Source organism: Bifidobacterium aquikefiri (genome assembly GCF_002259795.1).
GTDB lineage: Bacteria > Actinomycetota > Actinomycetes > Actinomycetales > Bifidobacteriaceae > Bombiscardovia > Bombiscardovia aquikefiri.
Genome location: NZ_MWXA01000005.1, coordinates 346,028 through 403,698, shown reverse-complemented (window position 1 = coordinate 403,698; position 57,671 = coordinate 346,028). Strand labels below are relative to the sequence as shown.

43 protein-coding genes and 3 tRNA genes (1 of these 46 cut by a window edge) are annotated in these 57,671 nt (G+C 53.0%); 34 read left to right on the top strand and 12 right to left on the bottom strand.

What is annotated here, in order from left to right:
* The 20 genes from gltB to BAQU_RS10440 all read left to right on the top strand — a co-directional run.
* On the top strand, window positions 1–4,171 hold the 3' portion of the coding sequence (gene gltB / locus BAQU_RS05630) for a glutamate synthase large subunit (RefSeq protein WP_094693487.1). 401 nt of this gene lie to the left of the window's left edge; only the last 4,171 of its 4,572 coding nucleotides appear in the window; its start codon lies off the left edge, out of view; the stop codon is at window positions 4,169–4,171.
* Window position 4,172: 1 nt separating this feature from the next.
* The gene (locus BAQU_RS05625) at window positions 4,173–5,705 is read left to right on the top strand and encodes a glutamate synthase subunit beta (RefSeq protein WP_094693485.1); all 1,533 of its coding nucleotides are present in this window, start codon (window positions 4,173–4,175) and stop codon (window positions 5,703–5,705) included.
* 130 nt (window positions 5,706–5,835) lie between these two features.
* Window positions 5,836–6,288 (top strand): hypothetical protein, encoded by a 453-nt coding sequence (locus tag BAQU_RS05620; protein ID WP_094693483.1) that lies wholly within the window; start codon window positions 5,836–5,838, stop codon window positions 6,286–6,288.
* A 174-nt stretch (window positions 6,289–6,462) separates the two neighbouring features.
* The gene (gene glgA / locus BAQU_RS05615; protein WP_094693481.1) at window positions 6,463–7,698 is read left to right on the top strand and encodes a glycogen synthase; all 1,236 of its coding nucleotides are present in this window, start codon (window positions 6,463–6,465) and stop codon (window positions 7,696–7,698) included.
* 1 nt (window position 7,699) lies between these two features.
* Window positions 7,700–8,539 (top strand): ABC transporter ATP-binding protein, encoded by an 840-nt coding sequence (locus BAQU_RS05610; protein WP_094693479.1) that lies wholly within the window; start codon window positions 7,700–7,702, stop codon window positions 8,537–8,539.
* A gap of 71 nt (window positions 8,540–8,610) precedes the next feature.
* On the top strand, window positions 8,611–9,723 hold the full coding sequence (locus BAQU_RS05605; RefSeq protein ID WP_094693477.1) for a tRNA (adenine-N1)-methyltransferase: 1,113 nt from the start codon (window positions 8,611–8,613) through the stop codon (window positions 9,721–9,723).
* Between the two features lie 57 nt (window positions 9,724–9,780).
* Window positions 9,781–10,341 carry a SixA phosphatase family protein gene (locus tag BAQU_RS05600; RefSeq protein WP_094693475.1) on the top strand — a complete coding sequence of 187 codons (561 nt, stop codon included), beginning with the start codon at window positions 9,781–9,783 and terminating at the stop codon, window positions 10,339–10,341.
* Window positions 10,342–10,466: 125 nt separating this feature from the next.
* The gene (gene metE, locus BAQU_RS05595) at window positions 10,467–12,779 is read left to right on the top strand and encodes a 5-methyltetrahydropteroyltriglutamate--homocysteine S-methyltransferase (RefSeq protein ID WP_094693473.1); all 2,313 of its coding nucleotides are present in this window, start codon (window positions 10,467–10,469) and stop codon (window positions 12,777–12,779) included.
* Between the two features lie 14 nt (window positions 12,780–12,793).
* Complete coding sequence (gene metF / locus BAQU_RS05590) at window positions 12,794–13,624, top strand: methylenetetrahydrofolate reductase [NAD(P)H] (RefSeq protein ID WP_211277118.1); 831 nt, start codon at window positions 12,794–12,796, stop codon at window positions 13,622–13,624.
* A 165-nt stretch (window positions 13,625–13,789) separates the two neighbouring features.
* Entirely contained in the window at window positions 13,790–16,855 is a 3,066-nt protein-coding gene (locus tag BAQU_RS05585) for a bifunctional [glutamine synthetase] adenylyltransferase/[glutamine synthetase]-adenylyl-L-tyrosine phosphorylase (RefSeq protein WP_094693469.1), read from the top strand.
* Window positions 16,856–17,138: 283 nt separating this feature from the next.
* Window positions 17,139–18,137 carry an aspartate carbamoyltransferase gene (gene pyrB, locus BAQU_RS05580; protein WP_415447273.1) on the top strand — a complete coding sequence of 333 codons (999 nt, stop codon included), beginning with the start codon at window positions 17,139–17,141 and terminating at the stop codon, window positions 18,135–18,137.
* The gene (locus BAQU_RS05575; protein ID WP_094693467.1) at window positions 18,137–18,556 is read left to right on the top strand and encodes an aspartate carbamoyltransferase regulatory subunit; all 420 of its coding nucleotides are present in this window, start codon (window positions 18,137–18,139) and stop codon (window positions 18,554–18,556) included. The genes pyrB and BAQU_RS05575 overlap by 1 nt, the downstream gene beginning before the upstream one ends.
* A 14-nt stretch (window positions 18,557–18,570) precedes the next feature.
* The gene (locus BAQU_RS05570) at window positions 18,571–20,193 is read left to right on the top strand and encodes a dihydroorotase (RefSeq protein ID WP_094694009.1); all 1,623 of its coding nucleotides are present in this window, start codon (window positions 18,571–18,573) and stop codon (window positions 20,191–20,193) included.
* 64 nt (window positions 20,194–20,257) lie between these two features.
* Window positions 20,258–21,349, top strand: a complete 1,092-nt coding sequence (pyrF, locus tag BAQU_RS05565; protein ID WP_094693465.1) for an orotidine-5'-phosphate decarboxylase — start codon at window positions 20,258–20,260, stop codon at window positions 21,347–21,349.
* On the top strand, window positions 21,349–22,254 hold the full coding sequence (locus tag BAQU_RS05560; RefSeq protein WP_094693463.1) for a dihydroorotate dehydrogenase electron transfer subunit: 906 nt from the start codon (window positions 21,349–21,351) through the stop codon (window positions 22,252–22,254). Before pyrF ends, BAQU_RS05560 begins: the two co-directional genes overlap by 1 nt.
* Window positions 22,255–22,307: 53 nt before the next feature.
* On the top strand, window positions 22,308–23,225 hold the full coding sequence (locus BAQU_RS05555) for a dihydroorotate dehydrogenase (protein ID WP_244568468.1): 918 nt from the start codon (window positions 22,308–22,310) through the stop codon (window positions 23,223–23,225).
* On the top strand, window positions 23,219–23,935 hold the full coding sequence (gene pyrE, locus BAQU_RS05550; RefSeq protein ID WP_094693459.1) for an orotate phosphoribosyltransferase: 717 nt from the start codon (window positions 23,219–23,221) through the stop codon (window positions 23,933–23,935). The genes BAQU_RS05555 and pyrE overlap by 7 nt, the downstream gene beginning before the upstream one ends.
* 262 nt (window positions 23,936–24,197) lie before the next feature.
* Complete coding sequence (locus tag BAQU_RS05545) at window positions 24,198–25,931, top strand: pyruvate oxidase (RefSeq protein ID WP_094693457.1); 1,734 nt, start codon at window positions 24,198–24,200, stop codon at window positions 25,929–25,931.
* 593 nt (window positions 25,932–26,524) lie between these two features.
* A complete protein-coding gene (locus BAQU_RS10445; protein WP_158215652.1) occupies window positions 26,525–26,674 on the top strand; it encodes a hypothetical protein in 150 nt (49 codons plus the stop codon).
* Between the two features lie 14 nt (window positions 26,675–26,688).
* Window positions 26,689–27,099 carry a hypothetical protein gene (locus BAQU_RS10440; RefSeq protein WP_158215651.1) on the top strand — a complete coding sequence of 137 codons (411 nt, stop codon included), beginning with the start codon at window positions 26,689–26,691 and terminating at the stop codon, window positions 27,097–27,099.
* Between the two features lie 200 nt (window positions 27,100–27,299).
* Here the strand turns inward: BAQU_RS10440 and BAQU_RS05535 are convergent, their stop codons facing one another.
* From BAQU_RS05535 to BAQU_RS05505, 7 genes are all read right to left on the bottom strand, one after another.
* Complete coding sequence (locus BAQU_RS05535) at window positions 27,300–27,665, bottom strand: iron chaperone (protein ID WP_094693453.1); 366 nt, start codon at window positions 27,663–27,665, stop codon at window positions 27,300–27,302.
* A 54-nt stretch (window positions 27,666–27,719) separates the two neighbouring features.
* Window positions 27,720–28,088 (bottom strand): transcriptional regulator, encoded by a 369-nt coding sequence (locus tag BAQU_RS05530; RefSeq protein WP_094693451.1) that lies wholly within the window; start codon window positions 28,086–28,088, stop codon window positions 27,720–27,722.
* 276 nt (window positions 28,089–28,364) lie between these two features.
* Window positions 28,365–29,288 carry a LysR family transcriptional regulator gene (locus tag BAQU_RS05525; protein WP_094693449.1) on the bottom strand — a complete coding sequence of 308 codons (924 nt, stop codon included), beginning with the start codon at window positions 29,286–29,288 and terminating at the stop codon, window positions 28,365–28,367.
* A gap of 116 nt (window positions 29,289–29,404) precedes the next feature.
* A complete protein-coding gene (locus tag BAQU_RS05520) occupies window positions 29,405–30,187 on the bottom strand; it encodes a 2,3-bisphosphoglycerate-dependent phosphoglycerate mutase (RefSeq protein ID WP_244568439.1) in 783 nt (260 codons plus the stop codon).
* 73 nt (window positions 30,188–30,260) lie between these two features.
* Window positions 30,261–32,303, bottom strand: a complete 2,043-nt coding sequence (locus tag BAQU_RS05515; protein ID WP_094693445.1) for a bifunctional ADP-dependent NAD(P)H-hydrate dehydratase/NAD(P)H-hydrate epimerase — start codon at window positions 32,301–32,303, stop codon at window positions 30,261–30,263.
* A 70-nt stretch (window positions 32,304–32,373) separates the two neighbouring features.
* Complete coding sequence (locus BAQU_RS05510) at window positions 32,374–33,975, bottom strand: ABC-F family ATP-binding cassette domain-containing protein (RefSeq protein ID WP_094693443.1); 1,602 nt, start codon at window positions 33,973–33,975, stop codon at window positions 32,374–32,376.
* 191 nt (window positions 33,976–34,166) lie between these two features.
* Window positions 34,167–35,123: a hypothetical protein gene (locus tag BAQU_RS05505; protein WP_094693441.1), complete on the bottom strand. Its 957-nt coding sequence runs from the start codon at window positions 35,121–35,123 to the stop codon at window positions 34,167–34,169.
* Window positions 35,124–35,404: 281 nt separating this feature from the next.
* Here BAQU_RS05505 and uvrA point away from each other — a divergent pair, with 281 nt between their 5' ends.
* The 8 genes from uvrA to secG all read left to right on the top strand — a co-directional run bounded on the left by uvrA (window position 35,405) and on the right by secG (window position 46,705).
* Complete coding sequence (gene uvrA / locus BAQU_RS05500; RefSeq protein ID WP_094694007.1) at window positions 35,405–38,302, top strand: excinuclease ABC subunit UvrA; 2,898 nt, start codon at window positions 35,405–35,407, stop codon at window positions 38,300–38,302.
* A gap of 12 nt (window positions 38,303–38,314) precedes the next feature.
* Window positions 38,315–40,780 (top strand): excinuclease ABC subunit UvrC, encoded by a 2,466-nt coding sequence (gene uvrC / locus BAQU_RS05495; protein ID WP_094693439.1) that lies wholly within the window; start codon window positions 38,315–38,317, stop codon window positions 40,778–40,780.
* A gap of 140 nt (window positions 40,781–40,920) precedes the next feature.
* On the top strand, window positions 40,921–41,868 hold the full coding sequence (locus BAQU_RS05490; protein ID WP_094693437.1) for a shikimate dehydrogenase family protein: 948 nt from the start codon (window positions 40,921–40,923) through the stop codon (window positions 41,866–41,868).
* A complete protein-coding gene (rapZ, locus tag BAQU_RS05485) occupies window positions 41,865–42,794 on the top strand; it encodes an RNase adapter RapZ (RefSeq protein ID WP_094693435.1) in 930 nt (309 codons plus the stop codon). Before BAQU_RS05490 ends, rapZ begins: the two co-directional genes overlap by 4 nt.
* Window positions 42,795–42,970: 176 nt before the next feature.
* Complete coding sequence (gene whiA / locus BAQU_RS05480; RefSeq protein WP_094693433.1) at window positions 42,971–43,930, top strand: DNA-binding protein WhiA; 960 nt, start codon at window positions 42,971–42,973, stop codon at window positions 43,928–43,930.
* A 346-nt stretch (window positions 43,931–44,276) separates the two neighbouring features.
* The gene (locus tag BAQU_RS05475) at window positions 44,277–45,473 is read left to right on the top strand and encodes a phosphoglycerate kinase (RefSeq protein ID WP_094693431.1); all 1,197 of its coding nucleotides are present in this window, start codon (window positions 44,277–44,279) and stop codon (window positions 45,471–45,473) included.
* Window positions 45,474–45,597: 124 nt separating this feature from the next.
* Window positions 45,598–46,392: a triose-phosphate isomerase gene (tpiA, locus tag BAQU_RS05470; RefSeq protein ID WP_094693429.1), complete on the top strand. Its 795-nt coding sequence runs from the start codon at window positions 45,598–45,600 to the stop codon at window positions 46,390–46,392.
* A gap of 64 nt (window positions 46,393–46,456) precedes the next feature.
* Window positions 46,457–46,705: a preprotein translocase subunit SecG gene (secG, locus tag BAQU_RS05465; protein ID WP_094694005.1), complete on the top strand. Its 249-nt coding sequence runs from the start codon at window positions 46,457–46,459 to the stop codon at window positions 46,703–46,705.
* A gap of 431 nt (window positions 46,706–47,136) precedes the next feature.
* Here the strand turns inward: secG and BAQU_RS05460 are convergent, their stop codons facing one another.
* The 3 genes from BAQU_RS05460 to tkt all read right to left on the bottom strand — a co-directional run bounded on the left by BAQU_RS05460 (window position 47,137) and on the right by tkt (window position 51,400).
* Window positions 47,137–47,451, bottom strand: a complete 315-nt coding sequence (locus BAQU_RS05460) for a GIY-YIG nuclease family protein (protein WP_211277117.1) — start codon at window positions 47,449–47,451, stop codon at window positions 47,137–47,139.
* 636 nt (window positions 47,452–48,087) lie between these two features.
* The gene (gene tal / locus BAQU_RS05450) at window positions 48,088–49,197 is read right to left on the bottom strand and encodes a transaldolase (protein ID WP_094693423.1); all 1,110 of its coding nucleotides are present in this window, start codon (window positions 49,195–49,197) and stop codon (window positions 48,088–48,090) included.
* A 100-nt stretch (window positions 49,198–49,297) separates the two neighbouring features.
* Window positions 49,298–51,400, bottom strand: a complete 2,103-nt coding sequence (gene tkt, locus BAQU_RS05445) for a transketolase (RefSeq protein ID WP_094693421.1) — start codon at window positions 51,398–51,400, stop codon at window positions 49,298–49,300.
* A 362-nt stretch (window positions 51,401–51,762) separates the two neighbouring features.
* On the opposite strand from tkt, the gene hrcA reads away from it, so the two are divergent.
* Together hrcA and dnaJ are read left to right on the top strand one after the other, a co-directional pair.
* Entirely contained in the window at window positions 51,763–52,965 is a 1,203-nt protein-coding gene (gene hrcA / locus BAQU_RS05440) for a heat-inducible transcriptional repressor HrcA (RefSeq protein ID WP_094693419.1), read from the top strand.
* Between the two features lie 61 nt (window positions 52,966–53,026).
* On the top strand, window positions 53,027–54,175 hold the full coding sequence (dnaJ, locus tag BAQU_RS05435) for a molecular chaperone DnaJ (protein WP_094693417.1): 1,149 nt from the start codon (window positions 53,027–53,029) through the stop codon (window positions 54,173–54,175).
* Between the two features lie 192 nt (window positions 54,176–54,367).
* On the opposite strand, the gene BAQU_RS05430 is transcribed toward dnaJ, so the two are convergent.
* Entirely contained in the window at window positions 54,368–55,159 is a 792-nt protein-coding gene (locus BAQU_RS05430) for a fructosamine kinase family protein (RefSeq protein WP_094693415.1), read from the bottom strand.
* 140 nt (window positions 55,160–55,299) lie between these two features.
* On the opposite strand from BAQU_RS05430, the gene uppP reads away from it, so the two are divergent.
* Window positions 55,300–56,172 carry an undecaprenyl-diphosphatase UppP gene (gene uppP / locus BAQU_RS05420; protein ID WP_094693411.1) on the top strand — a complete coding sequence of 291 codons (873 nt, stop codon included), beginning with the start codon at window positions 55,300–55,302 and terminating at the stop codon, window positions 56,170–56,172.
* A gap of 47 nt (window positions 56,173–56,219) precedes the next feature.
* Here uppP and BAQU_RS05415 read toward each other — a convergent pair whose 3' ends face one another.
* On the bottom strand, window positions 56,220–57,128 hold the full coding sequence (locus BAQU_RS05415) for a PAC2 family protein (RefSeq protein ID WP_244568438.1): 909 nt from the start codon (window positions 57,126–57,128) through the stop codon (window positions 56,220–56,222).
* 223 nt (window positions 57,129–57,351) lie between these two features.
* Between BAQU_RS05415 and BAQU_RS05410 the strand changes: the two genes are divergently transcribed.
* The 3 genes from BAQU_RS05410 to BAQU_RS05400 all read left to right on the top strand — a co-directional run bounded on the left by BAQU_RS05410 (window position 57,352) and on the right by BAQU_RS05400 (window position 57,613).
* Window positions 57,352–57,424, top strand: a tRNA-Gly gene (locus tag BAQU_RS05410).
* Window positions 57,425–57,451: 27 nt separating this feature from the next.
* Window positions 57,452–57,522, top strand: a tRNA-Cys gene (locus BAQU_RS05405).
* A gap of 19 nt (window positions 57,523–57,541) precedes the next feature.
* A tRNA-Val gene (locus BAQU_RS05400) sits at window positions 57,542–57,613 on the top strand.
* Window positions 57,614–57,671 lie beyond the last annotated feature (58 nt).

Genomic DNA, 57,671 nt, shown 5'->3' with positions numbered 1-57,671 from the left:
CACCAATCCCAATGGACTGGGACTACAGGCCTTGAGTACGATGCCATCGTTCAAGACCTTGGTGATTGCGGATCCGACCGGAGGTTTGAAAGGCATGGATCTGGAGCGGCGAGCGTTCCGTGTCAGAAAGCGCGTTGAACATGCTGTTGGCGTGTATTTCGCGTCACTATCAACCAAGACGATCACCTATAAAGGCATGCTCACGACGATGCAGCTTCAGCCTTTCTTCCCTGATCTGTCGAACCCATTGATGAAGGCACGCATCGCCATCGTCCATTCACGCTTCTCCACCAATACCTTCCCCAGCTGGCCACTCGCACAGCCCTTTAGACTGCTTGCCCACAATGGCGAGATCAATACGATTCAGGGCAATCGCAATTGGGTGTCTGCACGTGAAGGCCGTCTGAGTTCTGAACTTCTGGGCGATATTTCCCAACTTCTGCCAATCAACACCCCAGGTTATTCGGATTCCGGCACTTTCGATGAAACTCTGGAACTGCTCTATCTCGCTGGACGATCGCTGCCTCACGCCGTTTCCATGATGCTGCCGCCCGCCTGGGAGAAGGATGACACGCTCGATCCCGATGTTCGAGCATTCTATGAGTACAACAACACGTTGATCGAGCCTTGGGATGGTCCTGCGAACATCATCTTCACGGATGGCGATCTCGTGGGGGCACAGCTTGATCGTAATGGTCTCAGGCCCGGGCGTTGGCAGCTGATGGATGATGGGCACCTTGTACTCGCATCGGAAACCGGTGTGCTTGACAAGATTCCACAGAGCCATATCGCGCGCAAGGGGCGTCTGGAACCAGGAAAGATGTTCCTGGTTGATGTCAATGAAGGGCGCATTGTCCCAGACGGTGAAATTCGCAAGGATCTCGCATCGCAACATCCATACCGATCATGGGTTGAAGGCAATTCTGTCGAGATGAGCGAACTGCCGGCGCGTGAACATGTCAGTCATTCTGGAATGTCGGTACAGCGACGTCAGAGGGCCTTCGGCTATACCGAAGAGGATCTCAAGATGCTTCTGGCTCCCATGGCTGATGGCGGTAAGGAACCTTTGGGGGCGATGGGTAATGACACGCCTATGGCGGTGCTGTCTTCACGCTCCAGAATGCTGTTCGACTACTTTACCCAGAAGTTTGCCCAGGTCACCAATCCACCGCTTGACTGGGAACGTGAAGAGATCGTCACATGCCTTGAGTCCGCCATCGGACCGGAACCCAATCTGCTCGAAGACACCGAGTTGCATGCGAAGAAGATTCTGATTCCCAATCCTGTGGTCGACTCGGATGAAATGGCGCAGTTGAAGCGATTGGACAAGGCACAGATTCTCAATAACTATTACAAGCCCTTCGTGGTAAAAGGACTGTATCAGGTTGCGGGCGGAGGCAAGGCGCTCAAGGCTCGACTGGATGAGATATTCAAGCAGATAGATGATGCCATCGATGTGGGCAAGAACTTCATCGTGCTTTCAGACCGTGATTCGAACCACACATGGGGTCCGATTCCCTCGCTGCTGATGACGAGCGCGGTGCAGCATCACTTGCTGCGACGTCATACCAGAACACAGGTTTCGCTTGCAGTCGAAGCCGGAGATGTGCGTGAGGTGCACCATGTTGCCTTGTTGATTGCCTACGGTGCCGCCTGCGTGAACCCGTACCTGGCACTGGAATCCGTCGAGAATCTTTCCGAACGAGGATATCTGAAGGTCACCGGGGAACAGGCAGCCAAGAACCTCACCAAGGCTCTGAGCACTGGTGTTCTGAAAATTATGAGCAAGATGGGCGTGAGCACCATCATGTCGTATCGTGGCTCGCAGCTCTTCGAGGCCATCGGACTGAGCCAGGAGATTGTGGACGAGTACTTTACCGGCACCACATCTCGTGTCGGCGGCACTGGCTTGGACGAAATCGCCGAGGAAGTCGCTATTCGACACCGAGTGGCATATCCAACGCAGTGGACTGCACGTCCGCACAGGAATCTGCGTTCAGGTGGCGACTATAAGTGGCGCAGAACCGGCGAGGAACATCTGAACGATCCAGAGTCGATATTCCTGCTGCAACAGTCGACGCAGCGTGCAGATTATACGATGTTCAAGCAGTATTCCCATCACATCAACGACACCTCGAACCGTCTGATGACATTGCGTGGGCTGATGAAGTTCAATCATAAACGCAAGCCGATCGACATCAGTGAGGTTGAGCCTGCTTCCGAGATCGTCAAGCGCTTCTCGACCGGTGCCATGAGCTATGGATCAATCTCACAGGAGGCTCATGAGACACTGGCCAAGGCAATGAACAAGCTCGGTGCTCGCTCGAATTCCGGAGAGGGTGGCGAATCGCAGGATCGTATTGAAGATCCAGCACGCACGAGTCGCATCAAGCAGATTGCATCGGCGCGATTTGGTGTGACCAGTGACTATCTTGTGTCCGCAACCGATCTGCAGATCAAGCTTGCTCAGGGTGCCAAGCCTGGTGAAGGCGGGCATCTGCCCGGTGCCAAGGTTCCACCATGGATTGCAGAGGTGCGTCGCGCAACCCCGGGTGTGGAACTCATTTCTCCGCCCCCTCATCACGATATATATTCGATTGAGGATTTGAAGCAGCTCATCAATGATGCGAAAATGGCTAATCCCAAGGCTCGCATCCATGTCAAGTTGGTGTCCGAGTTTGGCGTGGGCACGATTGCGGCAGGTGTGGCAAAGTGCTACGCGGATGTCGTGCTGATCTCTGGATATGACGGTGGTACCGGAGCTGCTCCGCTCAATGCCATCAAGCATGCCGGAACACCGTGGGAGATCGGTCTTTCCGAGACCCAGCAGACATTGATTCTCAATGGTTTGCGTAGCAGAATCGTCGTGCAATGCGATGGCGAGCTCAAGACCGGCCGAGATGTTGTGATCGCCGCGCTCCTGGGTGCGGAGGAATTTGGCTTTGCAACGGCAGCCCTTATTGTAGAAGGCTGCGTCATGATGCGCGCATGCCAGCTCAATACGTGCCCGCAGGGCATCGCAACGCAGGATCCTGAATTGCGTGCCCGCTTCCGTGGCAAGCCGGAGCACGTCATCAACTTCTTCATGTTCATCGCTGAGGAGGTTCGAGAACTGCTGGCTCAACTTGGTTTCCACACCTTGGAAGAGGCGGTCGGCCATGTCGAGATGCTTGACCAGAACGAGGCTATCAGTCGTTGGAAGTCGGGTGGCATTGACCTTTCCAATGTGCTCATGCAGGCGGGCCCTACGCCGGGCACCATTCTGCATCACACGATCAATCAGAATCATGAGCTTGAGAAGGCGCTCGATAACAGGCTGATCAAGCTTGCCGAGCCTGCATTGGATCGCAAGGAACCGGTATTGATCGATGTGCCGATTCGAAACGTGAATCGAACGGTCGGCACGATGCTCGGTTACGAGATCACCAAACGCTACAAGGCACAGGGCCTGCCTGATGACACGATTGACATCACGCTTCACGGATCGGGTGGCCAGTCCATCGGTGCGTTCATCCCTCGTGGCGAGACGCTGCGCATTTATGGCGAAGTCAACGATTACGCAGGCAAGGGGCTTTCAGGCGGACGCATCATCGTTCGTCCAGCAGAAGACATTCATTTCGATCCACACGAGAACGTGATTTGCGGTAATGTCACTGGTTTCGGCGCAACCTCGGGTCAAATGCTGATTGCGGGCAAGGCGGGGGAGCGCTTCGCTGTGCGTAATGGAGGTGCCAGCTTCGTTGTCGAGGGCGTTGGTGACCACGGTTGCGAATACATGACAGGTGGAACGGTAGCCATATTGGGGCCCACGGGAAGAAACTTCGGTGCAGGATTCTCCGGCGGCAATGCCTATGTCCTTGATCTGGACATGGACAAGGTGAATCCATCGGCACGGGTGAACGGTTCATTGAAATTCTTGGCCGTCGAGGCGGAATATGCCGAGGAGCTGCACGCGCTTGTCAAGCATCATGCGGAGGAGACCGGTTCTGAGACGGCAAAGAATCTGTTGAAGGATTGGAAGACGAGTATTGCACGATTTACTCATGTTGTTCCCACGCAATATCTTGCAATGAAGACCGCCATGGACCAGGCACACAAGGACAATGTAGATTTCAACCAGCCTGGGGCATGGGAATCACTGTATGAGCGTGTTGTGGAAGGAGTGCACTGAGATGACCGATCCAAGAGGATTTCTGAAGGTTCGTACGCGTCGAGAGCTCAAGGAACGACCAGTTTCAGAGCGTGTCAAGGACTGGCAGGATGTGCATGCCGAATTCGGTCTGCAGGACTTCACCAAGAGTCAGGCGGCGCGATGCATGGATTGTGGTACGCCGTTCTGCATGACAGGCTGCCCATTGGGCAATCTGATCCCAGAATTCAACGATTTGGTCCGTCAAGGTAAATGGGAAGATGGATACAACCGTCTTTCCGTCACCAATAACTTCCCTGAAGTTACCGGTCGTGTATGCCCGGCGCCATGCGAACAGGCATGCGTGCTCGCCATTCATCAGCCTGCGACGATGATCAAACTCGATGAGCAGACCATCATTGATCAGGCTTGGAAGCTCGACTATGTCAAGCCGCAGCCTCCGCAGCGTCTGACCGACATGACGGTGGCGGTAGTGGGTTCCGGTCCGGCTGGCCTTGCGTGCGCTCAGCAGCTCACACGAGCTGGCCATACGGTTGTAGTCTACGAACGTGATGACGCCATTGGTGGTCTCATGCGTTATGGCATTCCGAACTTCAAGCTTGACAAGGCACTGATCGACAAGCGTCAGGAGCAGATGGAAGCTGAGGGAACGCGCTTCCGCACAAATGTTGAGATCGGCAAGGACATCAGCTGGGACGAACTGCGCAGTCGCTATGATGCCGTGGTCGTCGCCATCGGATCGACCGTGCCAAGAAACATCTCTATTCCAGGGCGAGAGCTCAAGGGCATTCATTTCGCGATGGACTTTCTTCCGGACGCGACCCGTGTGGTCTGGGGCAAGAAGCCGATCAACGGCATCACGGCCAAGAACAAGCATGTGGTGATCATTGGCGGTGGCGATACCGGTTCTGACTGCCTGGGTACTTCGATTCGCCAGGGGGCACAGTCCGTGACGGTGCTCCAGATCAATCCGAAGGAACCTGCGCAGCGTCCGGACAAGGATCCATGGCCAACTTATGCGCGTACCTATCAGAAGACTTCCTCGATGGAAGAGGGCGGCGAATACCTCTATAGCACGGACTCCGTTGAATTCGAGGCAGGTGAGGCAGAAGACACCGCAGTTGAAATCAAGGAACACACCACGGCTGAGAGCTTTATCGCGGATGAGAACGGTCATATTACAGGGCTGAAGGTCATCGATGTTGCTCCGGGAGATAACGGCCCGTTCACGCGTCAGCATGGGACCGAACGCATCCTCCCAGCAGATCTGGTACTCATCTCCATTGGTTTCCTGCATCCTGACACACAGACCTTGGTTGACCAGCTTCCAGTCGAGCTTGACAAGCGTGGCAATGTTGCGCGAAACAATGATTTCGCCACATCGCAGGAAGGCATGTTCGTTTGTGGTGACGCAGGACGCGGCCAGTCCCTTGTGGTATGGGCTATTTCAGAAGGTCGAAGCTGCGCAGCCGCCGTCGACAAGTTCCTCACTGGAAATACCGAGCTTCCAGCGCCAATCACCGCAACGCAACGCCCGATGATGCTACCGCGATAAGCCGTTACACTTGATGGTTAGGAGTCATTCGTTCCTTTCACGCAGTATTCGAGTGGTCTATGACAAACGTGACCGACTGGGCTGCATCGAGGGGGACTGATGAGGAATTGCATAGTGCGAGAGGAGCAATATGCCCAACCGTTCCCAACGGAGGGCCAATGCGCGCAATGAGCGCAAAGGCATACCGACTCAATATGATCAGACTCGTGGCCGTGGACGTGGCGGCATGCTCGATGAGCAGTCGCTGCAGGAGAAATCCCGCAGAATTCAGGCCAATGAAGATGGTGTTTGGAAACCAGCCGGTCATGTTGATGTTGACATTCAGAAAACTGCAACGAAAGATCGGGCAATGCCGTCAATCGGAACGCCCAGCACATTCAGACAATGGCTGCGCATTCTTAGCTGGATTCTCATTGTCGTCTCCGCCTGTGCATTCGTGGTGATCATGTGGGTTTCGACGACGCCGCTGTGGCTGGTCATCACTGTTTCAGCCCTTTTTGCGGTTGGTGTGCTGAGCCTTTTCATAGTTGGCGGATCGCCCCGTGAAAATCCAAATCTGGACGGCAATGGAACTGCGGTATGAACGCGCGAGCGCATCATGTCGCATGCTCGTCATGATCCTTCAGTGGAGTACGGGTTTGCGTCATCGTCATTGAACCATGACAATCGAGCTGTACCCGGCGGACAACGAGGTTTGCCGGGGGCTTACGTTGAAGTTAGCAATGGTAGGAATCACAAAGCAAGGAAGAAGCGTGACATGAAGGTTGACATACTGACCCGTGAATACCCTCCGCATATCTATGGTGGTGCCGGAGTGCACGTCGAGGAACTTTCGAAGGTTCTGGCTGAACGTATCGATGTTACGGTTCGAGCATTCGATGGTCCTCGAACTGCTGCCGACATCCCTGCAATTCCGGGAAAGAATCCCCTTGGCAGCCTGCATCTTGTGGGCTATGATGCTCCTCAATATCTTGAGCGAAGCAATCAGGCGTTGAAGACCTTTGGAGTCGATCTGAGCATCGCATCCGATGTCCAGGCAGATCTCGTCCATGCGCATACGTGGTATACATGCCTTGCCGGACGTGTTGCCGCGCAGCTGAACGACATTCCTTTGGTAATCACTGCGCATAGCCTTGAGCCCTTCCGTCCGTGGAAGGCCGAACAGCTTGGCGGAGGATACCGCCTGAGCTCCTGGGCAGAACGAGACGCATATGAGTCTGCAGACCGTGTCATCGCTGTTTCCGCGGGCATGCGCAAGGATATTCTGACCGCATATCCAAAGGTAGATCCAGACAAGGTCTGTGTGGTCCATAACGGCATTACCTTGGATGATTTCACCCGTCCTGCTGAGGATGACGGGGCGTGGCATGTCTTCGACCGCTACCACATTGACAGGGATAAGCCGACACTGCTTTTCGTGGGCAGGATAACGCGTCAGAAGGGTCTTCCGTATCTGCTGCAGGCATTGCACCTGATCGACAAAGACATTCAGGTCGTCCTATGCGCAGGAGCCCCCGACACGCCTGAAATAGCCGATGAGGTGCGCACGGCATTCAAGAAGCTTGATGACGAGCGTGGCAACATCATCTGGATCGAAGAGATGCTTGCACGTCCCGAACTGCGTGCCTTGGAGCATGGTTGCGATGCCTTCGTATGCCCGAGCATCTATGAACCCTTAGGCATCGTGAATCTTGAGGCCATGGCGTGCGGCCTTCCGGTTGTGGCAAGCGCGACTGGAGGCATACCCGAGGTCGTCGTCGACGGTGAAACCGGTTATCTGGTGCCGATTGAGCAGCTTCAGGACGGTACGGGAACGCCGCTTCATCCGCAGACTTACATACATGATCTGGCTGATGCAATCGATAGAATGTTCGCTGATGTGGAAGCGGCTGAGAGAATGGGTGAATGTGGTTATGAGCGCGCTCGGGACCGATTCTCCTGGGAGAGGATCGCCGATCAGACCATCGATGTATACAGACAGGCGTTGAGGTGACATGGATATTCTTGCTCTGAACGATGTTGAATTTCGTCGTCAACGACGTGTCATTCTTCGTGATGTGAATCTTACGGTGGAGCAAGGGGAGAAGTGGATTCTCTTTGGTCCCAATGGCATAGGAAAGTCAAGTCTTGTTGCCATGATGAGCACCCGCGGCTTTCCCAGTGCGGGCACCGTCGACATTTTGGGCAATAGGCTGGGCAAGGTTGATGTGTTCTCATATCGGCATCGTATAGGGCTTTCTTCGGCTGAGCTCTCGAGAGCTTTTCCACCTCAGGAGGATCCTCTCGATATTGTCGTTACCGCGCTTACTGCTACAACGGGGAAATGGCGTGATTCATATTCGCAAGAGGAATATGACAGAGCCCGATCATTGATGGGAGAGTTCGGGATTGAATATCTTGAGGGCAAGCAGATGTTCAAACTTTCTGAGGGTGAGCGCACACGTGTGCTGATATGCCGTGCGCTCATGGCCAATCCTGACCTGCTGATTCTTGATGAACCAACAACCGGACTGGATCTTGGTGGTCGCGAGCTGGTGCTCGAAGCCCTGGGTAGGTTGGGAGCCGATCCTCACAGAACGGTGCTGCTGGTGACACATCGTCTTGAGGAGATTCCCGAAGGATTCGATCATGTCGCGATCATGGGTCGACAAAGCGGCAGTGAAGCAGATGCGCACAAGGATGCCGTTACAGGTCGTGATCCAGAACCTGGAACCATAATCTACCGTGGTGATTTGGAACATGGTTTTACGTCTCAACGACTCAGTGAAATATTTGGAATTCCTTTAGCTGTATCGTCTGCTGACGGACGCTGGGCAGCATACGCTCGACGATAGGTCGAGAAATGCCGCTGGCACTTTCGCCCTGGTCTGTATAATTCTCGACCGAGTGAGGATTTGGAGGGATTATGCCGAAACGAGGTCCCCTATGTGTGGGGGAGAAAGTCCAGCTGACCGACCGCAAGGGTGCAATGATCACTGCACTGCTTGAAGACGGAGGAGTGGTGCAGACACAGCGTGGCGTTATTCCACACAGCAGCCTGATAGGTATGTCAGAAGGCTCTGTGGTCACCACGCAGAGTTCGGAGCGATCCTTTGCGGTTGACCGTAATGGAGTGCCTTCTGGAGCGGCGAGTGATTCCCCCGATTCGATTCATGACAAGAAAAAGCCATGGAAGATTGCTCGTCACGTTGGTGGCTGGTCCTATACGGTGATGCGACCGCGTCTGGCGGACTTCGTGCTTTCCATGCCGCGCGGTGCTCAGATCATGTATCCAAAGGATATTGCGCAGGTTTTGACGATGGGTGATATTCGTTCAGGTATGCGCGTGCTTGAATCAGGTGCCGGATCGGGTGCGATGAGCCTTCATCTGTTGGATGCGGTGGGTGAGCAAGGCCATCTGACGACCATCGAAAGGCGTTCAGAGTTCGCTCGGATCGCAGGCTTGAATGCTTCCGTGTATTTTGGAGGCATGCCCCAATGGTGGAATCTGCTTACTGGTGATTTCGATGTGGTTGCGAAAGGGTGCGAGGAACATTTCTACGATCGAGTAGTCCTCGACATGCTCGATCCATGGAATCGGTTGGAGCAGGTCGAACGTCTGATCGTTCCGGGAGGCGTGCTGAGTGCCTATGTCACCACGACCACGCAGATGAGCCGTTTGGTTGAGATGATGCGTGAGCGTGGTTCGTGGACCGAACCAGAGGTGAGCGAGACCATCCAGCGAGATTGGAAGGTTCAAGGGCTGGCAGTTCGCCCCAATCATCAGATGATTGGTCATACCGGATTCATCGTCATCTCGCGTGCGATGGATGTTGGGGTCGAAGCTCTGCATAGGCGTGAGCGTGCCACGAAGGATACGTATTCCGACGTTGACGATGCAACGCCGTCACAGACTTTGGAAGAACTTGAGTTGCGTGATATTTCAGATCGTAAGCTTCGCAAGGTTCTGCGTGACCTTGAGCATCAGGCAACTGTAGTAACATCGAATACGGGGCAGGGGACTCCTGTTGGATCATGACCGCCACGCGATGGAGTGTGAGATGCTGCTACGAGCTGAGTTGCTGAGGAGTCGCTGATGAACGTCAATCTGCACAAGCTGAGAAAGAGCCTTCGTTCGCGCAAATATGTGCTGATTGTTATGAGACATGCGAAAGCCGAAGCGTTGGGCGAGGGGGGCGATCGTACAAGAAAGATAACCGATAAGGGAAGAAAACAAGCCAAGGCGGTCGCCAAGGGACTTGATGCGCTGGAACTGGTTCCTGACCGCATCGCTACGTCCAGTGCAGACCGCACCGTGGAGACTCTGAATCGGATGCTCAAATACTTCGGCGACGGCCCCAAGGTTGATGTCAGGCTGAGTCTATATCAGGGCGGCATTCAATCAATCCTCGACGAGATTCACACCACCAAGCCCAAGAGACGAACCTTGATGATTCTGGGTCATGAGCCGACGGTTTCGGTGAGTTGTGAATGGCTGGCGACATCCGAATCGGATCCTACTCAGCTGGATCTGCTGCATCTCGGTCTCTCTCCTGCAAGTGTGGCGATTTTCGCCTGTGACAGGCCATTCGGCGAGTGGACCATGCACGGTGCTGACCTTGTTGCGGTCTTGACCCCGCGCGATTTTGAAGTGTAGAAGCCATCGGCCTTGCATGTAAGCTATAAACTTTACTTATAACGACACACCTCTCATTATAATTACCGATAAATGTCCTCAGTTGGTACGCTTCAGGGGTTGAATCAACATACATTGGAGGAAGCATGTCCGCACTCACTTCGGTAATCGGTTTCCCGCGCATCGGTTCGAACAGGGAGCTGAAACGGTCGATTGAAAGTTATTGGAAAGGCACATCGACACTGGAGGATATGCAGGCCACGGCCCGCGAGTTGCGTAAGAAGCATTGGCTGCTCCAAAAGGAAGTTGGGATTGACCTGATTCCAAGCAATGATTTCAGCTATTACGATCAACTGCTTGATACGTCCATGCTCCTCGGCGCAATTCCACAACGTTACAATAGGCTTTCGCTTGATGCCGAGGACACCCTATTCGCGATGGGACGCGGATATCAGGGTGAACGCGGTGATGTAACAGCGCTTCCCATGAAGAAATGGTTCACTACCAACTATCACTATCTCGTTCCGGAAATCGATGATTCCGAGGAAATCAAGCTGAACAGCACCAAGCCTTTCGACGAATTCAGCGAGGCGAAGGAGCTTGGCATCATCACCAAGCCCGTGCTGATTGGACCATATGCATTCCTGAAGCTGGCGCGTCGTCCAGAAGGTGCGCCATTGACCTTTGACAAAGGTCTGGTCAACGCGGTTGCACGCGTCTATGCGCAGGTGCTTTCAAGATTCGCAGAGTTGGGCGCACAATGGGTGCAGCTTGACGAGCCATATCTGGTGCTCGACAAGAGTGATGGGGACCTTGAGCTGTTCAAGAGCCTCTACTCCAAGATTCTTCCCGCACGAGACACCGAGAAGGCATCGGTAAAGGTGCTGTTGCAGACATACTTTGGTCATATTGCCGACATCTATGAGACGGTGAATCTGTTTGAATTCGATGGTGTCGGGCTTGATTTCGTTGAAGGACGCGACGACAACCTTGCCGCTCTCAAGAAATTCGGTGTTGCGCAACGCACCACTATTTTTGCCGGTATCGTCAACGGACGCAACATTTGGCGCAATAACTATGCTGACAGCCTCGGCGTGTTGGATGCCGTCAATCAGATAACCGACCGTGTTGCGGTATCGACTGGCTGTTCGCTGCTCCATGTGCCATTCAGCGTCGAGGGCGAGAATGGATTGCATCCCGATGTGCGCAAGCATTTCGCATTCGCCGTCGAAAAGCTACAGGAAATCAATGAGATTGCGGCTTTATCCGAATTGGATGAGGCAGCGTTGAAGGATTCTCGTGAACTTGCTGATAATCAGGCTTTGTTTGATGGTCACCGTGTAGAGACTGACAGCAAGGTCGCCAAGCGAATCGAAGCTTTGCACCACAGTGATTTCACTCGTCTGCCAGAGCGTAAGGAGCGTCAGGCGGAGCAGCGTGAAGAGTTGGCTTTGCCGCTGCTGCCTACGACGACCATTGGTTCGTTCCCCCAGACACGTGAGATTCGCGCCGAGCGTGCACAATTCCGCAAGCACGAGATTTCCGAAGAACAGTACGACACCTTCATCAAGCAGCACATCGATGGAGTGCTTGAAAAGCAGGAGCGCATCGGTCTGGATGTCTTGGTCCACGGAGAATTCGAGCGCAACGATATGGTCGAATACTTCGGCCAGCACTTGAACGGCTTCCTCTTCACCAAGAACGCTTGGGTGCAGTCCTATGGCACGCGTTGCGTCAAGCCTCCAATCGTATGGTCTGATGTGTCCCGTGCCCAGCCGATTACCGTTTCATGGAGCGCATACGCGCAATCCCGCACCACTCGTCTGGTCAAGGGCATGCTGACCGGTCCTGTGACCATTCTCAACTGGTCGTGGCCGCGCGAAGATGTGAGCCATAAGCTACAGACCACGCAGCTGGCGCTCGCCATCCGTGACGAGGTGCTTGACCTCGAGGATGCCGGCATCAAGGTCATCCAGATCGATGAGGCAGCGTTGCGTGAAAAGCTTCCGTTGCGCCGCAGCGACTGGCATAAGCTTTACCTTGACTGGGCCATCCCAGCATTCAGACTCGTGCATTCCGGTGTGAAGCCAACCACTCAGATTCACACGCATATGTGCTACTCCGAATTCAATGACATCATCAAGGATATTGATGCGATGGATGCCGATGTCATCTCATTCGAGGCATCTCGTTCCGATTTGACCGTTCTCGATGCAATTCATGACGCGCACTTTGAGACTGAGGCTGGTCCAGGCGTCTATGACATCCATTCGCCTCGCATTCCATCCGAGGCAGAGATCGAGACACGTATCAACGAGATTCTTGACAAGATGGAAGCTTCGGCGGTGTGGATCAATCCCGACTGCGGTCTGAAGACACGAGGCGATGCAGAGACATGGCCAAGCCTTGAGCACATGGTGGCTGCAGCTCAGGCAATTCGTGCGAGGTTGGAGCGCTAGCCTTGCATTCTCCAATGTTTTCGCTTGAAGTGTTTCCTCCACGCAGAACTGCGCCGGTCGGAACCATCTATGACACCCTGGACGGCTTGCAAGGCATGCATCCTGACTTCATTTCGGTTACCTACGGAACGGGAAAGCAGGCAGATCGCACGGCGACGGCCAGAATTGCAAATACAATTCGAACAGAATACGGCATACCGGCGGTCGCTCATCTGACCGCCCGATATGCTGACAAGACAACGATTGATCATGAGCTCGATCTGTTTGAGGATGCAGGGGTGAAAGCGACACTCGCCTTGCGCGGTGATTCTCAGCTGGGAACCGATCCATGCGGCGAGTTCCAATATGCGAGTGATCTGGTGCGTTATATTCGTGAGCGTAAGCCTGAGATGACCGTATATGCCGCATGCTATCCAGAGTGCCACCCAGAAGCCCCAAATCTCGATGTTGATATCGATAATTTGAAGACCAAGGTTGATGCAGGCGCGAATCACCTGATTTCGCAACTGTTCTTTGATAACGAGGATTATCTGAAATTCCTGGACAAGGTTCGTGCCGCGGGCATTACCGTTCCCATCGAGGCCGGCATCATGCCGGTTACGAACGCTTCTCGAGTCAAACATATGGTGGGCATGTGCGGTTCGCGCATCCCTTCAACTGTCGAACACATGATTGAACGGTGGGGTGAAGACCCTTCTGCCATGCAGGAGGCGGGCATCATCTACGCATCCGCACAGATTTCCGATCTTGTTGCACGCGGAGTCGACGGCATTCATCTCTATACGATGAACAAGGCAGTAACCACCCGCAGAATCTGGAACAATGTTCGCTCACTCTTTGCCTGATAGTGATGGACTGCGTTCATTGTGAACTCGTTGAAGTATAAACACTATATTTCCGCTAAATGAGTGGCATATTCTGTCATTCTGGTGGGTCTATACTCTGGGGAGTTCACAATGAACTTTGGCACTCCACATTTGTATACGTTTTGCATAGGGTAGATTGACTGTATGCAAGAAATTGATGAAGCGTTGAGCGCTCAGGCTCTCATTCGTGCCGGACTGCGCAATCTTGCCGCTGCACGAACGGTATTGGAGAAACTCGGTGATGAGGGTCTGGGAAGCCAGTGCATATCACTTCTTCTGAGCAGCCTTGCACGAGCTTGCGATCCTGATACAGCCTTGAGAAATCTCTATGACATTATCGGTTCGCTGCACCGGCAGGGGTTGAGATTGCATGACAAGCTTCCAGAAGATGGTCAGATTGCAAATCTGACCATGGTTCTTGGAGTTTCAAAGGCTCTTGGATTCATGATGATGAACAGGCCCGAACTGGTTATTGCAGCGGCGAAAGATGCACAGCATTCGTTGCAATTCGACGTTGCACAGCGCAAGAGTGCCATGACCGAGGATGCTGACAAGTCACTTGCTGAGGCAGTCAACTCGATGCGGCGCGAATATTATCTTCAACTTGCAGCGATCATGCAATTCGATGCGCAGACGCGCAATCCGATCGATGTTCAGCCACGTGTGAGCACGATGCTGTCTGCATTGGCCGATTCGGCGCTTGAGGCGGCGCTTGCCATAGCAAAGAACAACGTCGAGCATGGCGATATCTGCCGCTTTGCCATAATCGGCATGGGCAAGTTGGGCTCGCAGGAGTTGAATTACGTCTCGGATGTCGATCTCATCTATGTTGTCGAACCAGTCAGCGAAGAAGTCGATAATGCACAGCTGATTCGAATCGGCAGCAAGATTGCGATGATGGTGCAGAAAATCTGTCAGTCGGTGATTGCAGGCGTTACGGAGCCAGCATTGTGGCAGATCGATGGGGGACTACGGCCAGAGGGCAAGGATGGCCCATTGGTCCGTCGGCTTCAATCGCATCTCAGCTATTACGAGCAGTGGGCGGAAAGCTGGGAATTCCAAGCATTGTTGAAGGCACGACCGGTTGCTGGAGATGCCGAACTTGGAAAAGCCTATTATGACGGAACTCGGCCGTTCGTATGGAACGCGTCGCAGCGCAGTAATTTTGTGTACGACTGCCAGAGCATGCGCAAACGGGTCGAGTCTCTTATCCCTGCGCCGTTGAAGGATCGCGAGATCAAACTGGGTCGTGGAGGATTGCGCGATGTTGAATTCACGGTACAGATGCTGCAGCTCGTTCACGGCCGAACCGATGCCACCCTACGTACGGCATCAACCTTGGAATCCTTGCAAGCCTTGGCCAGCGGCGGTTACATCTCTCGAAAACAGGCCGTTCGACTTTCGCAGGATTATCGCTTCGAACGTGTGTTGGAACATCGTCAACAGATGTGGGAGTTGAAGCGGACCCATCTCTTCCCAGATTTAGGTAAAGGAAGTTACGGTGGTATGGAACGCGTTCGTGAGATCACGCGAGAGGAGTTGGACGCAAACATCGACCTACGCAGACTTGCGCGTGCATTCAACATTCATTCCGATGAGCTGGTGAACCGTTTCGATGCCACAAGGCGCGAGATTCGCAAGCTGCACCAGGATATCTATTATCGTCCCATGCTCCCCATCAGCGCGCAGACTCAGACCGATGACATTCGGCTGAGCAGGGAGGCAGCCGAGGATCGCTTCGCTTCCATCGGCTTTGCGGATCCGCAGGCAGCCATGCGCCATGTTGAGGTCTTGACAACAGGCTTGTCGCGTGCCGCCAAGATCAACAGGATTCTCCTGCCAGCAGTCTTGGAATGGCTTGGTCAGGGGCAGAATCCAGATATGGGACTGCTTGGCTGGAGAAGCTTGCAAGAGCGTTTTGGTACGGGCAGCCAATATCTCGGATTTTTGAGAGATTCGCCCTCCGCGGCTCAGCGGTTATGTCATATTCTCTCCAATTCGAGATTCCTTGGAGAGGCATTGCGCAAATCTGCGGAATCCATTACCTGGCTTGGTGCCGACGAGCAGTTGCAGCTTCGTTCACAAATGAGCCTTCGTACGCAGACCCGTTCTACAGTCGAACGTTTTGCCGATAAGCCTGCTGGATTCGCCACATCGATCAGAGCCATGCGCCGGCATGAGATCGAACGCATCGGTCTTGGATGGATGAGTCATGCAGTGTCGGAGAGTGAATGTCTTCAGGGCATGACGGATGTGTATGACGCCATTCTTTCCGCAACGCTGAGATGGGCGGTAACCAGACAGATTGATCAGTCGAAGGCCGCACTTGCGCCGGCTAACATCGCCATCATTGCAATGGGAAGATATGGCGGCAGCGAAGTGAATTTCAGTTCAGATGCCGATATCATCGCAGTGTATGAGCCCAAGCAGGGTGCAGATTCACATGAAGCCAACCTTTTTGCGCTCCACGTGATCGACGACATGCGTCTGGTGCTGTCAGGCTCTGTGAGTGTGGAAGAAAAAATCGATCTCGATATGGATCTTCGACCGGAAGGCAAGAACGGTCCGCTGGTGCGGTCCTATGATTCATGCCGTGAATACTACCGCTCCTGGGCAAGCACATGGGAATCACAAGCTTTGCTCAGAGCTCGCTTCGCTGCAGGAGATTCCGATTTAGGCCACAGGATTATTGATGACATCATCAATCCTCTGAGATACCCCAAGTCTGCCTTGACCGATGATCAGATCAGTGAAATCCGCACATTGAAGGCGCGAATGGAATCTGAGCGTTTGCCGCGTGGGGTCAGGAGAGAACGTCACATCAAACTCGGCAAGGGCGGTCTTTCAGACATCGAATGGACGGTTCAATTGTCGCAGTTGCAGCATGCTCATGACATTCCTGCGTTGCAGACAACCTCAACTCTGGAAGCGCTGGAATCTTTGCGCCGCGAAGGCTTGATCGATGTGGAGGATGCCGATAATCTGCGCGAGACATGGATTATGTGCACCGCTGCCCGCAATGGCAGCTATCTATGGTCCGGTAGGGCCACACGCGCAGACATCCTGCCCGATGACGTCTATTCATTGGGCGGCATAGCCATCTATCTTGGCTATGCCGCGCATCAGGGCCAGAGATTTGAAAATGACGTGCTGGCAAAGATGCGCCGCTGCCGAGAGATCAGCAACCGCCTCTTCTATGGCATCATGTAACGCACACCCTGCGCTTCGGGTGCACTGTTTTTTCAGATTGTACTTTGGTAGTCGCTTTCTCACTGATTTCAACCAAAAAGCGACTCCCAAAACGCAAGGTGTTCATATGGACGGACGAAGGACATTCGGACATGTTGCGTTGTTAACAAAACTTATCTATTGTTGACTAGGTCACGTCAGTGTGGCCACCTTATCGCAGAAAGGTGAGCCGTTGTCCGACAATAACAATCCGGATTTATCAGTGGAAGCGTCTTCTGCTCGTGTTGAATCCGCATCATCATCAATCCATAGTGCTGGTATTTCGGGGAATACCTCCACGTTACGAGGTCACAGCGTCGTCACGCTTGATGACCTTTCACCACAGCAGATCATTGAGCTGCTTCGCAAGGCTGAATATATCGATTCGCATCGTAGACAGGTGATGCACACGTGCGACGGAAGAATTCTTGCCACGCTGTTCTATGAACCGAGTACAAGAACCCGTCTCAGCTTCGAAACAGCGATGCTGCGCCTTGGCGGCAATGTGATTGGTTTCGCCGGTGCACAGCTATCGAGCGTTTCAAAAGGTGAATCCATCTCGGACACATTGAAGACAGTGAGCAATTATGCCGATGTCGTTGCCATTCGACACCCGAAGGAGGGCGCTGCGCTGGTGGCTTCAAGAGCTGCTTCGGTTCCGGTGATCAATGCCGGTGATGGCGGTCATATGCATCCAACTCAGACTCTCGCGGATCTTGCAACCTTGACTTCACGCTTCGGCAGAGTCAACAATCTCACGGTTGGTCTGTGCGGCGATCTTACCTTTGGTCGTACGGTACACTCTCTGATTTCTACACTCTGCCGTTTCGGCAATGTCCGTTTTGTGCTTATCAGTCCAGATGAGTTGAAAACGCCGCAATATGTGCTCGATCGCATCAACGACACCCCATCGTGTTCATTCGTGCAGACACGTGACCTTGTCGGTGTCATTGGCGATCTTGATGTGCTGTACATGACACGAGTACAGAAAGAGCGTTTCTTCAACGAAGACGATTACCTGCGTCTGCGTGATACCTACATTCTCGACGAGGACAAACTCAGGCACGCGAAGCCGGAGATGGCGGTATTACATCCTCTGCCTCGCGTCAATGAGATCGCAGTCGAAGTGGATAACGACCCCCGAGCTGCATACTTCGAACAGGTCAAGAACGGCATGCTCATGCGCATGGCACTGGAAAGTTCGGTGCTCGGAGATGAGCTTCCAGGCTATGAAGCATGGTCAGGGAAGGAGGTGTATGCCTGATGGAGGTTACCAGCGTTACCAACGGCATCATCATCGATCACGTTCCCGCAGGGACGGCACTGAAGGTGCTGCAGTTCCTGCATATCGACCCGGCCAAGACCAAGCTTGCATTGATCATGAACGCGAGCAGTCAACGCTATGGCACCAAGGACATCATCAAGATCGAGGATGAAACAAGCGTTGATCTGAATGTGTTGAGTCTCATCGCTCGCCAAGCGACCGTTGACATCGTCAAGGGCGGCAAGATCATTGACAAGCAGCAGCCAAGTCTTCCGGAGCATGTGGTCAACGTCATCAGTTGCACCAATCCGCGTTGTGTCACGACCACCGAGCACGGCATTGACCAGCTGTTCCATCTGATGCACACCAAGCGTCAGGAATATCGTTGCGATTATTGCGACGAGGAGGCCAAGTTCTGATGGCTGCCGCATCGATGGATTCACTCGACATCAATCAACACTCTGCTCATGGTTCGTTCCGCGTTGTTTTCCATGGACTCCGCGTCTGGGATACCGGTGAGATCATTGATGTGGCACTGCCGTCCACTTCGTTCGATGGGATTCTTGACGATACGGGCTTGTTTTCGCATCGTGGCGAAGCCTGTGTGCATCAGATCGAGTCTTCGGACGAGTCCTGCGCCGATGCTGTGATTCATGTCGATGCTCGAGGGCTTGTGCTCGCTCCTGGCCTGTGCGATCCGCATGTGCATTTTCGCGATCCCGGGCAGCGCGACAAGGAGGATATGCTTTCAGGCTGTCGATCGGCAGCGGCCGGTGGCTTCACCACCGTGCTGCTCATGCCGAACACCGCACCAGCCATGGATGGCAGGCGATTCGACACCAGTGATGCCCTTGATGGTTTTTCACCAACAGACGCACACGGGAGGCGCGAGGTTGAACAGGCTGGATTCCATTCAGTCATCGACTATGTGCAACACTATGCGCAGGCCCACCGAGCAACATTGCCGACGAAATACCTGTTGAGCGTATGTGCGAGCGTTGACAGAGCAGGAATCGACGCAAGTGACCCTGAGGATTGGAAGAGGTATCTGCGTGCTTCGGTTCAGCAGCTCCCATCTGATAGTGTCATGCGCGAACATCCACTGGTAGCCATCAGCGATGATGGCTCGGCAGTAACATCGAAAATTCTTGCCGATGTTGGTGAACACGCAAGACGTTACTCACTTCCCATTCTTGACCACTGCGAGCATCATGACAGTGGTGTCATGAATGAGGGGCAGACCTCACGAAGCATGGGGCTGCCTGGCATTCCTGCGTCCACGGAGTTGAATGTGGTGTCGCGAGACATCGAGTTCGCCCGCACCACCGGCACCCATATGCATCTGCAGCATGTGAGCACGGCGCTCGCATTCGATGCGATTCGCAAGGCAAAGGCAGAAGGTATTCCGGTGAGCTGCGAAACAGCTCCGCACTATCTGGCACTCTGTGACGAGGACGTGAAGCGTTTCGCAGCGATGGCGAAGATGAATCCGCCATTGCGCAGCGCTGCCGACCGCGAGGCGACGATCGCTGCGGTTGAGGACGGCACTGTAGACATGATCGCAACCGACCATGCGCCTCACACCATGTCCGAGAAGAACCAGGGCATGCTGGATTCGCCGAACGGCATCATTGGCTTGGAGACGGCCTATGCCGTATGTCACCGTGTTCTGGTCGATGGTGGAGTGATCGATGACACTCGCCTGATCGAACTGATGTCGCTTGCGCCGGCACGACTCATGGGGATTGATGTGGTTGATATTTCGGCATTGCTGGACAACTGCGATGGTGAACATCGCGCACAGGATGCACATGTTGAGCACCTTCATAGAAGGTTGCTTGATTTGAGCAATCGTGAAAACACTCAATCCCTCGATTTCTCTATTCTCGACACTGACTGCACATGGACTGTAGAGTCAGGCGACTTTCATTCGAAGGCGCATAACACGCCATTCCAAGGGATGTCGGTGTCTGGCAGGGCTCAGGCAACGATCCTCAATGCTGCGATTGCATTCAACCGGATTCCAGCCACCAGAGAGATGAATCCATGCGAATAGCAAGACAATAAGAAGCCATCACGACGAACTGCGCATCCGACATAGAATAAAAGGCTGAATAAACATGGATAAACTCGTTGAGGCCATACGGAAATTCGATAATCCAAGCGTTGTAGGCTTGGATCCCACCATTGCGCTGTTGCCACCCCAATTGTTTGCAGGAGCACGGGAAATTGTCGGTGACATCGATACAGTCAAGGGCCGCGCCTTGTGGGCAGCAATGGTGAATGCAAAGTTCCTGGAATTCAATCGAAGCATCATCAACGCCGTGAAGGATATTGTTCCTGCTGTAAAGGTTCAGATTGCCATGTACGAAGCCTTGGGACCAGCAGGAATGATGGCATATGTTGAGACGTGCCGTGCTGCACATGAAGCGGGACTGCATGTGATCGGCGATATCAAGCGCGGTGATATCGGTTCAACAGCGGCGGCGTACGCATACCACCTTTCAGGCATACCACGTCCGAATAGTGAGATTTTTCAAGCGTTTGATCTTTCTGGAGGTGCTTCTGAAAATACTTCGCAGTGCAAGTGTCTCGCAGACGACGAGCGCGATGAAGGAAAACCGGATGCATCACGGGAGGAACTTGGATTTTTCCCTTGGTACGAGGACTCGGTAACCGTCAATCCATACCTCGGAACTGACGGCATAGCGCCATTTGTTGATGCCGCTCAACAGGCCGATAAAGACATCTTCGTGCTGGTGCGCACCTCCAACCCTTCAAGCGACGAATTTCAAGAGCTGATGAGCGACAATGATCAACGTGTGTACGAGCATGTTGCAGACAAAGTCATGCAGTGGGGATCCGACTCAGTAGGAGATGAGGGTTTTTCAAGGGTGGGTGCCGTTGTGGGAGCTACGCATCCGCGTGTAGGAGCCTCTCTGAGAGCTCGAATGCCACGGGCCATGTTCCTGATTCCCGGATACGGTGCACAGGGTGGCACTGCGTCTGACGTGGCAGCTATGTTTGATGTTCATGGTGAAGGTGCGATTGTAAACTCATCTCGTGGCATTATCGGCGCTTGGCGCAAAGATCCTGCTTACAATTCCGCGCTTTCCATCGAAGATTCTCTGCAACTTGTAGGGATGAATGCTCGTCGAGCTGCGCTCGATATGAGAGATGCATTGAACACAGCGTTGAAGGAAAGGTCTTGATGTCGACCCAATTCATTCCGACACAAATCAAGCAGCGTCACACTGGTCCCGCCAAGGGCTCTCATGATGCTTCAGATATCTGCAGATGCCATGAGCCGAGTGAAGGCATTGTCGTCAATGGCGAAAGCTATCTGCCGGCAAGGCGCTCGGTTCCCATCGTCAGTGTGAGACAGCTTGATCAGGGTGTGATCGAGCTTGTCATTTGCGACCGGTATATGGCAGAACACGCCAGACCAGCGCAGTTTGCCAACCTCTTCACCCATGATGGACTGCGTCTGATGCCGCGTCCCTTTGGCATCTGTGAGATTTGCGGTGACGAGGTCAGTTTCATATTTGCAATCGTTGGTGCCGGAACAGCGCAATTCGCACAGATGAAGGCAGGAGATTCCATCGATGTGCTGGGTCCTTTGGGCAAGACCTTCGACCTGACCAGTCCTGATGCCCGATACATCCTCGTTGGTGGTGGCTTGGGCGTTCCTCCACTGATTCAGGCGGCACAGTACCTGCATGACTCCGGGAGAGAGAACAGAACCACTGCAATCTTTGGATATCGCAAGCATCATTTTGCCGATTCGATCGTTGGTCAATATAGCGATGATGTGCGCAGCATCGATGAGGAACAGGGCAATGTAATTACCGTTCTCGATAGCATGGATGCAGAACTCAGACAGATTTCGGATCCGGTTGTCATACTCTCATGTGGTCCCACTCCGATGATGAAGGCGGTGGCGTTCTGGGCTTCGAGCAGGGGTATTGCGACCCAGTTTAACCTTGAGGAACGTATGGGCTGTGGATATGGAACCTGCGTCGTGTGCGTGGTCGATACCATTCATGGGCGCAAAAAAGTCTGTCTCGAAGGGCCGGTGTTTACTGCTCAGGAACTCGGATGGGAGAGCGAACGATGACGACTGCGATTGAACGGACTGACGCCTTGTCCAGCAGTCAGTCGCTGCAAGACATGCTGACACTGCCATGGAAACATCCAACGATTGTTGCAGGTGTTCCGTGGAAAAATCCGGTCGGTACGGCTTCCGGCACGTTCAATGTCGAGGCTTGCAGCAGATTCTATGACGTTGCACAGATGGGAGCCGTTTCCACAAAGGGTGTCTCCATCATTCCCTGGGAGGGCAATCCCACGCCAAGAACCGCTGAAACTCCGGCAGGAACCGTAAATTCTGTAGGGCTGCAAAATCCAGGTCTCGACCACTATCTTGCCAATGATCTTCCCATGTTGAAGCGCATGGGTGCGAACGTCATCACCAACGTGGCAGGTCACAGTGATGAAGACTACATTCAGGTCGTTGAGCGCCTCGCTGACAAGCCATGCGACATGCTCGAAATCAATGTCAGCTGCCCCAACGTCTCGCACGGAGGCATGTCCGTGGGCACGGATGCCAAGGCTCTGCACCATCTTATCGGTGCATTGCGCAATATCACGGACAAGCCGATGATAGTCAAGCTTTCTCCGAACGTCACCGATATAGTGGGCATCGCCAAAGCCGCTGTCGATGCGGGTGCTGATGCTCTGAGCCTCATCAACACGCTTGTGGGCATGAGGATCAACACCACAACGGGGCGACCGATCCTCGCCAATATTACGGGCGGTGTTTCCGGGCCATGCATTTTTCCCATTGCACTAAGTTTTGTGTGGCGCGTTCGCCGAGCGTTGCCAGACATACCAATCATCGGAATAGGTGGTATTTCGAATGGTGACAATGCGTTGGAGTACCTTTATGCGGGAGCCAACGCGGTTGAGGTCGGAGCCGCCGCTCTCCTTGATCCAATAGCGCCGTTACGCATTGCTCGGGAACTTGATGATCTTTTGGATGCACGGCCTGAATTAGCTGAAAAACTTGCGGAAGGACGCACATGGTAGCTTTTAAAGCGCTGCATGGAGAAACCATCAGTCAAAGATTCACTTCATTTCTGCTTGAAGTTGGAGCGCTCAGATTTGGTGATTTTACGTTGAAATCAGGCAGAAAATCCCCATACTTCATCAATGCTGGGGCATTCGATGATGGTCGGAAAATCGCCTTGCTCGGCGAATTCTATGCACAGACCATTACGCAGGCGATCCATAATGGCGATTTGCCAGTGGACATAGCCACGGTATTCGGACCAGCATACAAGGGCATTCCACTCGCTGTGTCGACTGCAATCGCACTCGCATCCGCACACGACATGCCTGTTGGATACACCTTCGACCGCAAGGAGGCCAAGGACCATGGTGATGGCGGCATCATGGTCGGCACACAGTTGCAAGACGGCATGAAGGTACTGCTGGTCGACGATGTGATGACCGCAGGAACGGCAATTCATGAGGTCATTCCCAAGCTCAAAAGTCAGGCGGATGTTGAAATCGTTGGTCTTGTCTTGAGTGTGGACCGCATGGAGCACATTGCAAATTCGCATATGTCAGCGGTGAAGGCCGTTGAGCAGGAATTTGGTTTTCCGGTATTCAGCATTGCCAACGTCCAGGAGATCTTCGACACGGCTGCACAGATGACCGAACCGGATGGCACCCCAATCATTTCGGAGCAGCTCCAGGAGCAGGCTCACAACTACTTCATCGAATACGGCTGCTGAGCAATTGCGCCAGGCGCTCCACGCTTTTTACTGCTTGCAGCTCTTCGAAGTGGCTCCTGAAGGCGTGTGGCATTCGTCACATTGCAGGTACGGGACTGTCCTGACTTTTGGCTTAAATCCTTGCAAATGAGTAGTTTGGTCACTCAAATGTAATGAAGTAGACATTGAAAAAGTCTCTTGAAACAATTTCCCTTCACTACCATACGTGTATGTAGAACCGTTATCACGGGGGAAACATAGCGTTAGGTAAAGGGGAATGTTCATGTCGACAAAAGCTGCTGACCAACTGGTCAGTGTGTTGATGAATTGGAAAGTAAAGCACGTCTTCGGTTTGCCAGGAGACTCGATTGACACCACAGTCGATGCTTTGCGACGCAATCAGGAGAAAATCAAGTTCGTTCAGGTACGGCACGAGGAAGTCGCAGCGCTCTCTGCAGCCGCGAATGCCAAACTTACTGGTGGTGTGGGCGTGTGCCTCGCCATTGGCGGACCTGGTGCGATTCATTTACTCAATGGCCTGTATGATGCCAAGATGGATCATGTGCCCGTGCTCGCCTTGCTCGGTCAGGTCACTACGAAGGACATCAACGAAGGCTATTTCCAAGAGGTCAATACCCCTAAGCTTTTCGACGACGTCGCAGTCTTTAACAAGACCATTTCCGCTTCGGACAATCTTGGCAAGGTCGTGGACTCGGCCATTCGTGCGGCAATGACAAAAAAGGGTGTTGCAGTCCTGACCATTCCCGATGATCTTCCAGATCATAAAGTTACGAACGAATACAAGGATAGTGCCGCTGCATTCAAGCTCAGCACTCCGCAGGTCGATGACGAGCAGCTTGCCGAGGCCATTTCCATGGTACAGCAGGCACAGAAGCCACTTGCGCTGATTGGCAAGGGTGGCGAGCACGCCGGTGCCGAGTTGCAGAAGTTCGTCGAGACCAACAACATTCCATTTATCCTGACGATGCCAGCCAAGGGCACGATTGCCGATGACCATGCAAACAGCCTTGGCAACGTTGGCAAGTTGGGAACGAAGCCAGCGTATGAGGCAATGAAGTCGACTGATCTGCTGCTGATGATCGGCACAAATTATCCATACACGCCGTATCTGCCGGATGCAGGCCAGGCCAAGTGCATTCAGATTGATACCTGCCCGGAGAATCTGGGCAGTCGCTATGCAGTTGATCTTGCCATTGATGGCGACGCGGGTGCCGTCGTCTCACAACTCAATGCCAAGGGTGCTCTGCGCAGTGATGATCGTTTTCTCAAGGCATGCCAGAAGGATATGGACATCTGGAACAAGTGGATGTCCGAGAAGCGCAGTCTCAATACCACGCCTGCCTCACCTGAGGCAGTGTTCGCCAGCATTGACGAGACCGCTCCGAAGGATGCTGTCTATTCCATCGATGTCGGTACATCGACTTCGTGGGGAGCGCGGTTCCTTCACGTTCAGCCAACGCAGAAGTATTCGATCTCGGCGTGGCTGGGCACCATGGGCTGCGGTCTGCCAAGTGCCATCGCAGGTGCTGAATCGTATCCGGAGCGAAAGAATATCAGCGTTTCTGGAGATGGCGCCTTTGCAATGGTCATGCAGGACTTCGTGACGGCCGTCAAATACAAGCTCCCTATCATCCAGGTAGTCATCAACAATCAGAAGCTTGCCTTCATCGAATATGAACAGCAGAGCGCAGGCCAGTTGAATTACGAGATTGATTTGGAAGACATGGATTATGCCAAGTTCGCCGAGGCTGCAGGTGGCGTTGGCTACACCGCCCGAAGCAATGCCGAATTCAAGGATGCGCTGGAGAAGGCATACAAGGAAACCGACAAGCCAGTGCTGATCAACGTCTATGTCAAGGATAATGCGCCGCTGCCTGGCAAGATCGTTGGCGAAGAGGCCATGGGATACACGAAGTATGGCACCCATTATCTTGAGAATTATTGGAAGATCCCATCAATGCCGCCGCTGAAGGACATCATGCGCCAGTTCTTCTAAAGCACAAGAATCGAGCAATGCCTGGTAGAAAGTGGCTGTTCGCGATGGGTGGGCTGAATTACGATTCAACCCACCCATCGCGTATCTCTGAAAGTTCTTTGTGATCGCTTTCAAAACTTGGAATTGGAAGCGTATGCTAAATTGTTCCCATTGAGATCCTGAACGAGTTCGTTCACGCTGCTGAACGATGTGTCGATGCAGTGATCGGCTTCATTCCGGTCATCCCGAGCGGAACCCAATCAACAGGAGATCCCTCGGCTCCGTTCGGGATGACAAAAGATTGTTCGGGGTGCCTGGGTTGTTGGTGATGGCTGGGTTGTTGGTGAGCCTGGGTTGTTGGTGATGACGAAGGGGTGCCCTGTCGCTCTGACCGTTCTCTTTTTCCGTCATCCCGAGCGAGCGCAGCGAGTTGAGGGATCTCCGTTTTTGGTATTCATGGGCATAAGATCTCTCCCTTCATCTCACTGCATTCGCTCAGGGCAGGCTGACTGCGGCTGCTCGTTCGGCTTCGCCTAATATGACAGAAGAACATTCCGCTTGAGACTCGTTCGAGTACCCATAAGGGATACGTCCTCGGGAAGCACAAGTGGCATATGGATATTCAGCGAAAGTACGCGCTGCGTCTGGCGAGGCGACTGTTGATTGATGTGCTGTGGAAAACGGCGAACATCGAAGTCGATGGAATCACTTTTCCGGGCAACGAAGAAATTCTTGAAGGTCGCGCCCGGAAGGAATGCGTGTAGCTGACATCATTGTCGTGAATAATCTCAAGCGGGCGTGGGAATTCCTTTGTGAACACGTCGATGAAGCTGTCGATTGGTCATTCGTTTCGCATTACAACACCATAATTGGTATTGGATCGATTGCTAATCCAGATAAGCTTCGGACAATCCCAGTGAGAATTGGCGGAACAGACTGGACTCCGAACGTGCCAACGATTGAATCTGCGCGAGCTTGTATCGGAGATGCATCGCTTCTTCATGACCCTGAAAGCCGTGCGGTTGTCATATTCCTCGCTATTTCAAGGGGCCAATGGTTTGCAAATGGCAATAAGCGAACCCTTTTGATGGTAGCAAATCATTGCCTTATCAATGCTGGAGTTGGCATATTCTCAGTAGCCCCACGGGTTGAAGCGCGATTTTATACAGCATTTGCTTGCGTATTATGAATCGAACAATCTGGAAGCTATTTCTGATTGGCTGCGCAAACACGCAGAGGGTCTGCTGTCAGGCGGTCTCACTCGTGTCGAAATGATGGAATTGAAGTGATCAACCGAAAATAAGGTTGACCTTAGCTATTCACGGCGTTACCCAGAGTTGTTCGAAGGCGCCATTGCTGTAGTTTCCATGTGATACGAGAGGATATTATCTAGCGGGCGTTGTGTTCCTTGCTCCACTGGGCAAGCTCCTTGATCAGACCAAGGGGGAGTGGTTTGTCGTTGGGGATTTGGATGGTGCCCTTGCTGGTCTTGTATTCGGTCAGACGATCGTTGAAAGCTTCTATGGCCTTGCTGCCGGGGTAAATGCCGATATGCCTCGTGAAGGCGGCGAAATGAATCAGATTCCTTCCCTGCCAGAATGTGGGAATGCCATACGACATTTTCTCCGTGGCATCGGGAAGCACCGATGCGATTGCCTGATACACCTCATAGAGGCGCGGTTGCATGTCAACTGATTGTGCGGCAATGTAATCGCCAATGGGATCTGTAATCGGTGGCAATGCTGTTGGAGTCATCAGTTTCCTTTCGTGCTGTGGTGAAGATATCTGTGTCCATTCCTATCCAAGATGCTATTGCTCTATGTCGGAGCGCGGAGTGGGCTTGGAAGTCCTGGAAATCCGGGCACCTCGTTGCTTTTTCCTTGGTACTGGGGTGACTTCCTCGAGTTGTGCTATCACTGGCAGTGCGAGTTCTCGATTTTCAAAGTCGAGCATGTAATGCTCCTTTGCACCTGGATAGGGGATGCCGCGTTCGGCATCTCCCATCAGGTTCTCGATGCAGGGCAGTATCTTGACGTACACGGTGTTGTCACATAGGAGCAACAGCGGCTTGTCGTTGACATAGACCATGTAGTCGCCGAACATTTTGCGATATCGAATGGCACCCGCCTCACGAATTGTCTCGCAGACATATTCAACGAATTCTCGAGTTGATGACATAATACTCCTCCAAGAGTAATGAGCCTCGTCACACATATGCTATTCGAAATGTACGCGTGATGAAAGGCGCTTGAATGCCCGTCGAGCCAGGGTCATGACGTCAATATCGGGTCGCGGGGGGAGTAAATTCCAGCGCGCGCCGTTCATTGTGAACTTGCGAAAGTATCAATGCTGTTTTTTCCCATAAATTAGGTCAAAAATCAACGATGTTGAGAGTTAATACTTTGACAAGTTCACAATGAGCACAATGGCGGGCGTATGGACGTTCAAATCCCTTTAATTGATGATGGTGTAGCCGTGGGAATCGACCACGTTACGTAGCTTGTCAAGGTACATGCTTGCTGCGCTTGAAAGTTTCGCACGTTCGTTGCTGATCCACCCAACAAGCATGGATTCATCCGACTCAAGTGGAACCGTGACGATTTTCTCGTTGTTCAAGTCCTCGTTGTCGATTCCTGTGCAGACGGTGTATCCGTTCAATCCGACGATGAAGTTCAAAATTGTGGCTCGATCTGTCACGTTGATCTGCTTCGGGGAGTATTCAGGCCAAACGGCTTCCTCCGCGAAATAGAAACTGCCTTCCTCACCCTGCTCATATTGAAGGAATGGATATGGCTCCAAATCCTTCATCGTGATCTTTGACTTGGCTGCGAGTGGATTGTTGCGCGACAAAAACACATGCAATCCCGCCCGGAACAGTGGATGGAATTCAAGATGCTTGCCTCGAAGCAACTTGCCCAGCACATCCTTGTTGAAATCGGAAAGATAGATGATGCCAATCTCAGACTGCATGTTGGCCACCTGATTGATGATGTCACGCGTGCGGGTCTCGCGAATCGTGAATTCATACTCATCTGAATTCGTCGAACTGATCATCTCGACGAAAGCCTCCACTGCGAACATATAATGCTGCGTTGAGACGCGGCAGAGCTGCTTTCGCGGCTTTGCATTCTTATAGCGTTCCTCAAGCAACGATGCCTGATCGAGAACCTGACGAGCGTAGGTCAGGAATTCCGCGCCATCAACAGTGAGCGCGATGCCTTGGGATGAACGTGTGAAGATGTCGATGCCCAGCTCATTTTCCAGTTCCTTGACCGACGAGCTGAGGGCGGGCTGGGACACGTAAAGTTCGTGAGATGCCTCATTCATGGAACCGCATTCAACGATTTTGACGATATATTTCAACTGCAGCAGAGTCATATGCATAATTTATAGCAAAAGGTTGTTTCGCTCAAATCACTTATAACGAGGAGTTGTCTGCATCCATCCTGCAAGGTGTGGGAACCACGAACAATAGATACGGGAAACAAACTGGCTTATTGCTTGGATTGCCCGAGTGCAGACACCTCGGCAATGCCCTGTTCGGCAGCCTTTGGATCGAGATATTGCCCCGGTCCCTGCACTCTGAGCTTGCCAGCTGAAGAGACCATAAAGTCGTAGATCATGGGAACGCCGGTTGGCACGTTGATTGAGCGAATATCCGCATCACTGATATGCTCGAGCATCTTGACAATGGCTCGTACCACCGATCCATGCGTGACAATGAGTACGGTTTTCCCTTCAACGAGCATCGGGGCTACACGCCTGTCCCAATATGGTTGAAGACGCCCAGCGAGATCCTTGAGGCATTCAGTGCGAATTGTAGATGGATCTCGATCATCAAGCCCATCTCGGATCGCGGAGCCGTATCTTGGGTCATTGCCTTGGAAAAACGGTGAATCGACATCTATGACTGGCGGCCGAACATCATACGAGCGACGATATGTCGCAAAGAGTTTGTCGCCGTACCTATCGTGCATGGCAGGTCGCGTTTCGCCCTGAAACGCGCCATAGTGACGCTCATTGAGTCTCCATGAACGCTGCACCGGTATCCAGGAGCGGTCAATGGCATCGAGCACGATGTCAGCCGTCACAATGGAACGGCGCAGCAGCGAAGTGAACACGAAATCCGGTTTCAAGTCGGATTTTTGCAGTAACTCACCTGCATGCTCGGCTTGCTCGGTACCGATGTGAGTCAGTGGAATGTCGACCCAGCCGGCGAAACGATTTACAGACTTGTCTGTCCATGTACTTTGGCCATGTCGCATAATGATTAGCATGGAACTCATCACCTTTCACGAGTTGATGAATCTGTGTGGCAGGTATTGCCTTCTTCTTGTTCGGTCTGTCGAGTTAAAGATCATCGTCTTCAGAGACATCATCCATGTCCTCTGAATCCTCATCGGCACTGGTGTTTGCCTCATCTTCGGATTCTTCCTCAATTTCGGCAATATAGCTGACCCGGTTTTCAACTAGGAGAGTCAGGGATGCTCGGATTTGTGCAACGATGTCAGATGCGACGATTGGATGTCCGAGTACCGGCTTGGTGGCATAGGTGTCGCCATCAAGCACATCGCCGAGCCATTGGACAAAGTTGCGAGCATGATGTGGGTCACACAGCAGCGGCAAGGTCCATCCTCGTTGATACGAACCGGAAGCGATTCTTGCCGCAATACCATGAAGATACGCTCCTGCTGCAACGCATTCGCCGATTCGATATGGATTTTCTCGCAGTGCATCAGCATTCTGCGCAACCACCGCTCCAATTATGCCGGCCAGGACATCGCCTGAGCCTGCCGTTCCCGTCCATGCTGGAGCAAAGCCTGAGGTGATAACTGTTGGATTGCCCAAGCCGTCGTCGAAGATGATCACAGTGATGGCGCCCTTGAGCAGAATCGTCGCCCCCGTCAGTTCCCAGGCACGAATGCCCCACTTCATTGGTTCAGCAAGAACATCTTCGGTGGAAACATCTTCTCCTCGAGAAGCAAGCAAGGAAGCCAACTCCCCGGCATGTGGCGTGAGAATGACATTGGCGGTTACGCGTCCGGGCAACAATGGCAAAGCCCCAGCATCGACCACTGCACATGGTTGGGCACGCTTGCCGGAAGCGGCATTCGTAGCTTCCGATGAATTTACCGAGAGCCTGATCTGAGAGGCATTATTCGAAAGCTCGCTTTCGTCTACCTTCTCATCTGCATCGACATCGTCGATATCGGTGCCATCAACCATTGCAATATCGTAATCATCGAGAATGTCCTGAATCTGGCGATGTTGAGAATCGTCGTCCTTTACAGATACTCCTGATCCCACAACCCACGACTGTACATGGCCGGCCCCTGTCACCGCTTCTGGAAGCCGCGAGAGAACCATCTCCTCGGCACGTTGTGGACCGCAATAGCGAATCATGCCAACATTGCTTGCACTTGCTGCGGTGCTTGACATGACCGCTGCACCTGGATACTGCTCTGAACCGGTGACGAGACCCACTACTCCACGTGAATACTTGGAATCACTGAGATGCGGTAAACGAATCCATTGGGCTGACGCGTCCATTGTTGTCGCTCGCACCGCTGGCTCGATATGCTCCGTGTCAAAGCCGAAATCGACAACGACTACCTGACCGCAGACATAGGCCGCCGGTGGAAGCATCGAGCAAGGCTTTAATGCTCCGAAGGTGACGGTGACATCTGCAGGAATATATGCGCCGGGAAGGGTTCCATCATCAATGCCGATTCCCGAGGGGGTATCCACCGCCAAGATCAGCGGCAAGCCGTGAGTTTCCATGCTGTTTGGAAGAGCTGCTCTGTCGGGAAGTTCACCGCTTTCGCCCAACGCATCGGCTATGGCCGCAGGGATGCCTTGCAGACTTCCATGAAGGCCTATCCCGGTCATCGCATCAATCACCAGATGCGCTGATGCAATGTATGAGAGCACATCTTCAAGACGTTCCGAACTTTCTTCGGAATCGCTCGGTGTCACGCAACCGGGAATGATCGCCTGTTGATCTATTGCGTCTATTTCGACCCCACTGTGCAGACATGCATCCAATCCCTCCGGGTGAAGACTGCGCCCAACGGCAACCACGCTGACTGAAGCACCAGCCTGGCTGAGTTCAGCGGCGGCATACAGGCCATCGCCACCGTTATCGCCTCCGCCTGCAAGAACTACAACATCCGCTTGGTCGAGTTCAACATCGATGTGTGAAAGCATCACGCGGGCGGTTGCTGCAACGGCGGAAGCCGCGGTCTGCATCAAAGGAACACCTATATCGAGCAGGGGCTTTTCCAAAGCTCGTACGGTCTGAGAATCGAAGGCTTCGCAGAGAAAATCGTCATGTGCTGCCACATTTACCCGGGAATTCGAACCCGCCGAAGCGCTGAGAAAAGATGACGACATTGCAATCTACCCCCCGAATCGAAGCCAATGTGATGAACTGCCACTCTCACATCAACTCTACCCGTGGGTTCTACTCTTCGGCAACGAGATCAAGATATCCGTCGTTCCACAGATCCTCGTCACCATCGGGCATCAGAAGCACACGCTCAGGATTCAGCGCCTGCACAGCCCCCTCATCATGGGTTACCAGCACAATCGATCCCTCATATTTGGATATCGCCTTGAGAATCTCATCACGGCTGGCTGGATCAAGATTGTTGGTTGGTTCATCGAGCAGCAGAACATTGGCGCGGCTGGTAACCAATGTTGCCAAGGCCAGACGTGTCTTCTCGCCACCGGAAAGAACAGACGTGGGTTTCATCGCATCTTCGCCAGAGAATAGGAACGAACCCAGAATCGTACGCGCCTGGGTGTTCTCCAATTCAGGGGCAACATGCTGAAGATTTTCTAATACGCTGACATCGTTATCCAAGGTGTCATGTTCCTGAGCAAAATAGCCGATCTTTGCGCCATGACCGAAATCGACCACACCGGTGTCAGGTTTTTCAATGCCGGCAAGCAGACGCAGGGTCGTGGTCTTTCCGGCTCCGTTATATCCGAGAATCACTACACGGGAACCCTTGTCAATGGCGAGATTGATGCCCGCAAATACAATGTTGGAGCCATAAGCCTTTGAAATATCCTTCGCCATGATTGGCGTGCGACCACAAGGAGCAGGTTCCGGAAACCTGAGGTCTGCGACCTTCTCGTCGCGCTGCGCTTCTTGTGTCCCTTCGAGCAATCGTTCTGCTCTGCGCATCATATTCTGTGCCGCCACTGCCTTGGTGGCCTTTGCATGCAGACGGATGCCCTGCTTCATGAGGCGATCGGCCTTTTTCTCGGCAACCTCGCGCTCGCGACGACGTCGTTCCTCATCAACGACGCGTTGCTTGAGATACGCCTTCCAACCAAGTGCATAGGCATCGATCTGGCCAAGCTGTGCATCCAAATGCCAGACCTTATTGACGGTTTCGTCTAGCAATTCGGTGGAATGGGAGATGACGAGGAATCCTCCGTCGAAATGGCGCAGATAGTTCTTCAGCCATTCAATCGAATCGGCATCCAAATGGTTGGTCGGCTCGTCAAGAATCAAGGTATCGGCATCGGAATAGAGAATTCTTGCAAGCTCGATACGGCGACGTTGACCGCCAGAAAGCGTTCCCAAGGTTCTCTTGAGAATGTCTTGATCGAGTCCAAGACTTTCGCCCATCGCGATGGCTTCGGATTGTGCCGCATATCCGCCGGCCTGTTCAAAATCCTGCAGTGCCTTGTCATAGCGGTTCATGGCCTTTTCCATGATAGTCGGGTCAGGATTGGTCATGTCAACCTCTGACTTGCGCAGACGCGTGATGATCGAAGCTATGTCTCGCGCACTCATAACGCGGTCAAGAGCGCTCTGGTTTGGATCTGCCGCGTGCGTGGACTGCGGAAGATATCCAAGTTTGCCAGATACGCGTACTTTGCCGGCCGAAGGCAACATATCGCCCGTAATCACTCGGGTAAGCGTGGTTTTTCCTGCACCGTTGCGACCGACCAGGCCGATGCGGTCACCCTTGCCGACGTGAAAGTTCGTTGGCGAAAGCAACAATCGAGCGCCTATTCGAATTTCCAGACCCTGTGCCTCGATTGCCATGCCTCATCCGCCTTACCGTGTTAAAAAATGCATGGACGCCTCATCCAGCGTCCCGTCCTGCCCTCTGCCAATCGACCATCATAACATCGGTCTTGATTTGGCCTATGTGCACGTTGTGCTTTCGGAGTCGGTTGTATGACTGAATCGCGAAAAAACCGACTCCCAAAGCACAACCTGCACACAATCATGGCCTAGGCGTTGGCTGATGTGTTCGGGACAATCGAATAGTGTTGCCATGGGAAATAGATGAGCAGCGCGCCGATTGCAGTCATGGCAATAATGATGACTCCGATAGGCGCTGAGGTGGTGAACAGACGAACTCCAACGCCGATTGCGGCCCAGATGACTACCAGTGGGCTGATCCAATCGTTCAATCTGGTGCGTATTGCAAAAGCTCCACCGAGCAGCAGAATGAGCATGAAGAAAGTTGTGGTGGCCTGCACGGTCGATTCAATGTTCGGATACTGATGGACCGCGAGATACGAAGCATTGGCGCAGGTAGCGATGGCTAGCCAGCTTGCGTAAATCGAAATCGGTGCCCAGACAAGAATGCCTGCTCCTGCACGCCTCAACAACGCATACATCAGCCAGACGGAGATGGCGATGGCCACGATGATGATCATGCTTGCGGTGAATTGACCATAATGCCATACGATCAGCCAGCTCACGTTGAGCAGGCAGCTGAGGATAAAGAGCATGCCGACCGCGTTGAAACCGGTGTTCCATAGATAGGGGAGACGCTCGCGGGGGAGCACTGCCAGAAAGACAGCAAGAGCTATGTATATGACGCCCCAGATGGCGAACACATAGCCTGCGGGAGTGAACCATGCGAACTCTCTGTTGGAGATCTCGCCCGTGGTGGTGCCACCCAGTCGGGCGAGTTCCGAGTAAGCGTTGAACGCGACCATGATCGCCCAGCTTATCCACAGCACGGTGGTCTGAGAGACATGCCGGGTCGTATGCCCACTCTTCTTTGCCGTGGTCTGCTTGTCGTGTGGCGTATCGGCATTCGCATCGTCGATGCCTTCGCCACCCTCCGGGGAAGCAGAATTGCCCTGCTCGACATCGAAAGGTGCAATGCTGTGGTCGGTCTCTTCGATATCGGGTGCCTCATTCGACTCGATTGGCCCCGCTTGATGTTCGCTCATCGATCCCCCCTCATTCGTGCTTTCCTGCCTCCGCTGCTCTGTGACAAGTCTCGCACACTATCAGTATCGATGCTTGGCATGACGCGCAGCATGCACGAAACGCCCTGTGTGAAAATCGAACAGATGTTCGAAGCATATGCTTCAATGGGGGTACGATATTCACAGTTCATCGAAAGTCCACGAATAGAAGCGAATCCACAGTGCAGACATTGCAAGAACATGCATCGCAAGAGAGGGCGGCACAGCTCGACCGCGTGCACGACCTTATTCACAACCCCCCAATGAAAGCGACGAGCAACACGCTCATTGCGGACCTTTCAACGCTTCCGAGTGACAGAAAAATTGTCATTCAGGGTGCTCGTGAGCATAATCTGAAGAATGTAAGTCTTGAATTTCCACGTAACAGGATGGTCGTCTTTACGGGGCTCTCTGGTTCAGGGAAATCCTCGTTGGCATTCGATACCTTGTTTGCAGAAGGTCAGCGGCGCTATGTCGAGTCGCTCTCCGCGTATGCACGCCAATTCCTTGGCCAGATGGACAAGCCCGATGTCGATTTCATCGAGGGCTTAAGTCCTGCCGTCTCCATTGACCAGAAGACCACCAATCGCAATCCTCGCTCAACTGTCGGCACGATTACAGAAATCTACGACTACCTTCGGTTGCTGTTTGCTCGTACTGGCATTCCCCATTGCCCTGTCTGTGGAGCATTGGTCACTGCCCAGACACCTCAGCAGATTGTGGACACATTGCTCAGCCACAGCGATGGCACCCGTTTTCAGGTGCTCGCACCGGTGGTCAGTGGCAGAAAAGGTGAATTCGTAGAGTTGATGGAGACTCTCCGCTCCGATGGATATGCACGCGCATTGATTGATGGCACCATGCATCAGCTCAATGACGACATCAAACTGACGAAGCAGAAAAAGCATACAATCGAGGTGGTCATCGACCGACTTGTGCTCAAATCAGGCATTCGCCAACGGTTGACGGACTCCATAGAAACGGCACTCAGACTTGCGCACGGTTCGGTGATTGCCGATTTTGTGGATGTGGACGAGAAGAGTCCTGAACGTCGCCAGCCTTTCTCGGAGCATCGAAGCTGCCCGAATGGACACGCTCTCGAACTGGACGAAATAGAACCACGCACCTTCTCGTTTAACGCACCATACGGTGCCTGCCCAACATGCTCTGGCCTCGGTTTCAGCCTGGAAATCGACCCTGAACTCGTCGTTCCCGATCCTGATAAATCACTAGCCGAGGGAGCGATTGAACCATGGGGCGGAACCAAATCCACGTCGGATTACTATCAGCATCTTCTCGAGGCGCTCGCCAAAGATATGGGCTTCTCGATGAAGACACCTTGGAAAGAACTTCCCAATGAGGTTCGTCACGCCGTTCTCTACGGTCACGAATTCAAAGTGAACGTGTCCTATCGCAATCGTTGGGGAAGACTGCGCGAATACTCGACTGGTTTTGAAGGCGTGATCCGCACGCTCATGCGTCGTCATGACGAGACTGACTCCGACCAGATGCGTCAGTACTACGAATCATATATGCGCGAAATCCCTTGCCAGACGTGTCAGGGTAAACGACTCAAGCCTGAGGTTCTTGCCGTGACGGTCAAGGATGAATCTATCGCCGATGTATGCGATATGCCGGTGGTAAGAGGTCTTCAATGGGTTTCTGAGCTTCATCTGGAGGGTTCGGCAGCAAAGATCGCCGGCGAGGTTCTGAAGGAAATCCGGGCTCGACTTGGTTTTCTTAACGATGTCGGTTTGGACTATCTCACGCTCTCCCGCGCAGCGGCGACGCTTTCCGGTGGCGAGGCACAGCGCATTCGTCTGGCAACGCAGATCGGTTCTGGTCTGGTCGGCGTAATGTACGTTCTGGATGAGCCGTCGATAGGCCTGCACCAACGCGACAACGAGCGGCTGATCGAGACCCTGCATCATCTTCGCGATCTGGGCAATACCCTCATCGTTGTGGAGCACGATCAGGAGACGATTGAAGAAGCTGACTGGGTGATCGATATCGGTCCAGGCGCCGGTGAACACGGTGGCAGGGTTATGTTCTCAGGGCCGGCGCGTCAGATTAGTGATGCCGCGGGTTCGGTAACCGGCGATTACATTGCCGGCAGGCGCTCGATTGAAATCCCGAAGAAGCGTAGAAAGATTCACAAGAGCAAACAGATTACGATTGTTGGTGCGCGTGAGAACAATCTGAAGAACATCACGGCAAAGATTCCTCTGGGTGTGATGACGGTCATTTCAGGTGTTTCTGGATCGGGAAAGTCAACGCTTATCAACTCGATTCTGTACCCATCCCTTGCAGATCGTCTCAATGGCGCCCGTATCGTGCCAGGCAAGCACACCAGAATTGAAGGTGTTGACCAGCTCAAGAAGGTCATTCATGTCGATCAGAACCCAATCGGGCGCACACCTCGTTCCAATCCAGCTACCTATACCGGCGTATGGGATAAGATTCGTCAGCTCTTCGCCAAGACTCCGGAGGCACAGGTTCGCGGATATGGTCCAGGTCGCTTCTCATTCAACGTCAAGGGTGGTCGTTGTGAGGCGTGTCATGGTGATGGAACACTCAAGATTGAGATGAACTTCCTGCCTGATGTCTATGTGCAATGCGAGGTGTGCCATGGTCAGCGCTACAACCGTGAGACGTTGGAAATCACATACAACGGCAAGAATGTCGCCGAGGTGCTGAATATGCCCATCGAAGAGGCCAGTGTGTTCTTCAAGTCATATCCGTCGATCCATCGCTATCTGAAAACCTTGGTAGATGTCGGGTTGGGTTATATCCGTCTAGGACAGCCAGCGCCCACACTCTCCGGCGGTGAATCGCAGCGAGTGAAACTCGCGACCGAACTGCAGAAGCGTTCGGATGGGACCACGGTCTATATTCTTGACGAACCGACCACCGGGTTGCATTTCGAGGATGTCCGCAAACTTCTTCGAGTTCTGCAAGGCCTGGTGGATAAGGGCAACACGGTCATCGTCATTGAACACAATCTCGATGTCATCAAAAGCGCAGACTGGCTCATCGATCTCGGTCCTGAAGGCGGCGATGGTGGCGGTACGATTGTCGATGAGGGCACTCCTGAGCATGTTGCTGACAATCCACAGAGTTGGACAGGCAAGTTCCTGAAACCGATGTTGGAACAACAATAAGGTTATTCACGGATGACTATTGGTTTTATTGAGCGGCATTCTCCGCAGGTGTGGCAGGCGCGGGCACGATCGCTGATCCAATCGACGCAGATGCCGGTGACTGGTTCCGAGGGGGAAGGCGACCAGGCGCGCAAGGTCAACAAGAATGGTGCGCCTCTGCTCGGTGATACTCGTGATCTGTTCCGCCCGAAGACATCTGACATTCCCAATCAGCCTGGAGTCTACAAGTGGCGTGATGGTGAAGGGCGCGTCATCTATGTTGGCAAGGCGAAGAATCTGCGCAACAGGCTCACGAACTACTTTCAACCGTTGTATCAGATGCATCCGCGGACGCAGACGATGGTACTTACTGCGCGAAGTCTGGAATGGACGGTTGTCGGCACTGAGTTGGAATCGCTCACACTCGAATACACCTGGATCAAGGAGTTCGATCCTCGCTTCAATGTGGTCTTCCGTGATGACAAGACCTATCCATATCTAGCGATGTCGTTGGGAAACCAACTGCCGAGGATCTGGATAACGCGAAGTAGAAACCGCCGAAACACCAGATATTTCGGTCCCTATGCGAAGGTCCGCGATCTACGGAGAACCTTGGATAAGTTGCTTATCGCATTTCCGATTTCCGATGTGACTCCTGGAGTCTATGACCGCTCGAACGTGACCATACACACCATTGACCATGAGCTGCTCACAGAATATCAACGCAACCAAGAGAAAATCATTGGCATCATGACTGGTCGGATTGGTTCACGATACCTTGAAGCGCTCAAGGCCCAAATGCAGGTCGAAAGTGAAGGTCTGAATTTCGAGAAGGCTGCACGGCTGCGCGATCAGATCATGATGCTGAAAACGGTGATAGAACAGAATGCCGTTGTGTTTGACAGCAACGTCGACGCGGATGTCTTCGGTCTCGCCTCTGATGAATTGGAAGCATCTGTCCACGCATTCTTTGTCAGATCGGGTGCCATCCGCGGTGAGCGCAGCTGGAGTGTGGAACGCGTCGAGGATGTGAGCGACGAGGAGCTTGTCAGTGATTTGATCACTCAGGTGTATTCAGTTCTGATCGAAGAGAACGAATCTCAAATGAGGAACATCACACCGAAGGCCCTTCATGCCGAGTCAGAGATTGCAGTGCAGTCTGAAAAACCTATGCAATCTGAGACCCCTGTGCAGTCTGAAACCCCTGTGCAGTCGGGTGAAGATACCACATTGGAACAATCTGATGACGATGAGCTCAACGCCTTGGCCGACGAGTTCCCAGCCGGATATCAATCTCGCAATACGGGCATTGCCATCTCACGGGCACGCGACGCTCTCGGTTCGACGCAGCATATTACTGCAACTGATGCCATCGCTCGTTCCAAGGCAACACGCGAGCGGCATGAACGTCAGGAAATGACGGGTAGAGCTGATCTTCTTGCACCTATTTCGCCTATTCCGAGGGAAGTCATTCTGCCCCTGATTCCCAAACGAATGGAGTCATTGCAAACATGGCTTTCCGATCGACGTGGCTCCACGGTGAGACTGCATGTGCCTGAACGTGGTGAAAAGAAGGCATTGCTTGATCGCGCGAATGCGAATGCAGGGCAATCGCTGATACGTAGCAAAATGAGCAGAATCAGCGACATCGGAGCCCGAACCGAAGCCATGAATGACGTTGCCAGGGCATTGGGGCTTAAGCAGGCTCCCCTGCGCATCGAATGCTACGATATTTCAAACACTATCGGTGGCGCATTCCAGGTTGCTTCCATGGTTGTCTTTGAGGATGCCGTTGCCAAGAAGTCCGAATACCGAAGATTCGCCATACGTGGCAAAGATGGCAATGGTGCCATCGACGATACATCGGCAATTTATGAGACCCTGATGCGCCGGTTCAAGCATGGCAATGTCGCCGGTGATTCCGGCGAGGATATGAGCAATGAACGTGAGATTGAACGTGCACAGGAATCGGGGGAACGCGTTGCCGAGAACACGGAAGGTATCGTTCAGCAGCGCATCGCCCCTCATCGCTTTGCATACAAGCCCAATCTGATTGTGGTTGATGGCGGTAAGCCGCAGGTCGCAGCAGCTCAGCGCGCGTTGAATGACTCCGGCATAACCGATGTTGCACTGTGTGGCCTTGCCAAGAAGCTCGAGGAGGTCTGGATTCCTGACGATGACTATCCCATCATTCTCAGGAGGCAGTCAGAGGGACTGTACCTGCTGCAGCGGGTTCGAGACGAGTCACATAGGTTTGCGATTACCTATCACCGTCAGAAGCGTCGGAAAGGCGCATTGCGCTCTGAACTGGATGACATACCAGGCATTGGAGCTTCATATCAGAAACGTCTCCTGCGGTATTTTGGTTCAGTGCGAGCCATGAAGGCGGCAAGTCAAGAGGAACTATGCAAGGTCAATGGAGTTGGAACATCCAAGGCGGCCGCAATCTTCGATGCGCTTCATAAGGAAGACGCATCGGGTTCTCCCACTGTTCGATAGACAATTGAGGAGCCACCTCTCTCGGGGATGCTCATTATGTGGTGTTCTACCGGCGATGTTATAGAGGCATGGCACAATCAAGACAGACGCCCGAAAAATCTGATAGGGCTGTGACTCACAGGAGATAGGAGCAGGGGGGTATGAATAGCACAGCAGTTGCATCCGTTAGGCCGTACCCGCACAATGGTGTTGCTCTCAAACAGCATTGCGCAGTTCTTGGAAGCCCGATAGCGCATTCGCTTTCTCCGGTGCTGCATAGGGCCGCGTATCAACGCTTGGATCTTCCGAATTGGGATTACATTCGGCATGACGTTCACGCAGACGATCTTGTCTCATTCATCGCTTCCCTCGACAGTACATGGGCTGGCTTGAGTCTTACGATGCCGCTGAAAAAGGCGGTGATGCCGCTGGGGAAGGCGAGTGACCGCTGGTCTCACACCTTGAAGGTCGCCAATACGGCGGTGTTGAGTTGGGGTGCGTCGAATGGAACAGAGCCCAGAATCTCCCTGTACAACACTGACGTTGAAGGCATTGTCAAGGCTCTTGAACATGCAGAGCTCGGCAGCGATGCCAAGGTGCGAAGCAACCGCAGCGATCTCCAAGGTGCAGTCGTGATAGGTAGCGGCAATACTGCGGCCTCTGCAATAGCGGCATGTTGCACTCTCGGCGTGGGGCATGTCGACATCATTGCGCGAAACGAAGCTGCCAAGCAGGGGCTTCGACAACTCTGTGCGACGCTTTCCATGACCTCGACGACATGGTCGCTCACCCAGATGCCACGCAATATCAGCGATAGACGATACATCATATCCACCCTTCCTGCGCATGCGGCGGATTCTCTTGCACAGGCATGGATCAGTGAGAATATTCGTTTGAATGCAAGCGTGCTTGACGTCGTGTATAAACCTCGCCCTAGTATATTCGTGGAGACATGTGCACAGCTGGGAGCTGTAGTGATAACAGGAGAGGAAATGCTGATATACCAGGCCATACCTCAGGTAGCCCTGATGACGCGAACGAAGCAGGTGGATATGCCTGCAGATCTTGACATGTCAATGCGCATGGCAGTGCAGGAGGCAATCAAATGAGCGAATGGATCGGTTCGAAACCTGAGCAGGAGAGCGAGGATTCCTCGCCCGAACCCGCCGATGATTTTGAGGTGCTGCTCATCACAGGAATGTCTGGTGCTGGGCGCTCTCGTGCTGCGGACAGTGTTGAGGACATGGGATGGTACGTTGTTGATAATCTGCCTCCCAAGCTTCTCGTACCTCTCGTGGATATGATGACTTCGTCTGGTTCGAAGGTTCACAAATTGGCAGCCGTCATCGATGTGCGGTCGCGCTCGTATTTTGATGATCTGGCAGCCGTGCTCAGCCATCTGGACGATCTCGGAGTGAAATATCGGATCCTGTTCCTGGACTCGGACAATGATGTGCTCATCAAACGCTATGAATCTGTGCGCAGGCCGCATCCTCTTCAGCATGGACGTAGACTTATCGATGGCATCAACGAAGAACGTGACCTGCTTTCGAATCTGAAGGATCGTGCGGATGTCGTGATTGACACATCGCACTTGAGCGTCCACCAGCTATCGACAAAACTCTATGACGCACTCCTGGGCAAGGGCCCGCAGACAGTTACCGTGCATATTTTCAGTTTCGGCTTCAAATATGGCCTTCCACTTGATGCCGACTTTGTCGCCGATGTACGCTTTCTGCCAAATCCCTTCTGGGTGCCGCAACTGCGCGAACTCAATGGTTTGAACAAGCCCGTGAGCGATTACGTACTTTCCAGTCCGCAGGCATCTGAATTCCTTAAATTCTATTCACAGGCCATTCTGACAGCCATTCGTGGCTATGCCCGTGAAGACAAGCACTTTGTAACCATTGCCATGGGCTGCACGGGTGGTCAGCACAGATCTGTTGCCATGAGTGAGGCATTGGCCAAGATCTTGAGAAGTCAGGGGCTGTCTGTTACCGTCTCGGCGCGGGAACTGCAACGAAAACGGGAGTAGATGGCAACGGTGTCAGAAGCGTAGGAAAAGACCAGAAGATACCGACAAATCGGGTTCACGAAGGTGCATAACCTCATGAAATGTCCAAGATATTCGGTATCACAGATAGCCGGTAGGTTTCGGAAAGAAACCAAAATTTTAGCCAAGTCAAGAATGTAACTGTAGGAGGTTAGCTGTTGGCTCTACTGGATGATGTCAAAAGCGAACTCGCCGTAATCGACAACGAACTGCCTGCAGCGAAGAAGGCGCAGGCTGCAACGATGATTCGTTTCGGTGGCGGGCTTCATCTTGTGCAACGGCATATCGTTGTAGAAGCTCAGTTCGATTCTCGTGATGCCGCACAGTGGCTGCAGGCCACGATTCAAGAGGTTTATGGGCATGAATCGGATGTGATTGAGGTTTCGCGTCAGACGCCGACAGGCATAGTAGTCAGATATTCTGTCAGAGTATTGCGTGCAGGCGGCGCGCTTGCCCTGCAAACTGGATTGCTCGATCGCCGCAAGCGTCCGGTTCGAGGACTGCCCGCAGAGATAATAGGTGGCAACATCGCTCAGATCAAGGCGGCATGGCGAGGAGCGTTCCTCGCGCATGGAGAGCTTTCTGATCCTGGCAAGGCGAGTTATCTTGAGATTGTGTGCCCCGGTTCAGAAGCGGCACTTGCACTTGTCGGTGCGGCACGTCGTCTCGGCATCAATGCAAGGGCACGACAGGTGCGAAGCTCTGAACGTGTTACTTTACGTGATCCAGATGCGATTGAGCGCATGCTGAATCTCATTGGTGCACCACATTCTGCCAGAGAATGGACCGGTAAGCGCAGCGACGGGGAATCCCGCGGCAAGGCCAATCGTCTCGCCAACTTTGACGACGCGAATATGCGTAGAAGTGCAAAGGCTGCCGTTGAGGCCAGTGAGAAGGTTACGAAGGCATTCCAGATTCTTGGCAAGGACATTCCCGACAACCTGCGTGCTGCCGGTCAGTTGAGACTCGATCATCGTGATGCAAGTCTTGAGGAACTGGGCCGCCTTGCAGATCCGCCCGTTACCAAAGATGCTATCGCTGGCCGCATTCGGCGTCTGCTTCAATTGGCCAATAAGATAGAGAAGCAGCAGGCACAGAATAATCGGGCCGTTGACTGAATTTCTAGATTTCACATGAGATCCAGGACATCATATGAATCCCAAGATCTCACCCTTGCTTGAGTTCGATGATTGAGGGACTGGAACTCGTGGAGCCCCATCGTTCATTACATGTGAAGGATGCTATGCCGGTGCATGTCGAAGCTTTCCCCTCGCTATGCACCAGCATGCCGTGTTGAATTGTCATAGGTGAAAGAGGACATTCACATGTCAGTAAATTTCAGCGCCATTGTTCGTTGCCCCTTGTAGTCTGTGAACTGTTATGTGATGTAAACCACTGTTCGTGCGTGAGACAGAATCGTTGGAATAAGGCGATTGAGATGAGCACGGCGAGAAAGGATAGTTTATGAAGACACTCAAGGACCTTGGAGATTTGCAAGGTAAGCGTGTTCTGGTTCGAGCTGATTTCAATGTTCCTCTGAAAGGCACAACCATCACCGATGATGGCCGTATCAAGGCTGCTCTGCCAACTATCGAAGCCCTTCGCAAAGATGGCGCAAAGGTCATTCTTATGGCGCATCTTGGCCGTCCCAAGGGCAAGGTCGTTCCTGAGCTGAGCCTGGCACCTGTCGCCAAGCGTCTCGGTGAACTGCTCGGCATCGAAGTTCCTCTTGCATCGGATACCTATGGTGAGGATGCACAGAGCAAGGTTGCTGCGCTCAAGGATGGCGAGGTACTGCTGCTCGAGAATGTTCGTTTCAATCCTGAAGAGACCAGCAAGGACGAGGCTGAGCGTGCTGCCTACGCCAAGAAGATCGCCGCCCTCGGTGAAGTCTTCGTATCCGACGGTTTCGGCGTTGTTCACCGTGCGCAGGGATCGAACTATGACGTTGCAGCTGATCTGCCATCAGCGGCGGGTCTGCTGGTCGAGAAGGAAGTCAAGGCACTCTCTCATGCAACGGTTGATCCAGAGCGTCCGCTGACGGTCGTTCTTGGTGGTTCAAAGGTTTCCGACAAGCTTGGTGTCATCAAGAATCTGCTCGGTAACGCCAATCGTCTGATCATCGGCGGTGGCATGGTCTACACATTCCTCAAGGCTCAGGGCTACGAGGTCGGAACTTCACTGTTGGAGGAAGACCAGGTTGACGTAGTCAAGGGCTACATCGAAGAGGCTAGGAAGAACGGCGTTGAGCTCGTGCTGCCGACAGACATCATCGTTGCTGACAAGTTTGCTGCTGATTCGCCGCATGCCACGGTTGCTGCCGATGAAATTCCATCGGACAAGATGGGTCTTGACATTGGTCCTGACTCACAGAGACTCTTCCACGACAAGATCGTTGATTCCAAGACAGTCGTCTGGAATGGTCCAATGGGCGTGTTCGAGTTCCCGGCTTTCGCAGCAGGCACCAAGGCCGTTGCACAGGGACTGGTCGATGCAACTCAGGCGGGGGCCTTCACCATCGTTGGCGGTGGTGATTCAGCTTCTGCAGTACGCAATCTCGGTTTCCCCGAAGATGGATTCTCGCACATCTCGACTGGTGGTGGCGCATCGTTGGAGTTCCTTGAGGGCAAGGAACTCCCAGGACTGAAGGTTCTTGAGTAATCCCAGGAATCATGCATCGAATCGGACGCAATCGAATCCGATTGCGTCCGATTCATACACGATGGATGCTTACAGATCATTGAATTGACTCGATCTGCATGGCGTAAGAAGGAAGGTTGCGACGATGGCACGAAAACCACTGGTAGCGGGAAACTGGAAGATGAATTTCGATCATCTTGAAGCTACCTACTTCGTGCAGAAGCTTGCCTGGATGTTGCGTGATGCGCATTTTGACTACAGGAAATGCGAAGTTGCGCTGCTTCCTTCATTCACCTCCCTACGCAGTGTCCAGGTGCTCGTTGAGGCGGATAACCTACATCTCAAATATGGGGCACAGGCCGTCTCGGTTACATCCCAGGGGGCTTTCACCGGGGATGTTTCTGCGGACATGATTGCCCATCTTGGATGTTCGTATGTGATTGTGGGCCATTCTGAACGCCGAAAATATCATCCTAAGGACGATGCAAACATTGTCGATCAGGTGAGGGCCGTTCTTGCAGCAGGCATGCAACCGATCCTGTGTGTGGGTGAGAGTTTTGAGGAACGCAGACAGGGCATTGAACTGGAATTTGCAGTCGGACAGGTTCACGATGTGACTCGTGACTTGTCAGAGGACGAGACAAAGCAGTTGATCATCGGATATGAACCGGTGTGGGCGATAGGCAGCGGTATGGTTGCTACTCCTGAATCGGCTCAGGACGCTGCTCGCGCAATTCGAGATCACATTCGACTGACCTTTGATACTCATGTCGCTCAGTCGGTGCGTATCATCTATGGTGGCTCGGTTACCTCGAAGAATGCGGCTCAGCTGCTCTCAGAACCCGATGTGGACGGTTTTCTGGTTGGTGGAGCTTCCTTGGACGTAAATGAATTCACCAATATTGCACGAATAGCCGAAAAAGTCGCAACTCGGGATTAATTCAGGAGTTTTATTCCAAAGCATGCTGTATTGTTGTGAGAGTTGATTAAAGGTGGAGGTTCAAGTGACCATACTTAAGATTGTTCTGCAAGCCATTGTGGTAATTGCCAGCATTCTGTTGACGTTGCTCATTCTTATGCACAAGGGCAAGGGTGGCGGTCTTTCCGATATGTTCGGTGGCGGCATAAGCTCCAATGCAGGCACCTCGGGAGTTGCAGAGAAGAACCTCAACAGACTCACGGTTATTGTTGCCATCACATGGGTGGTCATCATCATTGCGCTTGGCGTGATGAAGCGCTTTGGCCTCATCTGATACACAATTCATTTTTAGGAAGCCCCGGCACATACCGGGGCTTCCTGTATATCGGGAGAATATAGGGAGGCTATAAGCAATACCTTGCCTATAGCCTCGATTCTTTCCCCCGTCTTTTCCAGTGTTTCCTGTTCCCATCTTCTCCAATGATTCTTTCTCTGGCATCTCGCGTGTTTCTCGTTTTGTCATCTCGAGCGGAGGCGTAGCCGCAGTCGAGAGATCTCACATTCGCTGGATACCAGGAGAATATCCCTCGACGCGCTACGCTTGCTCGGGATGACGGGGTCCGCTTCATTCGGGATGACGGAATCTACCGCTTGCTCGGGATGAACGAGGTGCGCCACGCTCGGGGAGGCGGGATGTGCGCCTTAGCACGGGATGACGGAGTAGGGACACTCAGAAATCTACACGCCATAACGAAGAGTCGGATCTTACCATTGTAATGACAAATCTTTCCATTGTGGATTCTTCGCATTGATGAGTGCATCCTTTTTCGTGCGGCTCCAGTGTTTGAGTTGTTTTTCACGTTCTATGGCTGCCATTATTGACTCCGAGGTTTCCAGATACACCACCTTGGTGAGTTTGTACTGTGCGGTGAACGCACGTCCTTCGCCTCGGCGATGCTCTTGCAGCCTTCGCATGATGTTGTTGGTTACTCCGATGTAGAGAACGGTGTTGTGCTGGTTTGTGAGCATATAAACGTAATACATGTGGTGAGAATAGCGTTTGCCTATTGATTGCGACACTGCAATCTGGTCATGTGGTCGAATATGAACCCACGTTGTGCTGACTCAGAGCAGTCCCACTGCACCTGTGCCTACGTTCGGCACGACTATTCTTCTGCTCCATGGACTTGCTCTCTCCTTTTGTGTCGCGGGATCTGCTCTTTCCTTTTGTGACATTGAGTGTCGTTCTTTTTGTCATCTCGAGCGGAGGCGTAGCCGCAGTCGAGAGATCTCCGCTTTTGATGTTCGTTGGTGAGATCCCTCGACTGCGGCGATTCGCGCCTCCGCTCGGGATGACGGGGAAGGGGGAGTGCTTGGGGAGGACGGAAAGGTGGAATGTGCTTGGGGATGACGGAAGGTGGAGCGGGGGCGTGAGGGATGGCGGAAAAGGGAGTGGGCTTGGGAATGGCGGAAAGGTGGAGTGGGGGGCGTGAAGGGACGGGTTTCTGGGTTGTTAGGGAGCACTGGGTGGGGAGGATGCGCATACGCTTGGGATCGCAGAGTAGGGGACATCCATGAATCTTCAGAGCCCTTCATGCCGCAATGTGAAGAGGCCTCGTCGTTTATTTTAAATATGGGCATAAAAAATGTGCATGTACCAACTGGCACATGCACATTATGAATTACCGGAAATTCAGTTTGGTAAATTCAGTTGCTTCAGGCATTGACGCGGTCAATGCCGGACTGAACATCGCTGAGCACCGAGTCCCAGGACTTGATGAATGCAGCGACACCATCAGCCTCAAGCTTGTCGGTGACTTCCTTGATGCTGATACCGAGCTCTGCAAGCTTGTTCATGACTTCGTGGCTCTCCTCGTAAGTGTCTACGATGGAAGGCTTGCCATTGCCATGGGCTGCAAGAGCATTCAGCGTCTTCTCAGGCATGGTGTTGACAATGTTCTTGGCAACGAGTTCATCAACATACTTGCAATCAGAGTATGCAGGGTTCTTGGTACCGGTCGATGCCCACAGTGGACGCTGCTTCTTGGCACCTTTGGCCTCAAGGTCGGCCCAGCGTGGATCCTCGGCGAACTTCTTCTCGAAGAGTTCATAGGCGAGTCGGGCATTGGCAACGGCTGCCTTGCCTTCGAGCGCCTTGGCCTCGTCGGAGCCATTGGCTTCGAGGAGTTTGTCAACGGCAGTATCAACGCGGGAGACGAAGAAGGATGCGACTGAACCCATGCGGCTCAGGTCGTGGCCATTCTTGTCAGCCTGTGCGATACCTTCGATAAAGGCATCGATGACCTGCTCGTAGCGTTCGAGGGAGAAGATCAGTGTGACGTTCACTGAAATGCCCTTGGACAATGTTGCGGTGATTGCTGGAAGACCCTCAAGCGTTGCAGGAATCTTGATCATGGCATTCGGACGATCAACCTTTTCCCACAGTTCCACAGCCTGCTTCTCGGTGTTGGCGGTGTCGTGCGCGAGGCGTGGGTCAACTTCGATGGAAACGCGTCCGTCGACGAAGTTGGTGTTCTTGGCAACATCAGCGAATATATCGGTTGCGTTGCGTACATCGGTTGTGGTCAGTTCACGAACGGCGGTCTCGACGTCAACCTTGCCGAGTTCCTTGAGCTGTGCATCATATGGGCCTACCTGGCTCAGTGCCTTCTGGAAGATCGATGGGTTGGTGGTAACCCCAACGACATTCTTCTCTGCGATGAGCTTCTGCAAGCTGCCAGATTCGATGCGGGTACGGCTCAAGTCATCGAGCCAGATCGAAACGCCGGAGTCACTCGTACGTTGTGTGTTTTCATTTTCTGCCATTACTACTCCTTAAATTCACTCAAACATCTGTATGCATGCATGGGAGTGAGCGGTCAGGATCTTGCTGAGCTGCGCACTCCCACAACATTGCGAAGATGAACTATTCAGCTGCCTCTACGGCTGCGATGGAAGCCTTTGCGGCATCTTCGACATGTTCGGCGGTGATGCCAAGGTCAACCATGTTCTCGTCGCCGTCACCCTGAAGGCCGAAGCTTTCGATGGAAACGGGCTTGCCATAGCTGCCGAGGTACTTGTACCACGGCATTGCGATGCCGGCTTCGACCGACACACGAGCCTTGACGGCTGAAGGAAGAATCTCTTCGCGATATTCTTCATCCTGCTCTTCGAACCATTCCATGGATGGCACAGAAATCACACGTGCCTTGATGCCTTCATCAGCAAGAGACTTGGCTGCTGCAACGGCATGCTGAACCTCGGAACCGGTTCCCATGATCAGTACATCAGGCTCACCTTCGGTGTCAACCAGCACATAGGCGCCACGACGAACGCCATCACGTGCCTTTGCCTTGGTCTCCTCAAGGGTAGGAACACCCTGACGTGTCAGAATCAAAGCCGCTGGAAGCGTATTATCCTTCTCGAAGAAATAACGATAGGCCTCGGCGGTTTCGTACTCATCGGCTGGACGTACAACCTCGAGCTGAGGAATGCCGCGAACTGCTGCAAGATGCTCGATTGGCTGATGCGTTGGACCATCTTCACCAAGAGCCACTGAATCGTGGGTCCAGATGTAGAGGTTTGGAATCTTCATCAGTGCTGCGAGGCGAACGGATGGACGCTCGTAATCGGAGAACTGGAAGAAGGTGCCATTGAATGGACGGGTATCGGAGCCCAGAAGAATGCCATTGGTGATGGCACCCATGGCGAACTCACGGACGCCGAAGTGCAGCTGACGCCCATACTCATTGGCATCTGGCCACTGGACCGTGGCATCCTTGGCTGGAATGAATGAAGCTGCGCCCTTGATGTTGGTGTTGTTGGAACCACCAAGATCAGCGGAGCCACCCCAAAGTTCAGGCATGACGGCGGCGATTGCATTGATGACGGCACCGGAAGCCTTACGTGTCGCAACCTTTGAACCAGGCTCGAACGTGTCGACGAGATCATCGATAGCCTTGTCGAACTCCTCAGGAAGCTTGCCCTGGCTGATACGGTCGTAGAGAGCGGCCTTATCGGGGTTTGCCTTTCTCCAAGCGTCAATCTTCTGATCCCACTCGGCGTGCGCCTCAAGTCCACGCTGCGCAACCTCGCGAGCGTGAGCAAGCGCCTCTTCGTCAACTTCGAAGCTCTTGTCTGGATCATATCCAAGAACCTTCTTGAGGCCAGCCACAGCTTCACTGCCGAGCTTTGAACCGTGGGAAGATGGATCGTTGGTCTTGCCTGGCGTTGGCCATGCAATGAGTGAATCAACCTTGATGAACTTCGGACGATCGGTGACTGCCTCGGCCTTTTCGAGAACCTTGGCAAGACCTTCGGTGTCTTCCTTGTAGGTTCCGTCTGGCTGAATGAAGCTAAACTCATCGGTGTACCAGCCGTAAGCCTCGTAACGCTTGAGAATGTCTTCACCGAAGGCGAGCTTGGTGTCGCCCTCAATCTGGATGTGGTTGGCATCGAAGATAACAGTGAGGTTTCCGAGTTCCTGATTGCCTGCGAGTGAGCTTGCCTCAGATGAGACGCCTTCCTCGACATCGCCCTCACCACAGATGACCCAGACCTTATGGTCGAATGGTGAAGTGCCAGCCTTTGCGTCAGGATCAAGCAGTCCGCGCTGGTAGCGCTGGCCGTATGCAAATCCGACGGCAGAAGCGAGACCCTGGCCCAGGGGGCCGGTTGTCATTTCGATGCCTGGAGTCAAGCCATATTCAGGGTGGCCTGGAGTGCGCGTTCCGGCAGTGCGGAACTTCTTCAGATCATCAAGGGTCAGGCCATAGCCAGAGAAGAACAACTGAACGTATTCAGTCAGGGAAGCATGTCCACCCGAGAGAATGAAACGATCGCGTCCTGCCCACTTTGGGTCGTTTGGATCGTGCTTGATGAAATGCTGGTAGAGCGTATAGGCGATTGGAGCCAGAGATATTGGGGAGCCGGGATGGCCGCTTCCTGCCTTCTCAACCGCATCTGCAGAGAGGACCTTAGCCATCTTGACTGCGCGGTCGTCCAGCTCAGACCACTTAAAATCGGTCATATGTGATCAACTTTCCTTCCAATTAGTGGGCCTCGCATCTGGCAGGTGCCGAATGCGAATGCGACCCTCACATTGCACTCCCATGCTAGCTTTCGCAGACGACACAGAACGTGAGGATTCGTGTGTCCGACAGTCGGATTGATATCCGGTTCGAGAGGCTTAGCTGATAACGAAGTCATTAGCAGTCTTCCATAGTGAGTGCTAATACTTCTTATACTGTTAGATGGTTAATAATGACTCCATATGATGATGTCACGGCAATTATGAGTGGCACGGTGCTTTCGGATGAGTTTTGCAAGACACGCCGAACATGAAGGAGTCCGAGTTCAAACACTTGACGGACTGCAGATAAGGAGGCGAGCATGACGAACACACGGAGAATGCTTGTTTTGCGAGCTGTGGTCGAAGACTATATTCGTTCTCAGGAGCCTGTTGGCTCGGGCTCGCTCACGAAATCCCACGATCTTGGCGTGAGCTCGGCAACGGTACGAAATGACATGTCTGCTTTGGAAGATGAAGGTTTTCTGGTGCAGCCGCATACCTCTGCGGGCAGAATTCCAACTGAAAAGGGATATCGCTACTTCGTTGATCGACTGGCGAAGATAGTTCCACTCTCTCGGGCACAACGCAGGGGCATCGATGGATTTCTTTCAGGTTCGGTCAGTCTTGAAGATACCTTGCATCGGGCTGCACAGCTGTTGGCACAGGTCACCGGTCAAGTCGCGATAGTGGCATCGCCTTCGCTTGCCAAATCACTCTTGCGCAGAATTGAAATTGTTGCATTGGCACCGACGATGCTTCTGGTGGTTGTCATTACTGATACTGGCAGTGTGGTTCAGAGGACTCTTCGTTGCTCTGAGGTGCCTTCTGCAGAGCTCATCAACCGTCTTGGTGACGTGGTGAATCAGCAATGCCAGGGAGTTTCTCTATCCCGTACCGGCGAATTCCTGCGAAGCTTGTCAATGACCGCTGCGTTTCACCGGATTCATATGCTCGTGGTGAGACTTGCCGAGATATTCGACGACATGGCAGGTGAGGAGCAGTCCAGCAAACTCTATATGGCTGGAACATCGCAACTCACACATCAGCAGGCAATTGGCATTACCGATCTGGCTCCAATCTTCGATGCGTTGGAAGAGCAGGTTGTTCTGATGAGATTGATGAGTGCACTCAGCGAGGTTCGACAGTCTCATGGGGTCAGTGTTGCCATTGGTTCAGAAACTCATACGCTTGGCCTGATTCATGCTGCCGTCGTTACCAGTGGATATGGGCACATAGCCCGCTCAGCGTCAGCCGATGCTGCCACCGGTCTGCGTCGTCAGGAGGTGGACGGCGCTGATGACATCAGTAATCGCTTGGCCGGGAATGCTGTGGAGATGAATCTGGGCACTGGCGATGAAGATGAGTCCTCAGTCTCGGATACTGCAGAGCCAGTGGCCTTCATCGGTTCCATCGGGCCGACGCATATGGATTATGCGGCTACGATCTCCGCTGTTCAGGCAGTTGCGCGGTATCTGACTTCATGTATCGCACAGGAAAACGGGAACGAAACTTCCCCATCATAATGCTTCGGCCATTGCGGCCATATGAGACAATTGCACGGCAAGCACACAGAAAGAAATACCAGTGGCAGATTATTACGAGGTCTTGGGGGTTACCCGCGAGGCAAGCGAAGATGAGATCAAGCGGGCATATCGAAAGATGAGCCGTAAATATCATCCAGACATTGCTGGCCCGCAGTTCGAAGACAAGTTCAAAGAGGTCAACAACGCCTACGACGTGTTGTCCGATCCGCAGAAGAAACAGATGTATGACCAGGGCGTAGATCCTAACAATCCACAGGCTTCTGCCGGATTTGGACAAGGCGCGCAAGGGTTCGATGGATTTGGTGATATCTTTGGCCAGTTCTTTGGTTCAGGCTTTGGATCTTCAGGGCAGGGCCCGATTCCTCGTACACAGGCTGGCCGCGATGCCTTGTCACATGTGAACATCGATTTGAAGACAGCCATTTTCGGGGGAGTGGCGCACACCACGATCCATACCTATGGTCTGTGTCCTGACTGTGGTGGTGCCGGTACCCGCAATGGCGAGAAGCCAGTGACCTGCCCGGATTGCAAGGGTCAGGGGTTCAGACAGAAGGTGGTGCGCACCATGTTGGGGCAGATGATGACTTCAGCGCCATGCGAACGCTGCGAGGGCCACGGAACGATCATCGAGCATCCATGCCAGACATGCGTGGGGCATGGTCGTGTGCAGACGAAGCGTTCTGTTGGAGTAACCATTCCTGCCGGCATTACCGATGATTCCCGTCTTCGTCTCGCTTCTCAGGGTGAGGTCGGTGAGGGCGGTGGTGCCGCTGGTGACTTATATATAGACATATCCATCAATCCAGATCCTCAATACACGCGCGATGGAGACAATCTGCATTGCTGGATTCAGATTCCAATGAGCTGGGCAGTTCTCGGGCATGACATCGACATTGACACTTTTGATGGCAAGAAAACCTTGAGCATCCCGGCCGGGTGCCAGTCGGAAGACGCGATTCCTCTGAAAGGGCTTGGCGTGACGAAGCTTCGCTCGCAAAGCGAACGTGGTGATCTGGTTGCGCACATGGTTGTCGATACGCCAACCAAGCTCAGTGACAAGGAAGAGAAGCTGATGATGGAATTCGCAAAGCTTCATGACGCCGATGCCCATCACACGACGGGAAGGTCACGCCCTAAGACAAAGAGTCGCAAAGGGTTCTTTGGCAGAATCAAGGATGCCTTGGGCTGACAAGACCATATGGCACGGCACAATATCAATATGCCTGTGATACGGATGGGGACTGTGTAAGCGCTTGCACAGTCCCCATCCGTACTTCTTCCGTATACAACAACTCGAAAATCTCACTTGAGATGGAGTGAAAAATCCACATCAGGTCTGTGAAAGCAGCGTATTGAACCAGCCTGTGGAGTGTTTCTGGTGCTATTGAAGCAGCGAGCGGCACATGGAACGGTATTCGCTCACATATCCGCCACCGAAGAATACACAATGTCCGGCAATGGGGTAGAGCTGCCACAAGGTGTATCGCTGTTGGAATCCAGAAGCAAGAGGATGAACTGACTGGTAGCCATCAACGATCTGTTCCAGGTACGATGCTCCGAAAAGATGCAGCATCGCGATGTCCTCTTCCCGATGCCCACCATGCGCAGCGGGATCAATCAGCACCGCCTGCGTCTCACCTTTGTCGGCCGTCCACATCAGATTGCCGCTCCATAGGTCTCCGTGAACGCGAGCAGGCTTGTCATGACCGGCTTCGCCGAGTAAGTCCGGCAATGCATCAACGATTTCTTCTGTCATGCGTAAGTCGTTCTGATTTAATGCTCTGCGCTCAATGCCCATCCGAACCATGGGGAGTAGGCGCCCTTCGGCATAATAGTCAGCTGGATTGTCCCAAGTGCCCGTGTCCATCGGAACCGGATCCTGCAAGGGTCCGAAATAGCATGTTCCTGTATAGTCTCGAGGCGCTGAGCCGAAGTAGTCAGCACCTGCGTCATGCATGCGCGCCAATGCCGCCCCGAAATCATATGCGGCCTTTGGTGTTGGCGAACTTGCATCGACACGCTCGATATCGAGATAGTCCTTGCCCCAATCAAAGACATCAACAACACGGGGTCCACCTTGAGATTGTGCTTCACCAAGCCATTGCAAACCCCTGCCCTCACATTCGAAGAATCCGGCTGGAGCATGGGCGCGACTTTTACGATATGTTGCCATATTGAATCTCCTTGGTATTATCTATACGTTCATTGTGGGCATTCTGCGCGACAATGAGCCCATACGGGCTTCCACGCGTGCAGGTTGAGTACTCTGTGACGTGGAATGTCCATATTCGTTCATCAGCAATACGAGGCTTTATGAATTTCTTCGAGGCGATTTTCTTCGGCATCATTCAGGGATTGACTGAATTTCTGCCTGTTTCTTCAAGCGCACATATTCGAATCATTGGTGCTTTGCTCGGAGATGACCCAGGGGCGGCCTTCACTGCCATCATCCAGATTGGTACGGAATCTGCGGTTCTGCTGTATTTCAGGCATGACATCGCAAGAATCCTCTCACATTGGTATCGCTGCCTGATGGGAACCAATGGCAAGGATATGCACAGCCGCTTTGGCGCAGGGGACAAGGATGCGTCAATGGGCTGGTACATCATCGTCGGTACCCTGCCGATAGTGATTGCGGGTGTGCTGTTCCAGAAGCGCATTGAAACGAGCCTTCGAAATCTGTGGATTACGGTTTCCGTATTGATTATTTTTGGCTTGCTGTTGTGGTATTTCGATGCGAAGAGCAGACAGATCAAGACACTTGACGACATGAACATGAAGGAAGCGGCAATCTTTGGCTTCGGTCAGATGCTTGCTCTCATCCCTGGTGTTTCGCGTTCCGGCGGAACCATCACCTTTGGCCGTGCCATGGGCTATACGCGTGAGTCTGCGGCGCGTGTCAGCTTTCTGATGGCAATACCAGCCGTTTTCGGAGCTGCCGTTCTTGAAACGGTAAAGGCAATTGGCGATGCATCCTCAGAACCTGGATTTCCGGGTTGGGGCGCTACAATTTGCGCCACCATCGTCAGTTTCGTCGTTGGCTACCTGGTCATCATTGCATTCCTGAAGATCATTTCGACCTTCTCTTACAAGGGTTTTGCAATCTATAGAATCGTAGTGGCAGTCATTGTCGCAGTCCTACTGATTGCAGGAGTCATTCTTCCACTTGCAGGTCCCCAAAGCTGAACCCATCCATCAGCCGAGCAGAAACATTGTCTCTGCTCGGCTGACAGCTATTCAGAAAGGGCGTTGCCGGCAGCAGAATCAGGATAGTCAGGGCCTGGATGACCCTTATGATTATCCTTGTTCTGCTCTCGTTGCAAATAGGCCTCGGCTTCTGCAATGAGCTCACGAGCCTCATCGGTTGTCATCTCGTCGCTTTCATCGGCGAGTGTTTTGGTATCTACCTGCCGTTCCAAGCGCTTGACATAATCCGCCAAATCATCGTTGCAGCTGAGCAACATGGATGCCTGAGCCTTCCACTGCTTGCCCTTCGTTGGCAGATCACCCTCATTCAGGGTGACTCCGAGCAGCTGTGAAAGTTTGCGCAGTAGCTGCAAGGTTCCCTGCGCGCATTCGTCACTGCCAAGATATTGCGGAACTGAAACCCAAACCGAATCAGTATCGAATCCATGATCTCTGGCGATGGAGTCAAGAACGGTTGTGATGCCTACAGGACCACAGTGATCATCCGTTCCTGAACAGTTGCATTCACAGTCGTCGGAATACACATCGATGGGCAACGCGCGAGTATGGGGACAGTCTGCGAACATAGAGCCCAGAGTGATGACGTGATCAACGTCGTATTCCTCGGCGATGTGAAGATTCTGGTGGCAATATTCCATCCAACGATAATTTGGCTCTGGACCGACCTCGGCCACTATGGTGTGTCTGTCGTCAATGTGAATCTCATAGAAAGTCGTTTCCGGCCAGACTATTCTCCCACGACCTTGTACAAAGCACATCATAGGACGTGTGGTCTGGTAGTCATAGAAGCCGTCGCAGCTGATGCGGGCGACTTCATTCGAGTCATACATATCAATGAGGTGGCGCACAACGTTGGAGGCAGCCTGGCATGCATCGTTCCAGCCCTCAAATGCTGATACGAGTACGCGTCTGGTTTGGAAAGTTTCTTCACTCACATAACCTACAGTAACGTGAAAATGATTCGTCTCGCATTTTTGCCGAAAGCAAGATGTGGATAACGCTCTTGATGACAATCTGCAACACTCCCAAAGTGCCTCATATTCGTTGGAAACGTTGGATTTTTGTACAGCCACGACACGCAATTTGCGCAAAGCCGAATAGTTGGATATAGTGGTCAATCGTGCTTGGAGCTGTTCAATTCGGTAGTTTCCTAAGTATGCGGGCATAGCTTAGTTGGTAAAGCGCGACCTTGCCAAGGTCGAGAGCGCGGGTTCGAGTCCCGTTGCCCGCTCGAGGTCCGAGTAGTAAGACCTGTCACGGTGGGTTAGCCAAGCGGTTAGGTAGCGGCCTGCAAAGCCGTTTAGACGAGTTCGACTCTCGTACCCACCTCTCATTCATGAGAATGACCGGGCGGTTGGCGCAGAGGTAGCGCACTTCCCTGACACGGAAGGGGTCACTGGTTCGATCCCAGTATCGCCCACGGTTGAGTTTCACTGCTCGTGATCCTCACTGCTGTTGTGCAGGCTTTCGCAGGAAAG

Bases quoted from the DNA above. Each gene is read 5' to 3' on its own strand.
- rapZ (WP_094693435.1), top strand. From the start codon at position 41,865: ATGAGCGAATGGATCGGTTCGAAACCTGAGCAGGAGAGCGAGGATTCC.
- hrcA (WP_094693419.1), top strand. From the start codon at position 51,763: ATGACGAACACACGGAGAATGCTTGTTTTGCGAGCTGTGGTCGAAGAC.
- pyrF (WP_094693465.1), top strand. From the start codon at position 20,258: ATGGATAAACTCGTTGAGGCCATACGGAAATTCGATAATCCAAGCGTT.
- BAQU_RS05585 (WP_094693469.1), top strand. From the start codon at position 13,790: ATGCAAGAAATTGATGAAGCGTTGAGCGCTCAGGCTCTCATTCGTGCC.
- tal (WP_094693423.1), bottom strand. From the start codon at position 49,197: ATGGCAGAAAATGAAAACACACAACGTACGAGTGACTCCGGCGTTTCG.
- glgA (WP_094693481.1), top strand. From the start codon at position 6,463: ATGAAGGTTGACATACTGACCCGTGAATACCCTCCGCATATCTATGGT.
- BAQU_RS05600 (WP_094693475.1), top strand. From the start codon at position 9,781: ATGAACGTCAATCTGCACAAGCTGAGAAAGAGCCTTCGTTCGCGCAAA.
- BAQU_RS05535 (WP_094693453.1), bottom strand. From the start codon at position 27,665: ATGACTCCAACAGCATTGCCACCGATTACAGATCCCATTGGCGATTAC.
- BAQU_RS05490 (WP_094693437.1), top strand. From the start codon at position 40,921: ATGAATAGCACAGCAGTTGCATCCGTTAGGCCGTACCCGCACAATGGT.
- uppP (WP_094693411.1), top strand. From the start codon at position 55,300: ATGAATTTCTTCGAGGCGATTTTCTTCGGCATCATTCAGGGATTGACT.
- BAQU_RS05570 (WP_094694009.1), top strand. From the start codon at position 18,571: ATGGATTCACTCGACATCAATCAACACTCTGCTCATGGTTCGTTCCGC.
- BAQU_RS05505 (WP_094693441.1), bottom strand. From the start codon at position 35,123: ATGAGCGAACATCAAGCGGGGCCAATCGAGTCGAATGAGGCACCCGAT.
- tpiA (WP_094693429.1), top strand. From the start codon at position 45,598: ATGGCACGAAAACCACTGGTAGCGGGAAACTGGAAGATGAATTTCGAT.
- metF (WP_211277118.1), top strand. From the start codon at position 12,794: ATGTTTTCGCTTGAAGTGTTTCCTCCACGCAGAACTGCGCCGGTCGGA.
- BAQU_RS05475 (WP_094693431.1), top strand. From the start codon at position 44,277: ATGAAGACACTCAAGGACCTTGGAGATTTGCAAGGTAAGCGTGTTCTG.
- tkt (WP_094693421.1), bottom strand. From the start codon at position 51,400: ATGACCGATTTTAAGTGGTCTGAGCTGGACGACCGCGCAGTCAAGATG.
- BAQU_RS05510 (WP_094693443.1), bottom strand. From the start codon at position 33,975: ATGGCAATCGAGGCACAGGGTCTGGAAATTCGAATAGGCGCTCGATTG.
- BAQU_RS05515 (WP_094693445.1), bottom strand. From the start codon at position 32,303: ATGTCGTCATCTTTTCTCAGCGCTTCGGCGGGTTCGAATTCCCGGGTA.
- BAQU_RS05620 (WP_094693483.1), top strand. From the start codon at position 5,836: ATGCCCAACCGTTCCCAACGGAGGGCCAATGCGCGCAATGAGCGCAAA.
- BAQU_RS05575 (WP_094693467.1), top strand. From the start codon at position 18,137: ATGGAGGTTACCAGCGTTACCAACGGCATCATCATCGATCACGTTCCC.
- BAQU_RS05560 (WP_094693463.1), top strand. From the start codon at position 21,349: ATGTCGACCCAATTCATTCCGACACAAATCAAGCAGCGTCACACTGGT.
- BAQU_RS05525 (WP_094693449.1), bottom strand. From the start codon at position 29,288: ATGACTCTGCTGCAGTTGAAATATATCGTCAAAATCGTTGAATGCGGT.
- BAQU_RS05555 (WP_244568468.1), top strand. From the start codon at position 22,308: ATGCTGACACTGCCATGGAAACATCCAACGATTGTTGCAGGTGTTCCG.
- BAQU_RS10445 (WP_158215652.1), top strand. From the start codon at position 26,525: ATGGATATTCAGCGAAAGTACGCGCTGCGTCTGGCGAGGCGACTGTTG.
- BAQU_RS05610 (WP_094693479.1), top strand. From the start codon at position 7,700: ATGGATATTCTTGCTCTGAACGATGTTGAATTTCGTCGTCAACGACGT.
- uvrA (WP_094694007.1), top strand. From the start codon at position 35,405: ATGAAAGCGACGAGCAACACGCTCATTGCGGACCTTTCAACGCTTCCG.
- pyrE (WP_094693459.1), top strand. From the start codon at position 23,219: ATGGTAGCTTTTAAAGCGCTGCATGGAGAAACCATCAGTCAAAGATTC.
- metE (WP_094693473.1), top strand. From the start codon at position 10,467: ATGTCCGCACTCACTTCGGTAATCGGTTTCCCGCGCATCGGTTCGAAC.
- BAQU_RS05545 (WP_094693457.1), top strand. From the start codon at position 24,198: ATGTCGACAAAAGCTGCTGACCAACTGGTCAGTGTGTTGATGAATTGG.
- BAQU_RS05430 (WP_094693415.1), bottom strand. From the start codon at position 55,159: ATGGCAACATATCGTAAAAGTCGCGCCCATGCTCCAGCCGGATTCTTC.
- BAQU_RS05520 (WP_244568439.1), bottom strand. From the start codon at position 30,187: ATGCTAATCATTATGCGACATGGCCAAAGTACATGGACAGACAAGTCT.
- uvrC (WP_094693439.1), top strand. From the start codon at position 38,315: ATGACTATTGGTTTTATTGAGCGGCATTCTCCGCAGGTGTGGCAGGCG.
- BAQU_RS05530 (WP_094693451.1), bottom strand. From the start codon at position 28,088: ATGTCATCAACTCGAGAATTCGTTGAATATGTCTGCGAGACAATTCGT.
- BAQU_RS05605 (WP_094693477.1), top strand. From the start codon at position 8,611: ATGCCGAAACGAGGTCCCCTATGTGTGGGGGAGAAAGTCCAGCTGACC.
- BAQU_RS05625 (WP_094693485.1), top strand. From the start codon at position 4,173: ATGACCGATCCAAGAGGATTTCTGAAGGTTCGTACGCGTCGAGAGCTC.